A 57671-nucleotide genomic window follows, 5' to 3' on the forward strand; every position below is an offset into this window, starting at 1 on the left:
TAGTCAGTAGTCCCTGGTCATTTGTCGTTAAATAAAGTATGCCACCTATCTGTTTTATTTTCAATCCTATGGCCGGCACCGGTCGTCAGGCCGACTTTCCAGCGCTGCTCCAACGCTACTTCGGAGGGGTGGCGGGTACCGATTACCTGCTGCGCCCCACCGAGCGGCCCGGCCACGCCACGGAGCTGGCCCGCGCTGCTGCCCAGGCAGGCTGCCGGATTGTGGTGGCGGTGGGGGCGATGGCACCGTGAACGAAGTAGGCCAGGGCCTGCTGGGCCAGACCGGCGCGGCGCTGGGCATCGTGCCGCGCGGTTCGGGCAATGGGCTGGCCCGGCACCTGCGGGTGCCGCTGGGCCTGCCGGCGGCGTTGCGCCGGCTGCGGCAGCCCACTTTCAGCCGCATGGATGTGGGCACCATCAATGGCCGGCCGTTTTTTTGCACGGCGGGGCTGGGGTTCGACGCGCACGTGAGCCAGCACTTTGCGCGGGCCGGTTCACGCGGGCTGAGCACGTATTTGCGGGTCACGATTCGGGAATATGGCCACTTCCGGCTCGTGCCGGTGGAAGTCGCGACCAATGGCCAGACCTTGGTCACCGACTGCTACGTGCTGGCTTTTGCCAATGCCTCGCAGTATGGTAATAATGCCTACATCGCGCCGCAGGCCAACATTGAAGATGGCCTGCTCGATATGTGCCTCATCGATGCCCTACCCCCCTGGCGGGCGCTGCAAGTGATGCTGGGCATGGCGCTGGGCACCATGCCGCGCACCGGCGGCGCGACCTACCGCCACACGCGGCACGCCACAGTGCGCGCCGCCGCGCCACTGGGCTACCACGCCGACGGTGACTACCTGGGCCACGCCACCGAGTTTGAGGTGAGCCTGCTGCCGCTGGCGCTGGAGGTGGCCGTGTAGGGGTGGGGGATAGGCCGATAATTATCCAGCCGCAAGCGCAGCAACAACCAGTAAATTAGCCTGATACTAAAGATGAAAAACGACCCGTCGCGCCGCCAGGGGGTAGTGTATTCTACCAATCCCGAGTTCTCTTTTCAGACCGATGAGCCGGCCGGGGCCACCACCCTACCCCCCCGCCAGCAGCAGCTGCGCGTGCAGCTCGACAAAAAGCAGCGCGGCGGCAAGCAGGTGACGCTCGTGACGGGCTTCGTGGGCCGCGACGAAGACCTGCAAACCCTGGGCAAGCTCCTGAAAACTAAGTGCGGAGTAGGCGGCAGCGCCAAGGACAACGAGATAGTAGTGCAGGGCGACCTGCGCACCAAGGTGCTCGAAATTCTACTCAAAGAAGGCTACAAAGCCAAGCAGATTGGCGGCTGAGGGTGGCTTGGGCTTCGACTAAAAAGGAGGGGGTAGGGAAGGTTAGCCGCGGCCAACTTTCCCTATCCCCTCCTTTTTGGCCGAAGCTGCTTAGTCCCGCGCTTCTTCCAGCGAGCTGTTGCCGCTGAGGTCTTTCTCAATGTGCTCGGGCTTGCCGGCGTAGCGCCCCCGGCTGCTGCCGCTGAGGTCGGCGGTGAGGCCATTGCTGGCGCGCACGGCGGCTTGCGAAGCGCCCGATAGTTTGAGGGTGGTGTTTTCGGTGCGCAGGTCCAGGCCCTCAAACTGGCTGGCGCTGGAGCCGTCCACGGTGAGGTTGTGGGCGGTGCCGCTCAGGGTGGCGTGGCTGGCGCCGCTCAGGCTCACGTCAAGGTTCGGCACGTCCACGTTGAGGCGGGCAAACGACGCGCCCGACACGTCGAGGCCCAGGTTTTCGTCGCGGAAGCCGCTCACGTCGGCCTGGCAGGCCCCGTTCAACTCCAGCTTCTGGAGGCGGGGTAGGGTGATGGTGACCAGAATGGGATGACTGGAGAAGCTAAAGCCCGAAAAGAAGCCGCGGTCGCGGTGGCGCACCACCAGGCGGTCGCCGTCCACGCGCAGGCTCACCTGCTGGAGGTCCTGGGAGCTGCCGGCGGCCTCCACGTGGTAGCTGTCGCCCTGGCGCACCAGCACCCGGAAAGCGCCGTGGGTTTCAATCTCGGTGAAGTTGTCGGGGTTGTTCAGGTTTTTGCGGCCGTTGCCGTAGCTGCTCAGGTTGGTGTTGAATTTCGGGGCCTCGGTGCTGATGCGAATGTCGGGCTGGTCGCCGTCGGTGTTCACGCGCACCCGCATTTTGGTGCCGTTCAGGCCCAGGTCCACCACCTCGTCGTCGTTGTTATCGTCATTATCGCGGTCGGCGCGGTCGTTGTCCGAGTTGCCTTCATCGCCAGCGTTAGCAGGGCAATCCAGGCAGGTAAATTTACCCTCGCGGGTGAAGCGCGCCCGGTAGGGCCGGTCGCCGCCGGGACGGTGGCCACTGGTAAAATCATTGTCGTCAAGGTGTTCAATAAAGAGCGGCGTCAACCGATAGGTCTTGTCCAGCGGCAAGTGCAGCGTCAGGCTCAGCTTCTGGTCGCGGAACGCGGCGTTGCTTTTCAGCGTCGTGCCCTGGTCAAAAATGATGGTCGAATCGCGCTGATTGATGTGGTAGTCGATGGTCTGCTGCGCCGTGAGGCGCGCCGATTCCGGCGTACGGCCGCGGGCCTTAAATTCTTGTTCCACGAAAGGCGCGGCCCCGCTGTCGGCCGGTGCCAGGTTGATAGCTACCCACTGAAAATGGTCTTCCACGTTGCGCGAATCCAGCACGATGCCAGGGCCAGCAATGGGTTGCAGGCCCAGGGTAGTGTTATAGGTGCCTCTGGTCTGAAAATCGCGGGCCACCTGCAGGCCCGCCGCCGCGCTGCCCACCAAGGCCAGCAGCCACAGCCCCAACAGTACGCCTCTCGATGAGCGGCTCAGCACCGAGCGGCGCAACAGCAGGCGCACGCCTAACAACAACAGCCCCAGGCCCGGAATACCCAGCAGCAGCGCCCCGCTAATGGCCCCCCAGGGTGGCAGGTTGCGCACCACCGCCCCGAAGCTGTCATCAAACATAAAGCCATTGCTGGTGCGCTCCACCGCCGTGAAGGGAATAATGCTCAGGGCCGCGCCCAGCAGCATCAGCACGCTAAACAGCCACGAGCCGCCCCAAAAAATTAGCAGCGCGCCCACTATCCAGCGCAGCAGCGTGCCAATCAAACCCACCGCTGGCCGCGCCCCGCGCGCCGCGCTTTCCAGGTAAGTGCCAAGCGGCCGGTTGGGGGGGGTAGGGGCGCCATCGCCATCGAGCGCGCTGCTGCGCAAGTTGTTGTCAATGCCCGAAAGCGTGACGGCATCGCCGCGCATCTGCATCTTCTCCGACATCGTGCGGGCCTCCGGCACCACCGCCCACAGTATGAGGTAGATAATCAAGGTTGAGCCGCCCAGAAACAAGCCTAGCAGCAACAGCACCCGTATCAGCACCACATCGGTCTGGAAGTACGCCGCCAGGCCGGCGGCCACGCCGCCCACCTTGCCCGTGTCGGTGTCGCGGAAGAGCTTGCGCCCGGTGAGCTTGCCGCCAAAGTCCAGCGTGTCAATGGGAGCCGGCGCGTCGTCGCGCTTGGGCAGCACTATCCATAAAATGCCGTAGAGAACGACCACCAAGCCAGGCAGGTCGAAGTCGCGGTCAAAAAGCCCAACACCGGGAAAGGGAAAGCGGTGCCGAAATAAATTGGGCAGCAGCACCAGCACCAGGAAAATCAGGCGCACCACCAGCGGGTTCACGCGGAAATACTGCGCCAGGCCGGCGCACACGCCCGCCACTTTGCGATGCGCCAGGTCGCGATACAGGCGGCGGGGCTGGCCATCGGCGGCTTGGCCGTCGAAGGGGGGGGTAGGGCCGGTGGCGCGGCCGGAGCCGGAAGCAGTCGCGGCCGGCTCGGCATAGGCGGCATCTTCCTCGTCGGGCTCGGTGGCGAAGTCGCTGACGCGGCCCATCTTGGCCGTCAGCTCCTCCACGTCGGCCAGGGTAATAACCTGCTTGCTCACCGAGAGGCGCGCCGCGAACAGCTCGGCAATGCGGCCCTCAATATCGGCCACGATTTCTTCGTGGCCCTGGTAGCTGGCGAAGTGCGCCTTCACCTCCTGGAGGTAGCGGCTAAGTACTTCGTAGCCATCATCTTCAATGTGAAAGATGAGCCCCTGTAAATTGATGCTGATGTTCTTTTTCATGAGAAAGGCCGCAGGCGCGAAGCGCGGCAGGTTAGGCTGAGAAAGGAGATTTGGCGAAAAAGAGAGGCATTAAACAGGGCGGGGCGGCTGGCGAATAATGCCCACCGACAGCGCCATGTCCTCCCAGGTCTGGCGCAGCTCTTCCAAAAACTGGCGGCCGGCCGCCGTGAGCGTGTAGTATTTGCGGGGCGGCCCCGAGGTCGATTCCTTCCACACGTAGTCGAGCAAAGCGGCATTTTTGAGGCGCGTGAGCAGGGGGTAGAGGGTGCCTTCCACCACAATCATGCGGGCGGCGGTCAACTCCTCCAGCATGTCGCTGGCGTAGGCCTCCCCGCGGCCAATAATCTCCAGGATGCAGAATTCGAGGATGCCTTTGCGCATCTGCACCTGGGTGTTCTCTAGTTTCATGGGCGGTATGGGCTAGTAGTAGGTGAGGAACGGTACAAATGTACAACGGGTACTTTGTATTGCATAATACTCGGTGTAAAAATTTTCGTTGCCCGCCGCCATTTATTTTTTCGTCTTTCCTACCCCACCTGATTCTTTCGTCCAATGCCAGCCGCCACCAATCCTAAAAACACGGACTAACTGCGCGCTAGCCAGTCACCTGCGCGTTTCTGGCTTCGCGGCGCGCGCGCGCGCGCACTATCCGGCAGTAACTTGCGTTGCTGCTCCATCTTATTTTTCAATTATTAGTTTGCTATGCTAAAACTTTCCGCTTCGAGCCGCCCCTGGGCGGCAGGGTTGGGGTTGAGTGTGCTGCTAGGGCTGGCCGCCGCGCCCGCCGCCCGCGCCCAGACCAACACGCCCAAGTACAGCAACGAGTTTATGAACCTCGGGGCTGGTGCCCGCTCGCTGGGCATGGGCAAAACCCAGGTGAGCCTGGCCGACGATGCCACCGCCGGCTATTGGAACCCCGCCGCCCTCACCAACATCAAGGCCAAGTACGATGGCGTGCTGATGCACTCCGAGCTGTTTTCGGGGGTAGTGAAGAACGACTACGCCGCCTTTGCCATGCCGCTGGATGAGAAGAGTGCCATCGGCGTGACGCTGCTGCGCTCGGGCGTCGATAACATTGCCGATACTCGTTCGCTCATTAACGAGTACGGATATATTCAGTATGATAAAATCACGTATTTCTCGGTGGCCGACTACGCGCTGCTGCTCTCCTACGCCCGCAAGCTGGGCCCCGAGGGCCTGAGCGTGGGCGGCAGTGCCAAGGTCATTTACCGCAACGTGGGCAGCTATGCCAACGCCTACGGCTTCGGGGTGGATGTGGGCTTGCAATACAACCACAAAGGCTGGCGGCTGGGCCTGATGGCCCGCGACATTACAACCACTTTCAACGCCTGGAGCATCGACGCCGACAAGTTCAGGGCCAACGCGATACCGGGCGAGGCTATTCCGACCAACACGACCGAGCTAACCCTGCCGCGCCTGGTGCTGGGCGCGGGCCGGCAGTTTAAGCTGCCCGCGCAGTTTACGGCCCTGGTGGCCGTGGACCTGGAAGCCACCACCGATGGCCAGCGCAACACGCTCATCTCGGCCAAGCCCGTGAGCGTGGACCCGCGCGCGGGGGTAGAGTTTGGCTATCGCAACCTGGCCTTCCTGCGGGGGGGGGTAGGAAACTACCAGCAAATCGAGAATTTCGATAGGCAAAAGCAGTGGAAGGGCCAGTATAGCCTGGGGGTGGGCGTGGCCATCAGCGGCCTGCGCGTGGACCTGGCCCTCTCGCGCCTCGACGTGGGCGTGCAGGACGGTGCCTCGTCCCAAACCAACTCGCTCATTGTGAGCCTGGGCTACGGCCTGGGCAGCCGGGCCAGCACCGGGCTGCCCAGCATCAGATAAGGTGCGCGTTGCTGACTACTACTACTATAGCTGCTTAATTGGCTGAACTATGAACAATCACTACCCCGCTGCGTGGCAGCATTTAGTCTATAAAGTAAAAACCTGGCGCGGCGCGTGCCTGCTCGTGCTGGCCTGCCTGCTGCTGAGCCCGGTGGCGCGGGCGCAGTCGGGCCCCTACGGCAACGAATGGATAGTGCCGGGCCAGCCGTATTATAAGATGAAGGTGTGGCGCGATGGCCTCTATCGCCTCGACTACGCTTACCTGAGCAAACTCAGCGGCATCACGGGCGTGGCCCCGACGCAGCTGCAGCTGTGGCGGCGCGGCCGGGAAGTGGCCGTGTACCAGGGCGGCAGCGCCGCCGCGCTCGACAATACTACCTACCTCGAATTCTACGGCCAGCGCAACGACGGCGTGCTCGACCGCGACCTGTATAAGGTGCCCGCCGACCAGTCGCATCCATTTTATAGCTTCTACACCGACACGGCGGCCTACTTCATTACCTGGAGCGCCGGCCGGCCCGGCAAGCGCATGGCTCAGCCCGTGGCCGCCGGGGGTGCCCCGCACGCCTGGCGCATTCAGTCGGCACTCAAAGTATTTAATGATTGGTACATGGATGCGCCGAACACAGATTACTATACCTGCCTGCCGTGGCTGGAAAGGGGCGAAGGGTTTTATTCGCATTATAATTTCACCGCCTCCGCTGTCAACGACAGCTTGTTGCGGGCGGTGGAGACGGCCCCGGCGGCCCCGCTGCCAACGGCGGAGGTGCTGATACTGGGGGCCAGCATTCCGGACCAGCCAGCGGGCAAGCACCTAACCAGCGTGGGCGTTATCCCACCGGGCGGGGCCTACCGCGAGCTGGGCGTGCTGACCTACCAGAACTTCGATTTCCGGCGGCAGCGCTCCACGTTGCAGCGCGGCGACATCAGCGCCACGGGGCAGGTGGAGATAAATGCTCGAGTAGTGCCCGTCTCTGGGAGTAGTGGGATACCCGACGCGTGGCGCTACGGTTTTGTGCGACTGACCGCGCCGCAGCAAAATGTTTGGTTTGCCGACCGCCGCAACCTGTGGTTTCAGAACGACTCCTTGCTGAGCGGGCCCGCTACGTATGAGATTGACAATATTCCGGCTACGGTAATTGGCTATGATATTCAGGACCCCTGGAACGTGCAGCGCATCGCGCCGGCGGCCGCCCAAACCCTGGGCAGCGCGGCCCGGCGATTTGTATTTCCAGGGGCCACGAGCGCGCAAACGCGCCGCTTGCTGCTCGCCGACGCCGCCCAAACTTTGGTGCCCGGCGCGCCGATTGCGGTGCATTTTCGGGTTATTGACCCCGTAAAGCCCAACTTCGTTATCATCACTCACCCCAAGCTGATGAGGGCGGCGGGCTCGGAGCCCAACGCGGCCCGCGCCTATGCCAGCTACCGCGCCTCGGCGGCAGGCGGCGGCTACGATACCCTGATGGTGACGGCACCACTGCTCTACGACCAGTTTCACTACGGCGAGCGGTCGCTGCTGGCGTTGCGGCACTTCGCGCTGTGGCTGAACGCGGCCGCGCCTGTTCAGACCAAATACCTGCTGTTGTTGGGCAAGGGCATACAGCCTGATGCCTATTATAACGATGACTCGCCCCCCACCACTACCCTAGGCCTGACGGCCGCCGCCACAACCCGAGTTCTGGGAGACCAGGGCGTGGACCTGGTGCCGGTTTCATCGCGGGCGGCGTCGGATGACATTCTTTCCAGCGACTGGCAGCACGACAACTTCGTGGCTAAGCTGCCCACGGGCCGCGTAGTGGCCGCTACCCCGCAGGAGGTGTTGGACTACCTTGCCAAACTGATAACGCACGAAGCGCTGGGCGTGGAAAGCTGGCGCAAAAATGTGGTGCATCTGGCAGGGGGTAAAAGTGCCTTGGATTTTCAAGAGTTTGGGGGCTACCTGGATGCGTATAAGCAAATCATTGAGCGGCCCTTATTTGGGGGGCAGGTGACAACCTTCCGGCGCACGACACTCGGCCTGCCGATAAGCATTAACATCTCGACTGAGCTGAATAATGGCCTCTCGCTCATTTCTTATTTCGGGCACGGCTCTACCAATACTTTCGATGTGAATCTCGGCGACATCAACGACCCGGTCAATAACTATCGCAACGCGGGCCGCTACCCGGTGCTCATGTATGATGGCTGTGATGCGGGAGCCTGCTTCTACAACGCTCGCTCATTTGGTACCGACTGGTTGCTGGCTCCTAATAAAGGTGCCATCGGGATGTTGGCCGAGACGGACTTTGCTTACGCCTACCTGCTCAACCCGGCCCAGAGCCTGCTCCACCAGCTCTTGTTCAACAATCCTGTCTGGTTTGGGCGGCCCGTGCCGGAGGTGCGCAACGAAGTGGTGCGCCGCTTGCAGAGTACGTCGCCCTACTTGAACAACCCTGCCGGGGCTGTGGACCTGCTAGCCACGCTGTGGCAGGGCGACCCGGCGCTGCGCCTCTACGCTCCCGCCAAGCCCGACTTCGTGGCCAACGGCGTGTCGATGACGCCCGCCACGGTGGCCGCCACGGCCACCAGCTTTCAGCTGAATATTTCCGTGAGCAACCCCGCGCGCATCACCTTCGACTCGATTGAGGTGCGTATTACGCGCAGCTACGCGTCGCAGAACGGGGCGGCGGCCCGCAAGTCGGACGTTTTCCTCAAGACGTTCCGCCAGGCCTGGCAGCGCGACACGACGTACACGGTTACGATTCCCAACTCGGGCAACGTGTTTGGGACCAATAAATTTCTGGTGGAGCTGGACTACCGTAATAAGGTAGCCGAGCTGAACGAAAACAACAACTCGGCCGAGCTCTCCTACACGTTTCTGCAAGGCGGGGTGACGCAGCTGACGCCAACGGAGTTTGCCATCGTGGCGAGCCCTACCCCCCGCCTGGTGGCCCAAAGCAACGACCTGGCCTCGCCCACGCGGGGCTACGATTTCCAGGTGGACTCGGTGGCGACCTTCGATAGCAAAGCCTTGCAGTCGAAGCCCAACCTGCAAGCGGCCGCCGTTGCCAGCTGGACCCCGGCGGCCCTGCTGCCGGCGGCCGGCCGCGACTCGGTGGTGTGGTACTGGCGCGTGCGTTTCACTACCCCCTCGGTGCAGGAGGATGGCAGCTGGCAAGTAAGCTCTTTCCGCATTATCACGAAGGCACTAACGGGCGGGTGGTCGCAGAGCCACAACGGGCAGTTCGACCGCGACCAGCTGCAAAGCGTGGCGGTATCGACGCCCGGCAACCGCTGGAAATTTGCGGACCAGCAGCAGGCCTTGCAGCTACGCACCGTGGGCGGCGGGGGCGTGGGTAGCGGCCCTACCTTCAACATCAACAGTGGCTACGGCATCTTCACCGATGCCACCCAGCTGCCTTTCGTGGCCGATTGCGGCATCAATTCGCCCAACCTGCTCGTGGTAGTGCTCGACGAGCATTCGCTCAAGCGCCTGACCATTACGCAGGGCGGCCCCTACCTCACGTGCGGGCAGGGCAGCCAGACCTTCTACCACTTTGGCAACGCTGCCGACTCTACCGACAACCTCAATAACAGCGCCACCCGGCAGGCCCAGCTTAAGACGTTCCTGAGCAACGTGCCCGATGGCGCTTACGTGGCCCTCATTAGCGAGAACCGGCTGCGCTACGCCAGCTTGCTACCCGTGTTGGGCAACTCGTTTTCGACTTTGCTCGGCAGCAAGCTCATTACTCAGCTCAAAAACGGTGACCCGTGGGCGCTGGTGGCGCAGAAGCGCGCCAGCGGCGGCCGCCTGGTGCAGGAGGTTGGCCCCGACCGCAGCCTGACGCAGGCCAGCTTCAGCCAAGTCGTTAACCTCAACACCATGCTCACTACCCCCGGCCAGGTTGGCAGCGTCACGAGCACGCTCATTGGCCCGGCCCAGAAGTGGCAGACGCTCTACAACACCATCCGGCGCGAAACGGCTACTTCGAGCTATACGCTGGTGCTGTCGGGCATTGATGCCACGGGCAAGGCCACGGTGCTGAACCCGAACGTGGGCCACCAACCCGTGGACCTGAGCAGCTACTCGACCACCACCTACCCCTACATGCAGCTGCAGCTGGCCCTGCGCGACTCGGTGAACCGGACGCCGCCGCAGCTCAAGCAGTGGCTCATTACCTACAAGGGCTTGCCGGAGGGCGTGGTGCGCCGCGACCTGGTAGCCTCGGCCGTGTATGATACGACGCGTATTAAAAACCAGGCGCTTACTGTTGGGGTCATCAGCTTTCCGGTGAAGTTTGATAACGTGTCGCAGGAAGCTTTTGCCAGCCGCTTGCAGGTGCAGGTGCAGCTTATCAACGTGGCCACGGGCCTGCCGGTGGCCAGCACTACCAAGCTGCTGCCGGCCCCGCGCGACCTGGGTGCCAACGACAGCGTGCTGACCGTGAACGTGAGCCTAAACGTGAAAGGGCTGTTTGGCCGGTTCATTCCGCGCGTGTTCGTCAATCCGCAGTTGCAGCCCGAGCTGTATTATTACAATAATATCCTGACGCTGAATGCCTTCACGATTGGCGATACCAGCGTGCCGCCTACCCTCGACGTGGCCGTTGATGGCCGCCACATCCTGGATGGTGAGCTGGTGTCGCCCACGCCGGTTATCAGTATTCAGCTGAAAGACAGCGATAAAGTGCGCCACATTACGAAGGCTTCTAACTTCACGGTGTTTCTGCAAGGCCCCGGCCAGGCCACGGCCACGGCCATCGACGTAAACGGCCCGCTGGTCCATTTCAGCGTGGATAGCACGGCTGGCAGCGTGGCCCGCCTGGAATTCAACCCCAGCAAGCTGGCCGATGGCGTTTACACCTTGCGCGTGCAGGGCCGCAACCCGGCCAACGCCGCCGCCGCCGCCCAGGATTTTCAGGTGAAGTTTGAGGTAGTGAATGCCTCCACAATTACCAACGTCTTTCCCTACCCCAACCCCGTGACCAGCAAGGCGCGCTTTGTATTTACGGTGACGGGCCAGGAGTTGCCGCGCAACATGAAAATCCAGATTATGACCCTCACCGGCCGGGTCGTGCGCGAGATTTTTATGAGTGAGCTGGGCCCGCTGCACATCGGCAACAACATCACCGACTACGCCTGGGATGGCACCGACCAGTACGGCGACCGCCTGGCCAACGGCACCTACCTCTACCGCGTCTCACTCGACCAGTCGGGCGGCACCTTCGAGCGCCGCGCCACCGCCGGCGACCAAGCTTTCAAAAACGACTGGGGCAAGCTGGTCCTGCTGCGGTAAGGGGGTAGGGTGCGGGGCTTGCCCCCGCCCGGCGTTGAACAATTGAGGTCAGATTCGTTCAACGCCGGGCGGGGGCAAGCCCCGCACCCTACTTCGTTTTCTTACCTTCTTCTCAGCGTTACGAAGCTGTAAGCCAGCGCGTTCTTCTCGTCGGGCTCGTGGCGCTCGCGGGTTTCCTCGCGCCAGTCGGTGGGCGAAAGGGTAGGGAAGAAGGTGTCGCCGTCGGGCACGGTGGTGTGCACTTCGGTGAGGTACACCACGTCGGCGGCGGGCAGGGCCTGCCGGTAAATTTCGCCGCCGCCAATGATGCAGACTTCCTCGCCGCCGGGCTGCGCGGCGGCCAGCGCCAGCGCCTCGGGCAGCGAGTTGGCCAACAGCACGCCGGCCGGCGCCGGCCAGCCGGGCGTGCTGGTAATTACGATATTGGCCCGGCTGGGCAGGGGCCGCCCGATGCTCTCAAACGTGCGCCGGCCCATCACCACGGGGTGGCCCAGGGTGTGCGTTTTGAAGTGCTTGAGGTCGGCGGGCAGGTGCCAGGGCAGCTGGCCTTGCCGGCCGATTACGCCGTTGTCGGCGGCAGCTACGACGATGGAAACCATGATTTCAGGTATTAAGTAGCAGTGAGTAACTGCTGTTACACAACGGGGAGTAGCGCGAACTTTGTAGTTCGCGCTACTCCCCCTTGCCATCTCGAATAAGATAGGGCGGAACAGCAGTGAGCAATTAGTAGGGGCGAAAAGCTATTTTTTAGCTTAATTCCAGCTTGGTGCCGCGCAAAAACTCTTCGGTCGTGAGGCGCTTTTTGCCTTCGAGCTGCACTTCGAGCAGGTTGAGCCAGCCGGTGGGGGTAGCTACGCGCAGGTAGTGGCGGCCGTCGGTGGCCCAGGTGCCGGCGGGTGAGGTAGGGCCGAGCAGCGCGGCGGCGCGGAATACTTTCAGGCCCCGGCCATCGGGCAGGGTGGCGTAGGCGGCGGGCGCGGGCGCGAGGCCGCGCACCTGGTTCACCAGCTCGGCGGCGGGGCGCTGGAAGTCGAGCCGGCCGGTTTCCTTGGTCAGCTTGGGAGCGGGGCGCAGGTGGGGGGTAGGGGGCTGCGGCGTGCTGGGCGCGGTGCCCGCCGCAATGGCCGCCACCGTGCGCCGGCCCAGCGCCGCGCCCGCCACCTTCAGTTTATCATATAAAGACCCAAAGTCATCGGCAGGCTCAATGGCAATTTTATCCTGCAAGATGAGGTCGCCGGTATCAATCTCGTGGCGCAGAAAAAAGCTACTCACGCCCGTTCCCTGGTCGCCGTGCATCAGCGCCCAGTTGATGGGAGCCGCGCCGCGATACTGCGGCAGCAGCGAGGCGTGGATGTTGACCGAGCCCAGGCGCGGCATGTTCCACACGGTTTCGGGCAGCATCCGAAAGGCTACTACCACTTGTAAATCAGCGGTATAGGTTTTCAATTCGGCCTGAAAAGCCGGGTCTTTAAGGTTAGTCGGTTGCAGCACGGGTAGGCCGTGGGCCAGCGCCGCCGTTTTCACGGCCGAGGCCTGCAATTGCCGCCCGCGCCCGGCGGGCCGGTCGGGTCCGGTGATGACGGCCACCACCCGCGCCTCGGGCATTGCGAGCAGGGTTTCGAGGGTGGGCACGGCGAAGTCGGGCGTGCCCATAAAGACGATTCGGAGGGGAGCGGGCATTTTAGTGAAGAGATTAAAGCCGTTTAGGAAGTAGCCATAAGTTGCCTGAATGTCATTCCGAGCTTGCCGAGAAATCTCGCTCGCGCCGTTCGGGTGTCGGTCAACGATGCGAGCGAGATTCCTCGGCAAGCTCGGAATGACGGGCTGACGACTTCCTACAACAACTTCGTAAAATGGTCACGCTACGCAAGCGTCGGCCTATTATTTTTCAGGATACAACAAATACTTCTTGCGCAGCGCCTTGAACTGCCCCAGCCGCGGCTGCCAGCTGGCCCGGATGCTGGCTTCGGAGCGGCCCGCCACCACCTGCGCCCGCAGCGAGTCGGTGCCGGCCAGCTGCTCAAAATACTTCGTGAAGAAGTGCGCCTTGTCGGTGCTTTGCTGATAAAAATTGAGCAAATAGCGCACGCTGAAAAACTCGGCTGGCTCGCCGGGCGCTGGCTGGCGCAGGTCGAGGCCGTAGCAGAGCTGGCCATTCAGCGGGGGGGTAGGGGAGCCGGCGTTGGGGCGGGGCGTGAACTGGTAGGGCCGCGTGGCGGGCTGCGTGGGTGCCCCAATCACCTCAAATGGCCGGTCAGTGCCGCGCCCCACGCTCACGTTGGTGCCCTCAAATAAACAGATGCTGGGGTAGAGCGCCACCGCCCGCGCGGTGGGCAGGTTGGGCGATGGGCGCACCGGCAGGGGGTAGGGCGTGGCGTGGGTGTAGCCGCCCGCCACCGGCACCACCGTGAGCGGGCAGGCGCGGCCGCCGGCCAGCCATTTTTCGCCATTCATCATCTTCGCCAGCTCGCCCACCGTGAGGCCGTGGCAGATGGGCAGCGGGTCGAGGCCCACAAACGAGCGGTGCTTAGCCTCCAGCACGGGGCCATCGACTACCGCGCCGTTGGGGTTGGGGCGGTCGAGCACCACCACCGTTTTGCCCTGCTCGGCGGCGGCTTCCAGTATATAATGCAGCGTGCTGATGAAGGTGTAGAAGCGCGTGCCTACGTCCTGGATATCAAACACCAGCACGTCCACGTCGGCCAGCATCTCGGGGGTAGGCTTCTTGGTTTTACCGTACACCGAGCGCACGGGCACGCCGGTGCGGGCATCGTGGCCGTCGGCAATGGTGGCCCCGTCGGCCGCCTCGCCCCGAAAGCCGTGCTCGGGCGCGAAAATGGCCGTCAGGTTGACGCCCAACGTTTTAAGTGTATCCACCAAATACGCGTTGCCGACACGCGAAGTCTGGTTCACGACCAGGCCCACGCGCTTGCCGCGCAGGGCAGGCAGGTAGCGGCCCAGCTGCGCCGCGCCCACCACTAGCGGCCGGGCGGGGGGGGTAGGGCGGGCCGCCGGGGCCGGGCGGCGGGCGGGCACATCGGCGCTGGCCTCGCCGTGGGGCGAGCAGGCGCCGAGGCCCGCCGCCACGAAAATCCATTTCATCATGGCCCAAAAGTACCGTTGTTACTAAGAAGCGCCCAGCGCGGCCGTAGCTTTACGGCCACTCGTGAATACCGCCCGCTACATATCGCGCCGCATGGATGGCGCCGACACCGGCTCCTTTACCCATTCCGTTACGCGAATTGCCACGGTCAGCATTGCCCTGGGCATTGCCGTGATGATAGTGTCGTTCTCCATTCTGCACGGGTTTCGCGAGCAGATTCAGAACAAGATTTTCTCGTTTGGTGCCCACGTGCAGCTCTCGCGCTACGACACCAACAACTCGCTCGAAGTAGCACCCATCTCCGAGCCCCAGCTGCGGCGCGCGCTGGCCCGCTACCCCCAGGTGGCCTCCGTGCAGTCCTTCGCCCGCAAAACGGCCATCATTAAAACGCCTGACGAAGTGCTGGGCGTGGTGCTCAAGGGCGTGAGCGAGCGCCACGGCCCCAGCTCGATGCGCCAGAATATGGTGGCCGGCAAGTTCATCACCTTCGCCGATTCGGCAGCCAGCAACGACATCGTTATTTCGCAGAAAATAGCCGATAAGCTGCGCCTCAAAGTGGGTAGCAAGGCGCTGTTCTACTTCATTCAGCAGCCGCCGCGGGTGCGTCCGTTCCGGGTGTCGGGCATTTACCAAACCGGTCTAGACGAGTTCGATGAGGTGTACGTGCTCGGCGATTTGCGCCAGATTCAGGAGCTCAATGCCTGGCCCGACTCGTTGGTGGGCGGCCTTGAAGTGCGCCTGCGCGACTTTGCGCGGCTCGATGCCACCTTCGACCAATTCTACGAGCAACTGCCCTACGAGGTGCGCATCGAGAAAATAACCGACCAATACGCCCAGCTCTTCGACTGGCTCAACCTGCTGAACCGAAACGTAATTATCTTTTTGATACTCATTATTTTCGTCGCCACCTTTAATATGGTCGCCACCATTTTCATCATGATTCTGGAGCGCACCAAGATGATTGGCATCCTGAAGGCCGTGGGCGCCACCGACAACCAAATTCGGGAAATGTTCTTCTTTCGCGGGCTATCCATTACCCTCAAAGGGCTCGTCATTGGTAATGTTATCGCGCTGGGATTCTGCGCGTTGCAGTATTATTTCCGTGTCATCCCGCTCGACCCCGAGAACTACTACATGGACCGCGTGCCCATTGCCTGGGACCCCACCGTGATGGTGCTGCTCAACGTGGCTACGCTCACCGCGTCCATCCTTTCGGTACTCATTCCTACCTACCTGATTGCGCGCATCAAGCCGATGGTCGCCATTCGGTTCGACTAAAGCGCTTGCGTGGGGTAGGGCCTGGAACCCAGCTTGTTTATGGCCTGTTAAGCCCGGCAACCCGACCAAAAAAGCCCGCTGGGAAACTGGAAATCAACTTTTTATCTCCTCATACTGTCATCCCCTTTTTTAGCGTTTACCCAATGCAAAGCGGCCGTTGGCCGATGGAAGAGGGGGTAGGGGGTGAAAAAAACCGTATCTTGCGGGTCCAAATAAAGCATTTTTCTACTTCGGGCGCATGCAACCAACCTGTCGCCCTGCTGCCTCTCAAGGGTATCACAATCTTCTTTTTTTCATGAAAAACCTCGTTCTACGAGCAAGCCAGCTGATGCTGGCACTAGTGCTGCTAGGCAGCCTCGGCCTCACTAGCTGCAAGTCTTCTGATTCTACCACCGTACTGGGTAACTGGACTCCAGCCAGTACGTTTAGCGGCGCGGCCCGCAGCAATGCCGTCAGCTTTGTTATCAATAACGTGGCCTACGTAGGCACCGGTGTCGATATTAATGCCAAGAAATACAGTGATTTCTATTCACTAGACCCAGCTACCGGCGGCTGGAATAAAGTAACGCCATTGCCCGCTACCGCTGCCGCGCGCTACAACGCCGTAGCCTTCTCTGCCGCTGGCAAAGGTTACGTGGGCACCGGCTACGATGGGGTCAACCTGTTGAGTGACTTCTGGCAGTTTGACCCGACGGTTAATACCGTTACCACCACCACCACGGGCACCATGACCACGACGACGACTACCATCGGCAGCTGGAAGCGGGTGGCCGACTTTCCAACCCCGAACGGCTCGGGCCGCTACGGCGCGGTAGCCGCTAGCATCAGCGATATTGGCTACGTAGGCTGTGGCTACGACGGCAATAACGAGAATGACTTCTATAAATATGACCCCACTAAAAATACCTGGACGGCCTTGACGGCCGGCTTCCCCGGTAAAAAGCGTATTGGAGCAACCGCTTTCGTCATCAACGGTCAAATGTACATGGGTACGGGTATTGACAATAACTTGTACGTAACGGATTTCTGGGCCTATAACCCGGTTGGCAACGGCACCTGGACTCAGAAGAACTACCTGGCCAACATCAGCAACTCGACAGGCTCGTATGATTACAGCGCCGTGGCGCGGGCCTACGCTTCTTCCTTCGTAGTTGGCAACCTGGGCTACGTAACGGTGGGCAGCAACAGCGCCGTGCGCGCCGACGTCCAGGCTTACGACCCTACTATGGACACCTGGACGGCTACCAACCCCTTCACGTTTACCGGCGGCGGGGCCGGGCGCAACTCAGCCGTGTCGTTTGGCATTGGTAACTACGGCTATGTGGGCACGGGCTACAACGGTAGCCAACGCTTCGATGATTTCTATAAATTTGACCCTAGTGCAGCGCAGCAGTAACGCAGCGACGCGAACAATGGCCAGCTGGCTCCGGGTTTCCTCCCGGAGCCGGCTGCCCTACGCCCTTCTGCTGGCGCTGGCGCTGCTGGCGGCCAGCTGCACCAAGGATGTCAGCGACATTGGGGTAGGGCTGCCCGACGCGCAGGCCAATACCGGGGCGTATCTCATCGATACCGTTACTATCCGGACCTCCACGGTGTTGCGTGACTCGGTAATAACCTCCAACTCGGACAACCTGCTGGTGGGCCGCTACACCGACCCGCAGTTGGGCACGCTCACGGCTAAAAGCTTCTTTCAGGTGGGCCTGACCGATGCATTCCACCCCGACCCCACCTTCGTGTACGACTCCACGACGCTGGTGCTGCACGCGGCAACCCCCAAGACGCCCGATAGCTACCTCTACGGCGACACCACCAAGACCCAGGCCTTGTTTGAGGTGCATCCGCTCATCGACCCCATCTCGCTAACCAAGCCGTCTTTCGCCTCGCCCAAGCTCACCAGCCTCAACTACGACTCGACTACGCTGCTTAACAGGGGCGGTGTAGCGCCCAGGGTGCGGACCCGACCCACGCAGACCATCTTCCGCTTGCCTTTGCAGGATGTTTTTGGCATGAAGCTGCTGTCGATGGGCCAGTTGGGCCTTCTTAATACCCAAGACCTGTTTGATAACTTTCTGCCGGGCCTGGTTCTTACGCCGGCCTCCGGCGACGACGCGGCTATCGTGCGGCTGAGTGTCTCGGCCACCGGCGCGGCGCTGATGCTCTACTACCACGACCCGACCAATCCGACGGTAGCGCTTTCCAGCACGTTCTCGCTGGCAAATGGCAACCGGCACTTCTACCAGGTAAAGGCTGGCCGCAGCACGGCGGCCATCCGGAATCTGCCCACTACCTCGCTCCAGGCGGTCAATTCCTCCCTCACCGGGATGACTACCGTGGTCGAAGGAGCCCTGGGCCTGCAAACCCGGTTGGAGTTTCCCTACCTCACCGACTTGCAGCAGTTTGGGGCCAACCTCACCGTCACCAATGCCCAGATTACGGCCTTGGTGCCAGCTTCCACGCTTTCGCCATTCGTGCCGTTGCCACCTAATCTCACGATTAGACTCACCGATGCCAACAACCATCCTACTGCCACTTACGTGGGTAGCGTGGCGTATGCTTCGGGGGTGTCGTCAACCACCGGCATCGAACAAGGTTCGTACAATTGGGTGGTAACTGGTTATATACAAGGAGTTATCAACCGAACGATTCAGAATAATGGCTTCCTGATTTCTTCCGCCGCGCCGGCTCTTCCCAACCGGGCAATCCTGGGTGACTCACGCAACACGACCAATAAGCTCGCGCTGCGGATATATTTCATCACGGTAAAGTAAGCAGTTGCTTCACCGCGTTGGCCGCCGCAAAGGGGGTAGCAATTGCCGCGATGCGCGGAAATTGCTACCCCCTTTCATTATTATCGATAAAAGGGACAACTAAGCCTACCCCTCTTTCTGTTTAAGGAGGGTGTCTGACCTGCCTCTTGCCTCCGCCGCCCGCCCCGACCTGCTGCGCGTTTCCTACGACGATTACCGCGCCCTACCCGCTATTGCCAACTCCGACCTGTCGCGCCTGCGCGATGCCCTCGACGGCCGCCCGCCCCGCCCCGACTCCGGCTCGGGTGCCCTGAGCTTCGGCACTGCCTTCCACACGGCCCTGCTGGAGCCGGCCGACTACCAAGCCGGTCAGCCCGGCCTCAACGACACCCTCATTTGGTGGCTGGTCGAGGGCGTGAAGCTGAATACGGAGCTGAATCGCCTGCTCGAACACGGCGTGACCGAGCGTAGCGCCGTGTTCAGCGAGCCTACCACCGGCACGCTCTGCAAGCTGCGCGCCGACTTGGTGCTGGACCAGCCTGGCCAGCCCTACACCGTCGTTGATTTCAAAACTACCCTGGCCCGCGACGCCGACCACTTCCGGCTGCAATGCAGCCACTACGACTACGACCGCCAAGCCGCCTTCTACCTCGATGCCCTCCAGGCCGACCGCTTTCTGCTGGTAGGCGTGCAAAAAGTAGAGCCTTTCGGCGTTTTCCCCCTCGAAGTGCCTGCCGCTATGCTGGCCGAAGGCCGCCGCAAGTATATGCACCTGTTGCAATTGCTGCGCGCTCCCGCCACCGCCCCCGCCTACCGGGCCGAAGCCGTGCAGGCTGCCGCCGCCGCCCTGGGCCACGGTCAGCCGTCTGCCGGCTAGCCCAAGCGTTGGTTGTCGGGGAATTTGCTAAACAATTAGTTAGCCAAGCAAGTACTGCTGGTAGTTGCCTGACGGCGACCCCCGTTGCTGGTCCGGTAACAAGGCCAGGCTGTTAGTATCCCTACCCTCTCCACCATGAATACGGTTAAAAAAGCGCTACTGGTGCGCCTCGAAGTGAAGCCCGGCCACGAGCAAACCGTTGCGAATTTTCTGCGTGGTGCCCTGCCCATTGTGCAGGCCGAGCCCGCCACCTTCACCTGGTACGCCTTGCAGCTGGGGCCATCCACCTTCGGCATTTTTGATACCTTCCCCGATGAAGAGGGCCGAAAAGCCCACTTGGCGGGCCAGGTAGCCGCGGCCCTGGGCACCCACGCCGACCTATGGGCCAGCCCCCCCGCCATCGAGATGGTAGATGTATTGGCCAATAAATAGTCGCTTACGCTAGACAAACTTGTTAGCCGCACCAGTGCCGTAGCGCGCCGGGGCGGCTTTTTTGTTAATTAACTGCTGTCACGCGGTGAGCAGTAGCGCGATTTTTGTGAATCGCGTCCCCGCGCCGTTGGAATGGCTTTCACGGCGCGGGGACGCGATTTACAAAAATCGCGCTACTGCCCCAGCGGCGCTTTAGCGAAGAAAGCGCGTAACAGTAGTAATTAAAAGCCAGCCAGCCCGTTAGCGGCCAACTCACGCAGCAGCTGCCCCAGGCCGGCTGGCTCTTGCAGCTGCCGCGCCAGATACTCCAGGTAGTCCGTTTCGGCCCGCAGGTCGCGCTTAATCTGGCGCAGGCGGGTGCGCTGCTGCTTTTCGGTGCCGCTCCAGGGCGCGTCTTCCACGGGGCGCTGGGCGGCGGCCAGCTCCTGCGCCAGCTGCGTCTGCTGCTGCGCCAGCGCGGCAGTGTAGCGCCGCAGCAACGCATTAGCTTCGGGGCTGGCGGCGGGGGTAGGGACCTCACTGGCAGCCAGCAACGCCAGCAAAGCGGCCAGGTCGCCGGCCGCGTAGGCCGCCGTAATGCGCTGCATCAGCGCCGTTTGGGCCTGCTGGGTGGCCGCATCGGCCTGGGCCGCCCGGTCGGGGTGGTGCAGGCGGGCCAGCTGCCGGTAAGCAGCCTTGGTGTTTTGCAGCAACGACTGGCCCTCGGCTTCGGCGGCCTGGGCCTGGGTAGCGTGGTGCAGCTTCTTGCGCTGCTGCCGACGGGCGCGGGCCGCCGCCGCCGCTTGCTCGTGCGGCAACTCGTGCGCAGTAGGCGGTTCGGCCGGCGAGAGGGGGGTAGGGGCCACCTCCTCGTCTGGCACGGGCGCAATAGGCGCGTAGCGCGCCAGTAGCTCGCCCTCATCCTCCCCAAAGCGCCTTTCCAGGCTGTGGGCATTATGCACTAGCAGCTCCGTCACCTGCATCGCCTCGGCGCGGTTGAGGTAGCCGTCGGTCAGGGCAAGTTCGAGCGGCGCGTACAGTGCCCGGCGGGCCGCTACGGCGGCGGCGGCTACCGGCCCCACCTGCCGCCAATACGTTTGGCGCGTAGCCGCCTGCGCCGCCCGCAAGGCGCTCAGCTGCGCGCGCAGCGCCTCAATAGCCGCCATCGCCGCGCGAAAGGCCTGCTGGGCCGGCGAGCCCACGGCCGCTGTCGCCACCCGGTCGGGCAGCCATTGGCGCTGGAGAAAAGTAGAATCAGTCACGTTTCACAAAAATACGGCTCGGCGCCAGCCGGCGCTCAGGATATTTCTCACGAAACAAGCTGCCAAAAAGAATGTCATTTCGAGCTTGCCGAGAAATCTCGCCCGCCCCGTTGAACGACACCCGAATAGCTACGAGCGAAATTCCTCGGCAAGCTCGAAATGACGTTCTTTTTGCTTCTTACTTCACGTGGCTGTCGAATTAATTAATGCGGTTTAATCGCATCACTTATCGTCTCTTGAAAAATAATTCAAAAATTATTCAACGAATAGTTGCGCAGGTAAAATAATTGCCCCACCTTTGTCACGCTAAACCCCAAACACCATGTACCACCACCTGATAAGCTTGCGCAATTCGGATAAAAAGCAGCCAGAAAAGCTGCTCCGGCTCGGTACGTTTGCCTGATTTTAGCTTCCGCTAAGACTGTCGCCGCCCGAGCCCTTGCAGCTCGGGTTTTTTGTTGTTAGCCGGTTATCAGCCGCTTAGCTCATTCTCCCGATGCCCATATTCCGCCCCAGCTTCCTGCCTGCCTATTCCCAGCCGCAGTTCGGCCTAGCCGGGCGGGATGGGTATCCCCGTGGTTTTTCTTCGTGGTTTCGACACCGGTAATTAATCGGTAAGACCCTTGCGATAGTAAAAGCCCAGCCTCGAATTCCGGGTTTTTTTGTGTCTGTTTCGCAAATAAAAATTAATTTTTATTTGCTCGGAAAAGGTATGTCCACTGCAAATTGATAAGCGATAAAACCGCAATTAATTCAGCTTATTTCCCATCCGCTACTTATTTGGGTTATGCGTTTCAACTTTAATTCTCGCAGCAACGCCGCGCCGGTTCGCAACCACGAAAACGCGCCGGCCTACCCCCTCACTCCGGCCCAGAAGCTGTACGCCGCCGTGGCTACGGCCGCCCTCAGCGACCAGTTCTACGAGTCGGCCGATACCCGCTTGGTCCGCCTGCGCGAATTGGTGGCCCGCAGCGACCCGCGGTTTGTGGCCCGGCTGGCGGTGTATGCCCGCGAGCAGCTCTACCTGCGCTCGGTGCCGCTGGTGCTGGCCGTGGAGCTGGCCCGCCTGCACCGGGGCGACAACCTGGTGAGCCGCTTGGTGGCGCGGGTGGTGCAGCGCGCCGACGAAATCCCCGAGCTGCTGGCTTTTTATGCCCAGGCCAATGGCCGCACCGGCGCGAAAGTCCTGGGTCGGCTCTCCAAGCAGATGCAGCACGGCCTGGCCCTGGCTTTCAACAAGTTCGACGCCTACCAGCTGGCCAAGTACGACCGTGACGGTGCGGCCGTGCGCCTCCGCGATGCCTTGTTCCTGGTGCATCCCAAGCCCCGCGACGAGGCGCAGCGGGCGGCATTCGACCAGCTCGTGGCCGGTACGCTGCCGGTGCCCTACACTTGGGAAACCGAGCTGTCGGCCGCCGGGCAAGTCGCCTACCCCTCGCCCGCCGAGCGGCAGGCGGCCGTCACTAGCACCTGGGAAACGCTGGTGGCCAGCCGCCGCCTGGGCTACATGGCCCTGCTGCGCAATCTGCGCAACTTGCTGGAAGCCAACGTAAACGCCGAAACGCTGGCCCTGGCCTGCGCTACCCTCGCCGACGCCGGCCAAGTGGCCCGCGCCAGGCAATTGCCCTTCCGCTTCCTGGCTGCCTACCGCGAGGTGCTGGCCCTGGAAGTGGGCGCGGCACCCCAGGTGCTGGCCGCGCTGGAGGCCGCTATTGGGGCCAGCGCCCGCAACCTGCGCGGTTTCGGGGCCAACACCCGCGTGGTGGTGGCCTGCGACGTGTCGGGCTCGATGCAGCAACCCATTTCGCCGCGCAGCAAAGTGCTGCTCTACGACGTGGGCCTGGTGCTGGGCATGTTGCTGCAAAGCCGTTGCCAGCACGTAGTTACCGGCATCTTTGGCAACACCTGGAAGCGGGTGGCGCTGCCCCAGGGCCAGGTGCTGCGCAACGTGCAGGAGCTGTACCGCCGCGAGGGCGAGGTCGGCTACGCTACTAACGGCCACCTCGTGGTGCAGGACCTGCGCCAACGCCGCGAGGTAGTGGATAAAATCATGATTTTCACCGACTGCCAGCTCTGGGACAGCGCCGGGCAAGGCAGCACGCTGGCCCAGGAATGGGCCGCTTACCGCGCCAACGTGGCTCCCCAGGCCCGCCTCTACCTCTTCGACCTGGCCGGCCACGGCACCGCCCCGCTCGACGTGCGCGCCGAGCACGGCGTGGCCCTCATCGCCGGCTGGTCGGATAAAATCTTCGACGTGCTCGCTGCCCTCGAAAAGAAGGGTAGCGCGCTCACCGAAATCGAGAAAATTGAGCTATGAAAACGGAGCGGCCCGGCCGGGCAATCAAGCGGAAACCCCGGCCGGTCGCGTGAGTCAGTAACTAGACTGGGAATAAATTAATTTATTCGGGTGTACTGAAACTGGCAGACTAATTGTTATACCCTTCATACGAATCTGTGCAATGATTCCCGACTTAGGCAAACGGCTGACCCCTTAATGGCAGCCGCTGGCCGGAACGGCTACCCGCCGGGGCCCTGTTTGCTCCGGCGGCCCGTTCCAAACCGGCCGCCAACTCCCTCTCTTTCAGGTGCCGTAGGTTCGGCGTTACTTCGTGGTTGTCGGTGCAAGCCGTAGGGTTCGAATCCCACCGTCGCTACCCCCTCGGGCGCGGCGGATACGCCGGCCGCTTGTCGCCCTGAATCTGGAGAAATTTCAATTTGTCGCCTATCTAAATTAGGTGCCGTAGTCCGGCCATACTTCGATTGCGATTCGCCAGGTCGCGGGTTCGAATCCCGTTGGCTGCTGCTTCGGTAGCGGCTGTAGCTCAGCTTGGTAGAGCAGGATACAGAAGGCCGGCCGCTTGTTGCCCCAAGCAGATACTCCTACCTAAACCGGTGCCGTAGTCGCGCCTTACTTCGTTCCAGACGATGAGATGCGGGTGCAAATCCCGCCCGCCGGCCCCGCCGGCGGTAGCGTAAGCCAGCAACGCGCATACGTAGGCGCGGCGCCCGTTGCCCGGTTTAGTTTTTATTACCTGTAATAAGCAGGTTATTACCTAGTTGCCGGATGCCATAGGCCCGCGTTCCTTCGACCTGTCACGTCGCCTTCTGGCCCGACGCGGGCCGCTTGTCGCTCCGGTAGTTTGTGGGTGAAGCTGATTGGAAAGCTGCCTACCCGTCATGCAGAGCTTGCCGAGGAATCCCGCTCGGGCCGTTCGGACATCGTTCTATGAAGCGAGCGAGATTCCTCGGCAAGCTCGGAATGACGTTCCGCCGAATTCCTAATCAGCCGCATCACTAATTCCAACTTCTAAATCTCAAAACAATGGCTTCTATTTTACGGGGCAATGACTTGCGGCAGCTCGGGTTTCCCGAGGGCCGCGCTATTGGGCTGGCGCTGGCGCAGCTGCAACGCAAAGAATTCAAGCGCCTGACCCAGGCCGACCAGCTCGAATTGTTAGGAGCAATTCTGGCGACGCCCACCGATTTCCTCACCGACCTGGCCTGGAGCCACACCGCTGCCGCGCTGCTACCCCCCGTGTCGCGGCACATCGAGCTGGTGGCGCGCAAGCCCTACGTCACCTTCGGCGCCGAGCACATCGAGGCCGGGGCGGTGCACCAGATGGAAACCGCCATGAAGCTGCCCGTGACCGTGGCCGGCGCGCTCATGCCCGACGCCCACCACGGCTACGGCCTGCCTATCGGCGGCGTGCTGGCCACCGACAACGCCGTAATTCCCTACGCCGTGGGCGTGGACATTGGCTGCCGCATGGCGCTTTCGGTGTATGACCTGCCGGCTAAATTCCTTACCCAGCGCGTGCAGGAAGTGCGCCACCTGCTGCTCGAAAACACCCGTTTCGGCAGCGGTCGGAGCTGGGAGCGGGGCCAGCGCCTCGACCACGCGGTGCTGCACAGCGACACGTTTCAGGCCATTCCGTTCCTGAAAAACAAGCTCGACCGCGCCGCCGAGCAGGTGGGCACGTCGGGCTCGGGCAACCACTTCGTGGAATTCGGGATTGTCGAAATCACTGACCCGGCCAACGAAATGGGCCTACCCCTGGGCCAGTATGTGGGCGTGCTCTCGCACTCGGGCTCGCGGGGGCTGGGCGCGGGCATTGCCGAGCACTACACCAAGCTCGCCAAAAACGTGTGCCAGCTGCCCGGCGAGGCCCAGCACCTCGCCTGGCTGGGCCTCGACACCGAGGCCGGCCAGGAGTACTGGGCCGCCATGAACCTGGCCGGCGACTTTGCCTCGGCCTGTCACGACCAGATTCACCGCCGCCTGGCGCGGGCACTGGGCGAAAAGCCGCTGGCGAAAGTGGAAAACCACCACAACTTTGCCTGGAAGGAGCGCCTGGTCGATGGCCGCGAGGTCATCACGCACCGCAAGGGCGCGACCCCGGCCGGCGCGGGCGTGCTTGGCATCATCCCCGGCTCCATGACGGCCCCCGGCTTTATTGTGCGGGGTAGGGGCGCGGCGGCCTCACTGTCTTCGGCCTCGCACGGGGCCGGTCGGCTGCTGTCGCGCACCCGCGCCAAAGCCGAAATCGGCGAAGCCGACCTGCGCCGGCAGCTCGCCGACCACGGCGTGGAGCTGCTCGGCGGCGGCCTCGACGAAGCCCCGCAGGCCTACAAAAACATCCACACCGTGATGGCCAGCCAGCGCGAATTGGTGGAGGTGCTGGGCTCCTTCACGCCCAAAGTCGTGCGGATGGATGGCACTTGAAAAAAAGTTCCATCGGGATAAATCCGCTAAGCTTAAGCATTGCGTAAAGTATCATAAGCTCGTCAGAGCTGTATTTTCATAGCTCAGAAAAGCCCGCTGCCCTTGGCTGCGGGTTTTTTATTGCCCTTGCCCGTTGGCGTTAGGGGTGGGGGTAGGGGGCAGCACCCGCACGGCATCGCCCACCCGCAGGCGGCCGCCCTGGGCAATGTGCGCCGTGAGGCCGCCGTGCCCGCGCATGGCGTTGTAGCCGCCGGAGCCGAGTTCTTCCTCCATGCGCGAGCACGGGTGGCATTCGCCCGTGATATCCAGAATTACCTCATCGCCGATTTGAATCTGCCGTCCTTTGAGGGCCAGCAGGTTGAGGCCACTCACCACCAGGTTGCGGCGCAGGCGGCCGGGCGCCACCGGCTCGGCCAGGCCCAGAAAGCCCGCCACCGCCGCCAGATGCTCGTGCTGAATAATGGTAATCTGGCGCTTGCCGCCGGCCTTGGAGCTGGCGTGGTCGCCGGCCAGGTGCCGGTCAGTAATTATGTCGGCTTCCGCCACGGACTCCGGCTCGGTGCGGCGCGCCGGGCGCCGGCCTATCCACTCCAGCCGGCCCACCTGGGGTAGGGTGGCCAGCAGCCGCGCCACCGTCGATTTATCATCCCCAAAAAAAGGAAAAGCCATATAGGGTAAGGTAAGCTTTAGCTTGCCGGAAAAAAAGCGTGGTAAGCTTCAGCTTGCCGTGAGTAAACAGAAAAGAATGAGCCAGTCTTAAAACGGCAAGCTAAAGCTTACCCTACAGCTCATCAGGCGTGCCGAAGCCTGCCCGAATTTCGGGGTGGCTGATTTGCCCGCCCAGGTTGCCGGCGCGCGCCAGCATGCCAAAGCTGAGCACCGCGCCCAGCAGCGTGAGGCCCACCAGCAGCCGCGCCCGCGCCGCCCGCTGCCGCAGCTGCATGATAGTGAGCAGCGCCAGCGTGCCCGTGGCCACCAGCACCCAGTAGCCCGCCCGCGCCGCCTGCGCATGGTTTTGAATAAGCGCCTGGCTCACGCGCGGCATATCCCGCACCACTTTGGCCGCGCCAGGGCCCGTGAGCTGCGCCGGCAGGCCCACGGCCACGGCCAGCACCAGCGCCCACAGACCGGCCCGCAGCAGCGCGTCCTGCCGCTGCAGCAGGCCCGCCGCCAGTAGCAGGCTGCCCGCCAGCGCCCCAAAAATGGGCGCGTGATTAAAAAGAAGGTGCCAGTGCGCTTGGTTCATAGTTGTCAGCTGTTGATTGCTGGTAGTTGATTGTTGAGCAACAGGGAAGCCCTACCCCCACGACTAGCAAGCAACACTCAAGGACCAAAAAATGTCAATCGGCGCGGTGGGCGGCCAGCTTGTCGTGGTGGTTGTCCTCGGCTTCTTCCACCGAATGGGTTTCGCCCAGGTCATTGTCGGCCCTGGCTTTGTCGGCTAATAAACAATAAAACTGGTGAATGAGCCTAATTTCTGCCTCCGAAAAATCCTGGGCGTTGATGAGGCGATTGCTCGCGCCTTTGGTGGCCGCCAGCAGTTCATTCAGTTTAAGATGTAATACCAGGGAATCTTTATTCTGCGCCCGCTGAATGAGGAAAACCATCAAAAAGGTAATAATAGTAGTGCCCGTATTAATAACAAGCTGCCAGGTTTCAGAATACTTAAACAGCGGCCCGGTCAGGGCCCACACCAGCACAATACCCACCGCTGCTACAAATACGGCGGTCGAGCCCGCCACTCTGGTAGTTTGCTCGGCAAAACGCCCAAAAAATGAATTTTTACCGAAAGCTTTGGGTGCGTCAGGCATAAAAAAGGAGGTAGAGAAAATAAACACGCATTGGCTACTTTCTTGCCAATTAGCGCGTAAGGTTTGGGCCGACTGATTATTTACGGGGTAGGGACAGCAAAAATCGGCAGTAGGTTTGAAAAAAACGATGAAGCGTAGTACATTTGCACCCGCTTCGCCGCCTCAGCGAAGCCGGCCCCACCGGCCGAGTCCAAGTTGCCGATTGCCTTTTGCGCACGTGGTGAAACTGGTAGACACGCCACCTTGAGGGGGTGGTGCCTTCGGGTGTGGGAGTTCGAATCTCCCCGCGCGCACGCAAATCGAAAAGCCCACCGCAAGGTGGGCTTTTTTTGTAGCTGGCTATTTCTCAAACGGATTGCCGGGCACCACCAGCACCACCCGTTCGCGCTCCACCAGCACCTGGCCGGGCAGCGAGCCCTTGGGCTTGCGCACAAACTTCTTGGGCGTCACCGTGACCGGGCACAGCGAGTCGTGCTGGCGCTTGGAGTACCAGCCCGCCAGCTGTGCCGCACGCGCTACCACCGGCTCGGGCACCGGCTGCCCCGCCCGGTGCCGAATGACCACGTGCGAGCCGCTCACGTCCTTGGCGTGCAGCCACAGGTCGTCCTTGTGGGCATATTTCTGGGTTAGTAGGTCGTTGTTCTGCGCGTTGCGCCCCACCAAGATGGTAAAGCCGTGGTCTTCGAACACCTTGAACGGTAGCTCGTTAGCGGCCTTGGCGAGGGGGGTAGGGTCGAGGGCGTGCAGCTTGCGCCAGGCGCGCAGGCCGCGCAGCTCGGCCAGGGCGGGCTGGTCGTCCAGCTCTTCCAGCAACACCAGTGCTTGCAGCGCTTCCGCCTCGCGGTCGGCCACGCGGGTTTGGAGCTGGCGCTCTTCAATTTGCTGATTCTTGGCCTTGCGATACAGGTTTTCGGCGGTGCGCTGGGGCTTTTCCAGCGGCTTTAGCTTGATGATTACCGACTCATTGGTGTAAAAATCGACTACCTCCACTTGGGCCGTGCCCGGCGCGATAGCGTGCAGATTAGCCATAATGAGGTCGGCGCGGCGGCGGTAGCCTGCCTCGTGGGCCAGCGCGTGCAGCCGCTGGCCCGCCAGGTGCGCGCTGGTGCTGGCCTCCTCGGCGCGGCGCGTTAGCAGCTGGCGCAGCTGGCGGCGCTCGGTTTCGAGGGCGCGGCGGGCCAGCGCCAGCGGCACAAAGCGCCGCAGCGCGCCAATGGGGTCGGCACCGGGCAGCGTGTCCAGCACTTCGCCCAGCGGCATCAGGCTGAGGCGCGTGCGGCCGTCGAGGAAGATGATATAGTAGTGCGCCGGGTTCTCCAGCTCCGCGAGCAGTTCGGTGGCGAGCTGCTGCTTTAGCGCGGCCGGGGTGGGGTCATAGCCGCGCTGCTCGCGCAGGAAGCGCGCCGGCAGGTCGGCCAGCGCGGGCGGCAGCTTGCCGGCTTCGCCGATAATGAGGGGGGTAGGGGCCGCGGCGGGCACCAGGTCGGCATCAGTAGCATAGCGCTGATGAAACAACTGGGCCGGCGCGCCCGGCGTGGGCCGAAAAATAGCATTCGGCCGGGGGCCATACAGCTTGAAAACCAGCGTCGCGGCGTCTTCCACGAACCTGAATTGCAGCACCCTATCCTGCGGCCACACCTCCACGCTGGCCACCGTGCGGCCCAGCAGCTCTGGCAATAAGTCCACCGAATTTTGGCGGGCGCGGTGGAAGGTTTCGGGCAGCGCCAAGGCCGGAAAAGCCGCGCCTAATTGCGCTTTCAGCCAAAACTCAGTACCCGTTTCGCTCAGCAGGCCGATTACCAACTCGTCCTTCTCCTGCGAAAAGCAGCTGGCCACGCGGTAGCCGCGCAGTTGCTCGGTAAGAGCCGGGGCCAGCTGGCGCAGAAAATAGTAGTTGGTATGCATGGCAACTTAATCAGGTGGCTGTAGCTGCAGTTTCAACAGTGGCACTAGTAGCAAGCGCGATTTCCTGACCTCGCGCCAGAAAGGCAACAGGATGACCGCAAAACCGAGCACAAAAAATATAAACGAAAGCATATTATCACTACTGAAATATCCTTCTTCCCATGCTTGGAGAAGAAGAAGTCCAGCTAACATTCCCGTGATGCTTTCCCATATAAGCAAAAATAACAGCGCGTACCATGCTAATCGATACCGTAGTTGTAGTTTACTACCTCCGTCGGTAGTAGCGCTCACGCGGCCCACTAAAACTAAGGGTGGCGACCTCATAAGGCTGACAAGAAGCTGAATAGTGAATGTATTAGCCTCCACGTTTCCTTTGAAATTGTGGTTGATTTTCGGAGAACCAAACCCAATGTACTGGGTTAGTATCAGGTCGCTTCGTATCTGCCGCAGCAATGCGGCTGGGGATAGGGGTGAGCGATATTCTTCAGTAAACCACGGTAATAAGCGCATTACACTACTCCTACCCCTCCACTGTTAGCCCGTCGTAAGCCAGCCGCACCCAGGGGGGTAGGGTAGCTTCCACCTCGCGGTGGCGGCCCAACTGGTGGCTGATGTGGGTGAGGTAGGCCCGCCGCGGCTTCAACTCTTCCAGCACAGCCACGGCCTCACTCAGGCTGAAATGCGAAATGTGCGGCTCGTGGCGCAGCGCGTTGAGGACAATCGTGTCGGCCCCGCGCAACTGGTCCATCGTACTGTCCGGTAGCTGGTTAGCATCCGTCAAATAAGCTATATCGCCGATGCGGAAGCCCAGCACCGGCAGCTTATAGTGCAGGGCGCGCAACGGCTGCACGCGTAGGCCCAGCACCTCAAAAGGCTGTTGGTCGTCGGCAATGGGGTGCAGGCTCACCTGCGGCACGCCAGGATATTTGTGCTCCGCGAAGACGTAGGCAAACTCCCGCTTGAGCTGCTCCAGCACCCGTGGCTCGGCAAAGATGGGCATCTCCTGCTGCTGCCGGAAGTTGAAGGCCCGCACGTCGTCGAGGCCCGCCGTATGGTCCTTATGCTCGTGCGTGAACAGGATGCCATCGAGCTTGCCGATGTGCGCCCGCAACATCTGCTGCCGGAAGTCAGGACCCGTGTCGATAACCAAGCTGCGGCCTTCTACTTCCAGATGCACCGATACGCGCAGCCGCTGGTCGCGGTGGTCGAGCGAGCGGCACACGGGGCAGGAACACCCAATCATGGGCACCCCTGACGAAGTGCCCGTACCCAAAAAAGTAAGTCTCATATTTTTTTAAGCTGTTGGCTAGTAGTCATTAGCTTCTGTCGCTTGAACGAAAGCTAACAGCTAGCGGCTACTAGCCAACAGCTTAAAAAAGCACCTAGCCTACGTACTGCCGCACTACCCGCACCAGCGCATCGAAATCGAGCGGCTTGGGCAAATAATCGGTGATGCCGGCCTCGCGAAACTGCTCCAGCGAGTAGTTATTGGCGTTGCCCGTGATGGCAATAACGGGCAGTTGATTGATGCGCGGGTCGGCGTGGTTGCGGATATCCTTGGTGCATTCGAGGCCGTTTTTTATCGGGATATTGATGTCCATCAACACACCGTCAACGGGCTCACTGTCCAGCTTACTCTCCAGCTGGCGCAGCACTTCGCCCCCATTTTTGGCTAATACAATCTTGTACTTCTGCTGCTCCAGTATTTTACGGGTCAGGCTCAAGATAACTGAGCTATCCTCGGCAATAAGAATGGTTTTGGGTTGAGATTCGGAATCCATGAAAGAAGTGAAATGGTAGTGGGCAAAGAAAGTTTATAACAGGACTAGGTAATAACCAATGAATTCTACTAAATGTCAATAATATTCTTGTAAAATTTATTCTATCGCCGCGAGTATAGCCGGATAATGACTGATAAACTGGTCAAATAGTTGCCCCAATTCAGCAAGTCCCTGGGATAAAGAATCCGTTTCGTGGTTCTTGATTGCCTGCTCCAGCGCCAACGCCTTGCCGGCCAGGTGCGTAATGCCGAGCGTGCCCGCCGTGCCCTTGAGCTGGTGCAGCAACGGATGCAGGCCTTCGAGGTCGGCCACGCCCCAGCAGGCATTGGCTTGGTCGAGCAGGCCGGTAGTTTCCTCCACAAACTCGCTGTAGAGCTCGGCCGCGAAGCCATCGCCACCCAGCTGGTGCAGCTGGGCCAGCACTTCAGGGTCGATGATGGCGGGGGGGGTAGGGGTCGCTACTTCGGCCAGGGGCTTGGGGCCATTGACCCAGCGGGCCAGGGTTTCGGCCAGCTGCTGATGCTTCACGGGCTTGGCCAGGTAGTCATCGAGGCCAGCTTTCACAAAGCGCACCGCATCATCGGGCATCGAATAGGCCGTCATGGCCACGATGGGCGGGCTGGCGCTGCCCAGCTGCGCCTTGATGGCGCGGGTAGCCGCGATGCCATCAAGCCCCGGCATCTGAATATCCATCAGAATGAGCTGGTAGGCAGCATGGGGGGCCGTGGCGCGGGCAATGGCTTCGTAGCCATCGCTGGCTATTTCCACGTGGCAATTGAGCTTAGCCAGCAGGCGCGCGGCCACTTTTTGGTTAATGGCGTTGTCATCGACCAGCAAAATCCGGGAGGGCTCGCCGGTGAAAGTAGTCTCGGCAGGGGGCGTCACTACCGGGGCCGGCAGTTCCAGCATGGGTGCCGGGTCGGCCGTAAGCACCTGGCAGCGAATAGTAAACCAGAAAACGCTACCCTCCCCGGTATTCGAAAGCACCCCAATGGTGCCGCCCAGCAATTCGGCCAGCTCCTTACTGATGGCCAAGCCCAGGCCCGTGCCACCATAGGCTTTGCTGGGGGTAGTGTCGAGCTGCGTGAAACTAGTGAACAGGCGGGCCGCGTCGTTGGGCGAAATGCCAATCCCCGAGTCCTGCACCGCGAAGCGCAGCGTGCAGTATTCGCCCTCGGTGCGCACCAGCGAGGCCACCACGTTTACCGTGCCCTGCACCGTAAACTTGATGGCATTGGCTACCAGGTTGGCCAAAATCTGCAAGAGCCGCGTCTCGTCGGTAACGATGAACGTGGGCGTTTCGGGCGTTACGAGGTAGTTGAAGCGGATATTTTTCTGATTAGCGCGGTAGGAGAACAGCGCGCTCAGGCGGTCGAGCAGCGGCACCAGCGCCAGCGGCGACTCGTGCAGCCGCATCTTGCCTGCCTGAATCTTCGACAGGTCCAGAATATCGTTCAGGATGGTGAGCAGCGCCTCCGAACTCGTGCGCAGCGTATCCACGTAGTCGGCCTGCTCGGCGTTGAGGATAGTCTGGCCCAGCAAGTCAATCATCCCGATAATGCCGTTCATGGGCGTGCGCAGCTCGTGGCTCATGTTGGCCAAAAACTGCGTTTTAGCCTCCGAGGCGGCTTCGGCTTCCTCCTTGGCCAGGCGCAGGTCGTCCTGAATGCGCCGGATTTCCGTGATGTCGCGCACGATGCCCTCGGTGCCGAAGGCAGTGTGGCGCGCATTCACGAGCACGCTTACGGCGTGGCCGTCGTGGTGGCGCAGCTGGGTTTCGAAGTTGCGCAGCTCGCCGTTTTTTCGCAGCTCCTGCAGCAGGTTCTGGTGCTGCTCGGGCTGCCAATACACATAATCGATGGAGTGGCTCAGCGCCTCGGTAGGGTTATAGCCCAGCACTTCGCGCACCGACGGACTTAGGATAGTAAAGCGTCCTTCGCGGTCAGTACGGTAGTAGATGTCTTGAAAAGACTCAAAAATGGAGCGAAACTTCTCTTCCTGCGCTGCCAACACCAGCTGGGAGTTTTTTGTAGCGGTGATATCCTGCGCTTGGGCGGTAACCTCTTCAAACGAGCCGTCGGGCAAGTAAATAGGAGCCAGCGTGACGTTCAGCCACACATCAGGACCTTTTACTTTACGCATGACTATTTCAAACTGTTGCGCCTCGCCCCGTCCCGCCGCCAAGTAGCTGTGGCGAAACTGCTCGCGGGTTTCCTCGTCAGCAAGGGCAATATCCGACTCTATTAGATTGAGCCCCTGAATAGGAAGCGTGCCGTTGCGGTACAGGTAGAAGTCAGCGTAGTTGCGATTGAACGACACAAGAAAGCCGCGCCGGTCCACGTTCCATATCAGCTGCGTGCCGCTCTCAAAAATGGCGTTGAGGCGGGCATTTTGCAGGGCCAGGTGTTCTTCCTGCCGCTTGCGGTCGATGGCCAGGGCCACCTGACCCGAAATAAAATGCAGAATATCGAGGTCAGCCGGCGTGTACAGGTCGGCCCGGTCATACTCCTGCACCGTGAGCACCCCGATGGTGCGGTCGCCCACGCTTAGCGGCGAGGCTAGCAGCACGGCCGGCAAGCGGCCAAACGCGGTGAGTTCGCCCGTGCGCATGAGACGCAGCAAATCGGCCTTGGTGAAGTACAGCGGCTGGCCTTGCTCGATAACGTATTCGGTGACGCCCATCGAAAACGGCCGCCCGTCGCCCTGCTCAAAATAGGCGTGCTGGTCCACGTAATACACGAATTCCAACTCGGTGCGGTCATCATCGCAGAGCGCGATAAATATATTATTTGTTTCAATGACCTTGCCCAGCTCGCGGTGAATGGCTCCGTAGAGGGCGGGTAGGTCGTGGGCCGAAATAGCCAGGTTGGCAATGCTGTAATAAACTTTTTGCAGGCGCTCAGCCTTGATTCGGTCCGTGATGTCGTGCAGCACGGCGCGGGCGCTGGGCAAGCGGCCGGGCTGCTGCTCGCTGCTCACCGAGCCGATAAGATGCACCGGCCGGCCGGCCTTGGTCAGCAGCACGGTTTCGAGCTTGTTAAGGGCCTGGCCTTCGTAGAGGCGCCGCAGCTGGTAGAGCAGCTTGGCGCGGTAGTAGGGGTGCACCACATCGGTGAAGGGCCGGCCCAGCAGCTCGGCCTCCGTGTAGCCCAGCTTTTCCTGACCCGCCCGGTTCACGAACAGCAGCACATTGGTGGCGCTCAGATGCAGAATCAGGTCGTGCGAACTGTCGAAAAATTCGCGCAGGTAAGCCGGCTCGGGCAGGGCCAGCTGCGCCCCGGCACCGGGCTGCGCGCCCTTGGGCAGCACATGGCCCGCCATCCACATGCCCGTGATGTCGCCCTGCTCATCCAGCACTAGGTTAGACTGCCATTGCAGGGTAAGCTGGCTGCCATCTTTGGCGGCCAGCTCCGACTCATAGTAGGGTAGGCAGGCCTCGTTGCCGGCCAGAATGCGCCGGGTTTTGCCCTGGTGCTCAGCCTGCTGGCCGCGAGGGAGTAGCTTAGAATAGGGCTGACCCAGTAGCTCGGCCTGGTCGTAGCCGCTGAGGTTAAGCAGCGTGTCGTTGGCCTCCACAAGCAGGCCGTCGCGGTCAATCACCGCGTAGGCCAGCTGTAGCTGGTCGAGCATGAGGGCAGTAGCCGGCAACATAGATACCGGAGAAGGAGCTTGCATAGAGGGCGAATAACCGCTCACTGGGGGCTGTTTTTTTCAGCAGTGCACCAGCGGGGTTAGTTTTGGGCTGAATTTACGACGGACGCGTCATTTTGTATTCCTGTGTGGCCAAATTAGTTGCCCGAGCGGCTTCGCGCATCGTGCTGGCCGCCACTACCGACCTCAACTACGACCAGCGCATGCAGCGCATCTGCGGCAGTCTGGCGCGGGCCGGCTACGCGGTGCAGCTGGTGGGCTGGCAGCGCCCGGCCTCGGTGCCGCTGGCCCCGCAGCCCTACGCCCAGCACCGGCTGCGGGGCTGGTTTCAGCACGGTAAGCTGTTTTATATCGAGTATAACCTGCGGCTGCTGACTTACTTGCTAGGCCAGCGCGCCGCAGCCTGGAGCTGCGCCGACCTCGACGCGGCCCTACCCACCTGGCTGCGGGCCCGACTCAGCGGCCAGCCGTTCGTGTACGACGCGCACGAGTTTTTTACTGAGGTGCCCGAGGTGGTGAACCGGCCCCGCGTGCAGCGCGCGTGGCAGTGGGTAGAGAATTTTATCGTGCCCCGCGCCCGGCTGCGCTACACCGTAGGCCCGGCGCTGGCCCGGCTTTTTGAGCAGCGCCATCCCGGCTGCGCGTTTTTTGTGGTCAGAAATGTTCCTTCGTCTCAGGTTCCTGGTTCCTCGTCCCTGGTTCCTAGTTCGCTCAATGACCAAAAACCGATAGCTGACAACCAGAAACCAGGAACCAGGGAGTCAAAAGGACTACCAACCTTACTATACCAGGGCACCCTCAACGTGGGCCGCGGCCTAGCCGAGCTGCTGGCCGCCATGCCGCAGGTGCCGGCGCGGCTAGTTATTTGCGGGGAGGGCGACTGCTCGGCGGCGTTGCGGACGCAAGCCGCGCGGCTAGGGCTGCTGGCCGCGTCGGGGCAATATCCGGCGGGGCAGGTCGAGTTTCGGGGCTACGTGCTGCCCGAGGCGCTGCGGGCGCTCACGGCCCAGGCCACGGTAGGCGTCATGCTGCTCGAAAACATCGGCCTGAGTTATTATTACTCGCTGGCCAACAAATTCTTCGACTACGTACAGGCTGGAATTCCGCAGCTCTGCATCGACTTTCCCGAGTATCGCGCCCTCAATGCACAGTACGAAGTAGCCGTGCTGGTGCCCGACCTGGCACCCGCTACCTTGGTGGTCGCCCTGGCCCGGCTGCTGCCCGGCGGCCAGCCCGGCCCCTACTACGAGCAGCTGGCCGCCAACTGCCGCCGCGCCCGCACCGAATGGAGCTGGCAGCAGGAAGAAAAAAAGCTGGTGCATCTCTATGATGAGCTACTGCGGGTAGGGTAAGCTTCAGCTGGTCGTGGAAAGGAATGTGCGGTGAGCTTTAGCTTGCCGTTTGTCAGCACCTGTGCCTCATGCCCGGCAGGCTAAAGCCTACTCTACCCCCCTCGGCGAGCTAAAGCTTACCACACATTCCTTTCCACGACCAGCTGAAGCTTACCCTACCCGCATGTTTTCAACCGAATTCCTTACGCAGCTCGACCCTACCCCTGCCGACCCGCGCCCCGTGCTGCTGGCCGTGGCCGGCCCCACTGCCGTGGGCAAAACGGCCCTTACCGTGGCGCTGGCCCAGCAGCTGGGCACCGAAATCGTATCGGCCGACTCGCGCCAGTTTTTTCGCGAAATGAGCATTGGCACGGCTAAGCCCACGCCGGCCGAAATGCAGGGGGTAGGGCACCACTTCCTTGATTCGCACAGTATTACCCAGGACTACAGTGCCGGCCGCTTTGCTGCTGAGGCGCAAGAACGGCTGCGGGGGCTGTTCGAAAAACACCCGGTAGTGATTGCCACGGGCGGCTCGGGGCTGTACTTACAGGCCCTTACCGATGGCCTCGACGAGTTGCCGCCCGTGCCGCCCGCCGTGCGCCAACAGCTGCAACACGAGCTGCAAACCCACGGCCTACCCCCCCTCGTGGCCGAGCTGGCGCGCCTCGACCCCGTGGCCCACGCCCGCCTCGACCTGCAAAATCACCAGCGCGTGCTGCGCGCTCTGGAAGTGACGCGCGGCACCGGGCAACCCTTTTCCAGCTTCCACCGGGGGCCGGCCGCCGTGGCGGCGCTGGCGGCCGCGCGGCCCTGGCGCGTGGTAAAAGTGGCGCTTACCCGGCCGCGCGAAGCGCTGTACCAGCGTATCGACCAGCGCGTGGAGCACATGCTCGACGCGGGTCTGCTGGCCGAAGTCGAAGGCTTGCTGCCCTTCCGCCATCATCAGGCCCTGCAAACGGTGGGCTACCAGGAACTGTTTGGCTACCTCGACGGCGCTTACGACTATGCCGAAGCCGTGCGCCTGCTCCAGCGCAACACCCGCCACTACGCCAAGCACCAGCTCACCTGGCTCCGCCGCGACCCGGAGTATTTTAAGTATGAATTATGAATGGTAAATTATGAATTGAAATAAAGATTTATAAAATTCATGATTCATCATTTATTATTTATACTTAAACAGAGAGTATCTCCACCATTCGCATAAAGCTCTGGTTGATAACTTTACGCTTGTTGATGGTGTCTTCGAAGGGCGTGTACATGAGTTTGCGGTCCACGATGCCGGCCATCACATTCTTCATGCCGTTGAGCAGGCCCTCCACGGCCGCGATGCCGAGCTGCGAGGCCAGCAGGCGGTCGGAGGCCGTGGGCGAGCCGCCGCGCTGGATGTGGCCCACGATGGTGACGCGCGTATCGAGCTGCGGAAGCGCCTCTTTCACGCGCTTGGCCACTTTGTGCACGTTGCCTTCTTCCTCCCCCTCAGCCACGATAACGATAAACGAGGTTTTGTGGCGGGCATAGCTGCTTTGCAGCGACTCGATAACGGCCTCCACGCTCATGGCCGTTTCGGGCACCATCACGATTTCGGCCCCGCCGCCGATGGCGCACGGAATAGCGATGTAGCCCGAGTCGCGGCCCATTACCTCCACAAAAAAGCAGCGGTCGTGCGAATCAGCCGTGTCGCGAATCTTGTCGATAGCCTCCAGCGCCGTGTTCACGGCCGTGTCGTAGCCAATGGTGTAGTCGGTGCCGTAGAGGTCGTTGTCGATGGTGCCCGGCGCGCCCACCGTTGGAATGCCGAATTCCTGCTCAAAAATGTTGGCCCCCGCAAACGTGCCGTTGCCGCCAATTGCCACCAGGCCCTCAATACCGTGGTTCACGAGTTGGTCGAAGGCCTGCTGCCGCCCCTCCTTGGTCATGAACGTCTGCGAGCGGGCCGATTTCAGAATCGTGCCGCCGCGCTGCACCGTATTCGAAACCGAGGCCGAATCCATGCGCACGAACTCCCCCTTAATCATGCCGCTGTAGCCGCGCATAATGCCGTAAACTTCGATGCCGTGGTAAACGCCCGCCCGCACCACCGCCCGCAGGCAGGCATTCATGCCAGGAGCGTCGCCCCCGCTGGTAAAAACCCCAATTCTTTTCATAAAACAAAGTCAGCTAAAGCGCCCCGTGCCAACCTAACGGTGACTTACGCGCCGCAAAGGTCGTAAGGCCGCCGCACTTGCCGGACGGACTTTGTGGATTTAACCCCGACATTTTTGCGTTTCCTACGTAAAAGGCCCGATGATTACGTAACAGACACTTGGTTATTAGGGTTTTTTAGCTTACTTTTCGGTATCCCACCGCCCACCTTCACTCTCCCTTCCATGTTTGGTTTTTTCGAAAACGAGCAGGCCAAAAAAATAAAAGGCCACCTCTGCAATCTCGCCGCTCTCGCCAAAGCTGACGGCCATGTTGACGACCGTGAAATGAATTTTATCATTACCGTCGGGAAAAAGAACGGGGTGTCAGCCGGTGAAGTGCGCAAGCTCGTCAACGGTAATTCCGACTGCCTTTCCGACCTGCCCAGCAACGATTCGGAACGCTTCGACCAGATTTTCGACCTCGTTGATATGATGCTGGCCGATGGCATCGTGGATGAAACGGAAATGGATTTTTGCATTATGATGGCCGAGAAGCTGGGCTTCCGCCAAGCCATCGTGAGCGTGCTGGTGCGCAAGATTTCGCAGGGCGTAAAAGACGCCGTACCGCGCGAGCGCGTAAAGGATGAAAGCCTGTCTTTCCTGAATCATAACCCGCTACCCCAGCGGTAAATCTCAACCACGGATTCGTCGGATTTTGTGGGTGATTCCCTTGTTGCTTCAGAGAAAGCCTCACCCCATATAAAAAGGCTGCCCCACAGGCAGCCTTTTTGGTGCGTTTGGATAATCGCCCACAAAATTCGATTAATCCGAAAAATCCGACGAATCCGTGGTTCAGACAGTTTGAATGGCGCGCAGCAGTCCCGCCAGCGCCGCGTCAATCTCGGCCTCAGTGATGGTAAGCGGCGGCGCGATGCGCAACGAGTTATCGCAGAACAAAAACCAGTCGGTCAGGACGCCCTCCTCGGCCAGCGCGCGGTCAATAATCGGCTTGAGCACCTCAAACGAGTCAAATTCCACGGCCATTAGCAGGCCGCAGTTGCGCACCGCCCGGATGGCCGGGTGCACCAGCCCGGCGCGCAGCCGCGCCGCCTTGGCCGCCACGCCCGCCAGCAGTTTTTCTTCCTGAATAACTTGGAGCGTCGCCAGCGACGCCGCGCAACTCACCGGATGCCCGCCAAACGTGGTGCAGTGCCCCAGAATCGGGTTGGTCTGGAAGCCCACCATAATCTCGGGCGACGAGATGAAGGCCCCAATCGGCATGCCGCCGCCCATGCCCTTGGCGCACACCAGAATATCGGGCACCACCCCAAACTGCTCGAACGCCCACTGCGTGCCCGTGCGCCCAAAGCCGCACTGAATCTCGTCCAGAATTAGCAGCGCGCCCACCGCCGTGCAGCGCGCCCGCACGGCGGGCAGGTAGCCGGGCAGGGGTAGGCGCACGCCGGCCTCGCCCTGAACGGTTTCGAGCACCACGGCGGCCGTGTTTTTGGTGATTAACTCTAAGTCGGCCAGCTCGTTGTAACGCAGGTGTGTCACGTCGGGCAGCAGCGGCCGGTAGCTGTTCTTGAAGCCCTCGGAGCCCGTGATGGACAGCGCGCCGTGCGTAGAGCCGTGGTAGGCATTGAGGGCCGAAACCAGGCCCGTGCGGCCGGTGTGGCGCTTGGCCAGCTTGAGCGCGCCCTCAATGGCCTCGGTGCCCGAATTGGTGAAGTACACCGTGTCGAGCGGGGGGGGTAGGGTGGCGGCCAGCGCGTGGGCCAGCCGCGCCGGCGGCGCCTGCACAAGCTCCCCGTACACCATCAGGTGCAGGTATTTATCGAGCTGGTCCTGAATGGCTTGCAGCACCCGCGGGTGCCGATGCCCCACGTTGCTGACGCCGATGCCCGAAATTAAATCCAGGATGGGGCGGCCTTCCGGCGTGTACATATACACGCCCTCGGCCCGCTCGATTTCCAGCAGCAGCGGAAACTCGGACGTCTGGGCCTGGTGGCGCAAAAAAAGTTGGCGGGGCGTAAGCATAATGCCCGCAAAGGTACCGCCGCCGGGCAGGGGTAGGGCCGGCTACGGCTCGGTAACCGGTGCCGGGGTGCCCGGCCGGGCCGCCACGCGTTGCAGCACCTCCTTGGTAAAGTCGCGCTCGGCCTGATACAGCTCCGCTACCTGGCGCATGGTCAGCAGCTTCTGCAAGCGGTCGAAATAGTTTTTCTCCAAATCCAGCTGCTGCCGGCGCAGAGCAAAATCCTGGGTGAAGTTGTCGCGGAGCTGGGCATCGCTCAGGGTGGGGTTTTTGGCCTCGTTGCGCAGCAGCCGCGCCGCGCGATTTAACTCGCGGCGGCGGCCCACGAATTCATTATACACCGGCCAGAAGCGCTGAGCCTCGTCCTGGGTTAAGGTCAGGCGCGAGGTAATGAAGGCGATTTTGGCGTTGTCGAGCTGATTAAGGCGTCCACCCTGGCCGGGCCGGGCGCGCCCCTGCGCCCGCGCCGGCTGGCCAGCCAGCAGCGCCGTGAGGCACCAGCTACTCAGTAATAAGAAACGTAAGCTATTCATAGCAAATAAGTTAAAAGCCTAGAGCATTGCCGGGCCCTCCGTAGGCTGGGCATCGAGCGCTTCGGTCAGCTCAGTGGGTGAAGAGTGTAAGTACTGCCGCGTAATGCCCAGGTGGCGCGTCGGTAACTCCGCCAAGTCGAGCATATCAAGGTGGGTTTCGCCGCTGGTGAGGTAGTCCACCAGCTGCTGCTGCGGCACGGCATCGAGCGCCACCGAAGGGGTAGCCACGCTCAGCGGCGCGCTCCCCAGCCACATGGAGGCCGCAAACGTGCCCAGCAGCACCGTAGAGGCTAGGCCCGTGCGCACGTACATGGGCGCCTGCCACAGCCGCATCAGCAGCGGCCGGCGCGCCGGCACCGCCACCTGCGCCATGATGCGCGTGGGCAACTGCTCGAAGTAGCCCGCTGGCGGGCTGCTCAGCGGCTGCATGCCGCGCCGGGGGTGCTGGTCAAGTCGAAAAGGAGGTTTCATGAACAGTAGATGGAAAAAGCGGCCCAAGGTTTAATCCGCGTCGTCGGTAGAAAAGCCCGGACTGTCGGCAGCCGTAACGTATTCCTCGATTTTGCGGGCGGCGTGGTGGTAGCTGGCCTTCAGCGCGCCCACGCTGGTGCCAGTCACCTCAGCCATCTGCTCATACGGCATCTCGTCGTAGTAGCGCAGGTTAAATACTAGGCGCTGCTTGTCGGGCAGCCGCAAAATGGCCCGTTGCAGCTTCAACTCAATTTCGTCGCCCGCAATGGCGGGGTCGGCCTCCAGCTTGGCGGCCAGCTCGGCCCCCACGTCGTTAAGGGGTAGGAAAAACCTGCGCCGCTTACTCTGCAAAAAACTCAGGCACTCATTGGTGGCAATGCGGTAAATCCAAGTGAACAGCTGGGCATCCTGCCGAAAATTCTCCAGGTTCTTCCACACTTTTACGAACACATCCTGCGTGAGGTCGTCGGCATCGTCGTGGTCCACCACCATCTTGCGCACGTGCCAATACACCTTCTGCTGATACTTGCGTACCAGCTGGTTAAAGGCTAGATTACGGCTAGCCGGCTCGTGAAACTTAGCGAGGATTTCGTGGTCTTCCAAACGCGGAGTGGGGGCGGGGGTAGCGGTTGGACGGTGGCCGGGGGGTAGGGTTTAACGGACGGCTACTCTACCAAGGCCGCTACCAATTCCCGCACCTGTTGGTCGCTGATACTAGCCTGCTCCGACTTGTCATAAATAGCCAGCAGGAAAACGGTTTCGCCCACCACCCGCACGTAGATAATAACGCGGGCCCCGCCACTTTTACCCGTGCCCTTGCTGGCAATTGCCAGGCGAATCTTATAACAGCCCCGGCCGATAGATTTGCCCAAAGTTGGGGTAATCAGTAACTGCCCGTTGAGCTCGCGCAACTCCCCGGCAAGCGAGGCATACTTCTTTAGCAACGGCTTAAGCTGGTGCCGAAAGGGCGGGATGGGGGTAATTGTCACGCTTGGTTAGCACTGATTTCAGCCGCTTCCTCTGCCAGAATTTCAGCTTTCAGTTCGTCCAGCATTCCGTCCAAGTCTTGCGTAGGTATGGGCGCTTCGCCACGGGTGATTTTATTGACCCACCCCACGGACTCGGCCAGCTCGGCCAGCAATTGCTCGTTGGCGGCTGGCCTACTGGGCTTGGGCGACTTTACTTTCACCCGCTTGATGCCTTTTACCAGCTCCAACACGCGGGCCACGTCCTTGTCGGGCACTTCGAGCACAATTTCCATAAGTAGTTTTTCTGAGTAGTAACTAGCAAGATACGAAACAACGGAACCGGGACAAAGTGCTCGCTCAGCGCCCAAAAATGCTCAGCGAAGTCGTTTGCGCCGAGCGAATGGTGAAGTTGCGCACGTCCGTAAACTTGCTGGCGTTGCTGTTCGCCGTGCGAAAAACCAGCCGGTACGCGCCCGGCTGCATGGCCAGGTTGAGCTTGCTGCTGCTCTCGGGCAGGTTATAAATCCAGGTCTGCGACTCGTCGTCGTTGAGCTTGTAGATGCTGCCAAACCCTTTCAAATCCGAAGTAATATTGAGCGTGCCCGGCGCGGCGTAGCTCACGGTTGCGGTCTGGCCCTGGCGCACGGTCACGCGCTGGGTGCTGCGCGGCAGCGTCAGGATTTCCACCTCGTAAGTGCCAGCCAGCAGCTTCTGGCGGCTGCCGAAGGGTAGGGATAGCGCGGTGGCCGGGCTACCCGCCGCCCGCACCACCGCCTGCACTACCCCCCCGTAGGGATTGGGCGAGATACTGGCCGGCTGCAAGTGCAGGGTGCCCTGCGGCGTCTTGAAATTCAGGACGTTAGTGCGGCCCGCCTTGATAGGAATATTAGCCTGCCGGATGGCCGGCACCGTGTTGATAATGAGGTCGTAGCTCTGCAAGGCATCAATATCTACCACGTCGGCCTTGCCCTGGGCGTCGCGGTAGTGCACGTAATTGTACTCCGGCTGCCCGGTCACGTTGTTCACAAACGTCATGTTCACGTTCGACTCCACCGGCCGGCCGGCCTCGTCGGTTAGGTTCACGGCTACCGTGGTTTTGGCCAGCGTCTGGGCAATCACGTCGTTGAGCACCGTTTGGAAGGTCTTGACCTCCGCCGCATTGTAGTATTTACCCAGGCATTCGAGCGCCCGCCCGAAGTCCTTCTCCGCCCCAATCCCAATCACAAAGGGCTTCAAAAAAACGTGCTTGCGCTGCAACGCCAGCGAGGCCGCGCAGGGGTCGCCCTTGCACGACTCTACCCCATCCGTAATGAGCAGCAGCACGTTGCGCGACGCTTTATCCTGCGGAAAATCCTTAGCCGACTGCTCCAGCGAGTAGGTAATAGGCGTATTGCCCTGCGCCTTTAGCGTCTTGAGCCGCGCCTTAATGGCGGCCGCGTTCTTGGGCGCGAAGGGCACTTCGAGGCGCGAGTCTTCGCAGTTTTGCTCGGCGTTGGGATGCTGGTGGCCATACACGCGCAAGCCCAACTCCAGGTTGGGGTAGGTGTTGAGCGAGTCGGCCATCTTGGCCAGCAGGCGCTTGGCCACTTCCCAGCGGGGCTTACCCTCCCAGGGCGCCATCATCGAGCCCGATGCATCGAGCAAAAATAAAATGCGCGTGACCTTGGGCTTGTCCGGCGGCGCGTTCTGCGCCCGGCTTTGCAGCGCGAAAATGAACAGCACGTAACCCAGCAGTAAGCGGACTGCACAACGAGCAAAAGGTCTGAGCGGGAATAACATCGGCGAAATTTACGCCGCTGGCGCGGGTTTAGCCCAACGCTATTGCGGCGTAATTTCAGCTATTTACGGGTTGTTCTCTGTCGCTAGAATCCGCAGGTAGAAAATGAATTGACTGCCTGCACCTTTCTTATTCAACTTATAGAAATTCACTGCGCCCAATTAACCAGGCGCAAACCCTCAATCCGCTCGAAATGCCGGGTATTGTTGGTAGCAAGCTGCAAATTATTAGCCAGCGCGATACCCGTAATAAGGGTGTCAGTCGGGCCAATGCTTTGGCCACGGCTGCGCAAAGTAGCTTCAATCTGCGCCGAAATAGCCACGCTTTCTATTGTGAGTGGCACTACTTGATGCAACGCCGCCAACTGCTGAAACTGCCGCATCTGCTGCCGCGCATCGCGGTAGAGCAAGCCACTAAGCGATTCATAATAGATGATAATGCTGAATTGCAACACGCCGTTGGCTACCATATACTGCCGGGCCTGCTCCACTACCAGCGGCTGCCGCCGCGGCAAAAGCGACACGCTATCGGTATCAAGCAGCGCGAGACTCATCGTCCAGGAAGGGGGTAGGGCGGGTAAATAATTCAGCCCGCAGCCGTTGCTGATGCGCCATAATATCGTCCCATACCTCGGCTGGCAGCTCGTCGGTATTTTCCAGAATGCACATGGTTTCGTCGGCTAGTTTCTGGTTGGTCGCCTGCTTTTCTTTCAGCGTTTGCAACAGCCGATGCACTTCTTCCCGGTGTTGCGGCGATACCTACTGGAGTTCTTGGATAATCGTTTCGAGGGTTACCATAGTGTCAGGTTTTTAGGTAGCCTAAGTTACGAGGATTTCCATCAGCGGCTCAAGTAGCGGCGGGCTTCGGTTTTTGCCGGTTATTAAGTCGCACTGGACTTGAACAGCTGCGGATAAATGGTCCGTTGCTCGTAGTAATAAATTAACGCTGTCAGCACCTCAAATTCATCGCGCACATCCTGGCTAGGTGAATTATAGGCTTGGGCTACCAATAATTCATCTAATCGCAGATGCGCTTGCGCTAATTCCTCATTGGAGCGAATGGGCGAAACGGTCGTAATCGTTTGAAGCGCGAGCATAACAGGGGAATTAAATAGTAGCTACGTCTAGTAAATCATAGGCACTGTGCGGGCCAATGAAGCGAATAAACAGCGTGCGTACCCGGTAGATAATCAAGACAACTAGCCGATACTTGTTGCCACCGATGTTAAAGACTACGCGGTCGTTGGCAACCAGCGAGGCATTAGGGTAAACTGCTTTCAACTCATTGGGCGTTCCCCAATCGGCTTGTTCCACAGTCGTTATCCACTGGCTTAGGCTGGCGCGGGCATCGGGGTAAGCTTCGATAAACTCCCGCAACGGCTGTAGTTTGATGATAACCATAAACGAAAAGTAGTAAATCAATTTCTCCCCGCCACCGATAAATCATCGTCCACTTCCTCTCAGTGCAGCCCGGCCGGGCCGCCGCCGATGGTCACTTGTTGCCGTTGCTCGGGCCGGGCCGCCAGCAGCCTCGGAAACCAGAGCAGCGGCACGCTCACCGTGCGGCCATCGGTGAGTTGCACGTGCATAGTGCTATCATCGAAGCTAACGGCTTGGGCGAGAGCGGTGGTGGGGTAGTAACTCATTGCGTCCAATTAACCAGTTGCAAGCCCGCTATCCGCTCATAATGCCGGGTATTGTTGGTGGCTAAAACAAGCCCGTTGGCCAGTGCTACCCCCGCGATTAAGGTATCAGTATGCTCAATGCTTAAACCACGCCGGCGTAAATCGGCCTCAATCTGCGCCGCAATGGCTGCCGATTCTGCCGTTACAGGCAGCAGGTTGCTTAGAAGCTGTTTGAGTTAAATTTGAGGTAAAACCCTCTTATTTTCTTTATGCGTCAAAAATCTTATACTTCGGATTTATCTGAGCGGGATTGGCAGCGAATTTTACCGTTGATTGTGGTGCGGCGCACCAGTAAATGGCCCCTGCTGGACGTGTTCAATGGTATCTTATACGTGCTGAAAAACGGGTGCGGCTGGCGCGATATACCCGGCGATTTTCCACCTTGGCAAACTGTTTATTTCTACTTTGGCAAGTGGGAGAAAGAAGGCTTGTTTGAAAGTATAAACGCTTGTTTAAACGTTGATTACCGCGAGAGTGTAAAAAAAATGCTTGTCCAAGCGCCGTGATTATCGACTCCCAAAGCGTGAAAAATTCGGCCACCAGCACCACGCATATCGGCTTTGATGGGGGCAAACTTATCAAAGGCCGTAAGCGCTTCGTCGTCGCCGATACGCTCGGCAATGTGCTGGCCAGCAAAGTGACGGCCGCCAATGCCCATGATGGGCAGACGGCCATCCAGTTCTGGGACGACTTACTCGCCCATAACGTCCTGCTGCAGGAAGTCAAAATCATTTATATTGATGGCGGCTTTCGCGGCGAATTTGTGGACCACATGGCTAATAAGTACGGAATTCGGGTGGAGGTGCCCACGCAGATAGTGCGCCAGCGGAAGGGCTTTTGCATCCATGCCAAGCGCTGGATTGTTGAGCGCACACTAGAGCGTGAGGACAATTATCGAAGCCAATCTATGGCTGCTGCCATATGCCAAAAAGCCAGAAACGAAACAACGGTTTTTTCATAGCGCGTTGCCAGTCGTCGGTATTGCTTGAGGCGACCGAAAAACCGCTCTATTTTGTTGCGGTCGCGGTAGGTTTCTTCGTCTATCGAGGCTGGCTCCAGTCGGTTGGGACGGTTCGGAATGACCGCCTCGATGCCCTGTTGGGCGCAATAAGCGCGGGTTTCATCGCTATCATAAGCCGTGTCAGCCAGTACTTTACCCGGTGCCAAGTCCGCCAGTAGTGGCAGGGCCTGCGGGCTATCACCGGCCTGGCCTTCAGTGGCTATCAGGCGCACGGCGTTGCCTAAGGCGTCGACGCAGCCGTGGATTTTGGTGCCGATGCCGCCCCGGCTGCGGCCCAGGCACTCGGTAACGGGGTCGCTTTTTTTTGGCCAGCCGAATGCTGGTGGGCCCGCACGACTGTCGAATCGAGCATGACCCAGTCCAAATCCGGCGTTTTGACGGCCTCAAATAAGCGGAGCCAGACCCCTTTTTGGGCTAATCGGCGAAAGCGTTTGCAAACGGAATTGGTCTTGCCAAAGCGTTCAGGCAAGTCGGCCCACGGACAGCCGGTACGCGCAATCCAGAGTACAGCGTTGAAAAACAAGCGATTATCTGTAGCCGTCACGCCACAATCGGTGGCTTTGCCGGAAAGGTGAGGGGCGACCAAGGCCCAAGTGGCATCGGAAACTTCGTGACGGCGCATAAATCAGAAATTAACAACAAAGATATATTAACCGGCGTTATTGTCCTCACGCCCTAGCCTGGGTTACGAATAACCGCAGATTAGCAAGATGTTACGAAAGAAAAATAGCCAGTGAAAATGCTTTTATCTTACTAAGTAATAGTAGAAGAATAGTCAAGAAAATTTAACCCAAACAGCTTCTTAACGAAAGGATGGCTCGCAGGCGGCCCAACTGCGTGCGGGCATCGCGATACAGCAGGCCGTTCAGGGCCTCGTAGTAAGTGATTACGCTTACCTGAAGCAGTCCGTGCGCCAATCCATAGGTTTCTGCCCGCTTGCTGACAAGGAGATTACGACGCACCAACTCGGACACAATGGCGGTGTCAAGCAGGGTGGGCTTCATCATCCATAAACGGATTGGGGCGCGTAAATAACTCAGCCCGTGTGCGCTGCATGTGGGCCTCCACGTCTGCCCAAGCCTCCGGGCTAAGGTCATCGGGGCCAGTCAGTAGCTCGTGCAGCCTGGCCGCTATTGCTTCGTTGGAAACAGGGGTAGGTAATAGGGTTTGCACCAGTTCATGCACTTTGTCCAGATGCTCGGGCGGCACCTGGTGGAGTTCTTGGATAATCGTTTCGAGGGTTACCATAGCGCCGGGTTTTTAGGTAGCCTAAGTTACGAAGGTTTCAGGTAGCGGCTTAGGTAGAGACAGGCTTAGTCCGCTTTATAGATTGTGGCTAATTTCCCCCGCTAATAGCCCCGCCAATGACAAATCCTTATCCAGTTCCTCCTAGTGCAGCCCGCGCCCACCGCCGCCGATAGTTACTTGTGCCCGCTGCTCGGGCCGGGCCGCCAGCAGCCTCGGAAACTAGAGGAGAGGCGCTCTAAATACTTAGAGTTTCAACTTGATTTCATGTAAAATCACTTACTCTTGATGTAAGTCTTGTTACCATTGCCATTAATATAATATCTGCCTCCGCGTGGCCCAGTTTGAATAATTTGGCTATTTTCTGAAGTTTTTGTCGGATTTGTTATGTCGAAAGCTTTACGTAAATAAGCACTTCGACTTCTGTAATTGATTGATGAAATGAGTACAAATACTGGTCTACTGTCAGTATAATTTACTTTATACCAAGGCCCATTGCTGCTGAGTGTTCGAACTTTAATATCTGGCGGTATAACTCCTAATGGTGTTGACATAGAATCAGGCGAAGCGTAATAGTAGACTTCCCTTGATGAGGGTGTTTTGATTGATTCGCTAACTGGTTTTTCACAGGCAGAAAAATTATCTACCGTTAACGTATAATCTTTTGAATTCACCCCACGATGCATAGAATTAGAACAAGAAAAAGCTAAACCACAGTAAAGAAATATAATTAAGCTATTTTTCATGCAAGGTAATAATAAGAGGTTGCGAAAAAACCCCCGCGCCAGCCTCATAAGCCAATGCGGGGGTTCTTTATCAATTGGCAACCGCCAAATTACTACATATTCTTCACAATCTCCTCCCCAAACTCGCTCGTTTTGAGGAGGGTAGCGCCTTCCATCTGGCGCTCGAAGTCGTAGGTGACGCGCTTGCTTTCGATGGCGGCTTCGAGGCCCTTGTTAATGAGGGCGGCGGCTTCTTTCCAGCCCAGGTGCTCCAGCATCATCACGCCCGAGAGGATGACCGAGCCGGGGTTCACCTTGTCCTGGTTGGCGTATTTGGGCGCGGTGCCGTGGGTCGCCTCGAAGATGGCGTGGCCGGTCAGGTAGTTGATGTTCGCGCCCGGCGCGATGCCGATGCCGCCCACGATGGCCGCCAGCGCGTCGGAAATGTAGTCGCCGTTCAGGTTCAGGGTCGCTACCACCGAGTACTCGGCGGGGCGCAGCAGAATCTGCTGTAGGAAAGCATCGGCGATGCTGTCCTTGATGATGAGCTTGCCTTGGTCCTGGGCCTGCTTTTGCAGGGCGTCGGCCACGGCCACACCCTGCTTGGCCACGATTTTATCGTACTGCGCCCAGGTAAACACCTTAGAGCCAAACTCCTTCTCGGCCAACTCGTAGCCCCAGGTTTTGAAAGCCCCTTCGGTAAACTTCATGATGTTGCCCTTATGCACCAACGTCACTGACGGCAGCTTGTGCTCCAGGGCATACTTGATGGCGGCGCGCACGAGGCGCTCGGTGCCTTCCTTGCTCACCGGCTTGATGCCGAACGACGACGACTCGGGGAAGCGAATCTTCTTCACGCCCATCTCGTCTTGCAGGAATTCGAGCATTTTCTGGGCCTGCGGCGTGCCGTTCATGTACTCGATGCCGGCGTAGATATCCTCCGTGTTTTCGCGGAAAATGACCATGTTGGTCAGCTCCGGGTGCTTCACCGGCGAGGGTACGCCGTCGTAGTAGCGCACGGGGCGCACGCAGGCGTAGAGGTCCAGCTCTTGGCGCAGGGCCACGTTCAGCGAGCGAATGCCGCCGCCGACGGGGGTAGTGAGCGGGCCTTTGATGCCCACCAGGTATTCGCGGAAAGCGTCGAGGGTTTCGGTCGGCAACCAGTTGTTGAGCTGCTTGAAGGCTTTTTCGCCGGCCAGCACTTCCTTCCACATTAGCTTCCTTTTGCCGCCGTAGGCTTTTTCTACCGCCGCGTCGAATACGAGCTGCGCGGCGCGCCAAATGTCCGGACCCGTACCGTCGCCCTCGATGTAGGGAATAATCGGTTGGTCGGGTACGTTCAGCTTGCCATTTTTAATGGTGATTTTCTGCTCTGCCATGAGGAAAAAGGTTGTCTATTTAATCGTTATTCAGGTTCGGGTGGGAAGTCAGTGTTAAATCGTTGTCCTTGCGAGCGAAGCGCGGCAATCGCACCGGAACGATTCTAGAACGAGCTAGCGAAACGACCGGTGCGAGTATCGTTCGGATGCGATTGCCGCGCTTCGCTCGCAAGGACAAAAATTATTTAATACCCAAAAATCTCTTTTAGGGTAAGTTGTTGAACGGCACCGTACTTGGCCAATTCCTTGAAATTCAGTCTATCCTTGGAGCCGATAACCAGAATAACCTGGTTCTGCCCCCGGATTTTAGCCTGCTGAAATTTCTGTAGTTCGGCAAACGTCATGTTTTGGGTTTGGTCGTACACGTCGCGGCGCACGTCATAATCGAGGCCCAGGCGGCGCGCGCGCTCGTAGCTGAGCAGCACGCCTTCGTGGGTGATGCGTTCGGTGGCGATGCTGTTGCGGATACTTTGCTTAGCAATGGCCAGGTTGGCGTCGGCCAGCGGCATGTCGGTTAGCAGGCTTTCCATGCCGCTCATGGCCTCGGGCAGCTTGTCGCTCTGCGTGCCGATGTAGCTCACGATGTAGTTGGAGCGCCCGGTTTTATCAGCATTCGCGTAGCGCGACATGGCCGAGTAGGCCAGCGCCTTGCTCTCGCGCAAATCCTGAAACACGATGCTGCCCATGCCGCCGCCGAAGTACTCGTTGTACAGCGCCACCGTCGGGACCATTGCTTTATTATAAATGTCGCCCTTGGTTAGGAACAGGATTTCAGCCTGCACCATGTTGTAATCGACCCAGTAAACCTTTTTATTTTTCAAAGGTTGCTCGGCAAAATCCTTAGCAGCTGGGTCTGGCTTTAGGACGGCAGGGGTCTGGTGTTTGGTACGGATAACGTTCGTAATACCAGTGACTTCGCGCGGCCCATAATACAACACGCGGTGCTGGTAGGTGGGTAGGGATTTTAGCAGCGCCGTTAGTTTCTCCGGCTTCAGCATCTTCAACTGCGCCTCGGATACCACATCCGTAAACGGATTGCGCGGGCCGTACTTGGCGTAGTTCAGCATGGCCTGATTCAGAATCACGCCCTTGTTGAGCTTGGCATCCTGGCGTTGCTTCAAAATGCCGGCCACCTGGTTTTTGAGGGCCGCCGCGTCGAGGCGCGGACTATTGAGCAGCTGCTCAAACAGCTTGAGCGCCGGCTCCAGGTTGCTATCCAGCCCGCTGAGGCTGATGAGCACGCGGTCCTGGCTGCTGCTGACGGCGAACGAACAGCCCAGCTTGTAAAACTCCTGCTGCAGCTGCGCCGCCGAATATTGGCTGGTGCCGAGGTACTGCAAATAATCCGTGGCTACGTCAAGCAGCGGGTTATTATTAGTACCCAGGTCGATGGCGAAGAACAGACTGAACAGACCGTTCTCGGTATTCTTCGTGTAGTAGAGGGGTAGGCCGGGCTTTATTTCGGCCGTCTGAATATCCTTTTTATAATCGATAAAAACCGGCTTCAACTCGGTGCTGGGCAGCTTCGACACTTCGGTGTAGAAAACCGAAGCCGCGTCGCGGTTGGCCGGCACCGGCGTAATGGCGGGCTTAATCACCTTCACCGTATTGGGGTCCTTGCCGGTGCGCTTAAACACCGCCACGTAATCCTGCCCGTAGTTATCGTTAGCAAATTTGATGATTTCCGCCTTCGTAATGGTCGCAAAATCAACATCCTGCCGCACGTAGTCGGCCCAGCTCACGCGCTCGATAAACGACTCGTACATGGCCGAGGCGCGGGCCTCGTTGCTTTCGTAGCTCTTGGTGCGGCTCAGCTGCTCGTTGTTGACGATGGCCGGGATGAGCCAGTCGGGGAAGTCGCCGCGCTTCACCTTCTCCACCTCGGCCAGCATGAGCCCTTTCACGTCTTCCAGCTGCTGGCCCTGGCGCGGCGTGCCGTAGAGCACGTGCGTCGAGTAGTCGTCGTTGAGGTCGGCGAAAGTCTGGGCTTGCAGCACTTTCTGCTGCTGATTCAGGTCGAGGTCGAAGAGGCCGGCCTGGCCGTTGGTCAGGATTTTGTCCATCATGCGCAGGCGCAGGCCGTCGCGGGTGGCCTTGCCGGGCAGGCGGTAGCCCAGCATCACGTTTTCCGACGCCGGCCCCACTACCTCCTTCACGAGGGGGGTAGTAATCGGCTTCTCCACCGGCGCGGTGAAGGTGGGCACCGGCTTGCTTGGTAATTCCCCAAAGTACTTGTCAATCAGCCGGATGGTCTGGTCATAATCCAGGTCACCGCTCAGGCAGAGCGCCATGTTGCCGGGAACATAATATTGGCCGAAGTACTTTTTAATCTCAGTAATCGACGGGTTTTGCAGGTGCTCAATCGTGCCGATGGTAGTTTGGGTGCCGTAGGGGTGGGTAGGGTAGAGGCTGGCGTTCAGCGTCTCAAACTCCTTGTTGAAATCCGAGTCCAGGCCCCGATTCTTCTCCTCATACACTGCCTCCAACTCGGTATGAAACAGGCGCGGCACCATTTCCTTGAGGCGCTCGCTCTGCACGGCGGCCCACTTTTCGAGCTGGTTGCTCGGAATATCTTCCTGGTAAACAGTCTCTTCGTTCGAGGTGTGCGCGTTCGAGCCCTTGGCCCCGATGCTGCCCATCAGCTTGTCATACTCGTTGGGGATGGCATAGCGCGCCGCTACCCCCGAGATGGAGTCAATCTGGTGATATGTCCGCTTGCGGGCCAACGGGTCGTTGCGCTCGCCGCGATACGTTTCGTACAGCGCCTCAATCTTATCCAACTCCGGCTTTTCCTTGCTCCAGTCCTTGGTCCCGAGCCGCGAAGTGCCCTTGAACACCATGTGCTCCAGGTAATGCGCGAGGCCGGTGGCCGTGGCCGGGTCGTTCTTAGAGCCGGCGCGCACGGCCAGATATGTCTGAATGCGCGGCGCGTTCTTGTAGTCTGACAGGTAGACTTTTAAGCCATTAGCCAGCGTATACACGCGCACACCGAGCGGGTCGTTGGGCGCGGTCTCGTAGCGGTATTCCGGGGGGGTAGGGACCGTGGCGGGGGCAACGGCGGCGGCCGTAACGGCGGGCTTACTCGATTGACACTGCGTAGTGAGGCCGAGGGCGGCCAGCGCGGGCAGCAGGAGTAACAACGGTCGATTCACAAACAGGGTAGTCAGAGCGCGAGGGATTTGCAATAAGGGCACAAAGGTAGAAGTTCGTACGGGGAATAAAAAACAAAAAATTCAATTCCGCTGGGTTACCTTTCGCGGTTGGGCCAGAACGAGTAGTAGCTTAAAAGACACGCATTTGCGCCAAATCGTTGCGGCTGTTCGCAATAAAGGCCGGGTTGCCGCGTCCACCGGGGCACATTTAATTTCCCTTATCTCTCCAATGGCTCAGACTGTTTTTATCACTGGCACCTCAACCGGAATCGGGGCGGCCACCGTGCGGCTTTTTGCCGCGCGCGGCTGGCAGGTAGCCGCCACCATGCGCAACCCCGCCGACGCCACATTCAGCGACTTGCCCGGCGTGCGCGTGTACGCGCTCGACGTGACGGACGCCGCTTCCGTGCAGCAGGCAGTGGGCCAGGCGCAACACGATTTTGGCCGGCTCGATGTGCTCGTCAACAACGCCGGCTACGGCCTGGTGGGGCCGTTTGAAACGGCCACGCCGGCCCAGATTCAGCAGCAGTTTGCCACCAATGTGTTTGGCGTTTTTGCCGTGATACAGGCCGTGCTGCCGGCCATGCGCGCCCAAAAATCCGGCGTTATTCTCAACATTACCTCGGTGGGCGGGCGCACGGGCTTTCCGATGAACTCGCTCTACCACGCCACCAAGTTTGGGCTCGATGGCTTTTCGGAGTCGCTCTGGTACGAGCTGGCCCCCTTTGGTATTCAGGTAAAAGTGGTTGCCCCCGGCGGCGTGGCCACCGATTTTGCCGGCCGCTCCCTGCACATGACGGCCAATCCCAACGACGACACCAACCCCTACGCTGGCCAGATGCGGGCTGTGCTCGACGCCTTCAGCAGCCGGGGCGGGGCCGCCTCGCAGCCCGAGCAGATTGCCGAAGTCATCTACCAGGCCGCTACCGATGGCACCACGCAGCTCCGCTACATCGCCGGGGCCGATGCCCAGGGCCTGCTGGCCACCAAGGCTAAAATGCCAGAGAGCGACTTTATGCAGATGATTCAGCAGAATTTCTCGGGTAATCAGTAAGGGGTAGGGCACGCTACAGAACGGTCATGCTGAACGCCAACATAACCGTTCTGTAGCGTGCCCTACCCCCCTATGTTACTGTAATAATGGACGCACGCGGCTACCCAGCAGCTCGATGGCGTGCAGCAGTTTTTCGTGCGAGAGGTTGGCGTTATCCATCTGGAACGTGACCCGTGAAATGCCGCCCAGCGCCTGGCTGTGGCGGTTTATTTTCGCGGCTACCTCCTCGGGGCCGCCCACCAGCAGCGCGCCGTGCGGCCCGGCCACGGCATCAAACTGCGCCCGCGTGACCGGCGGCCAGCCGCGCTCCTTGCCAATGGCGGTGAAGGTTTGGGCGTAGCCGGGGTAAAATTCGGCCACGGCTTGTTCGGTGCTATCGGCCACGTAGCCCAGCGAGTGCAGGCCCACTGGCAGCTGCTCGGGGGCGAAGCCCGCGCGGCGGCCAGCCTCGCGGTATAAGTCCACGAGGGGCCGAAAGCGGTGCGTTTCGCCGCCGATAACGGCCACCATCAGCGGCAGGCCCAGGGTGCCGGCCCGCACAAATGACTCGGGCGTGCCGCCTACCCCCAGCCAGATGGGCAGCCGCGCCTGCATCGGCCGCGGGTACACGCCCTGCCCGGTGAGGGCCGGCCGGTGCTTGCCGGTCCAATGCACGTGCTCTTCGTCGCGCAGGCGCAGCAGCAGGTCAAGCTTTTCTTCAAATAGCGCGTCGTAGTCGCGCAGGTTCAGCCCAAACAGCGGAAAAGCCTCCGTAAACGAGCCGCGCCCGACCACCATCTCCACGCGCCCCTGGGCAATGAGGTCGAGGGTAGCAAACTGCTGAAACACCCGCACCGGGTCGGCCGCGCTAAGTACGGTCACGGCGCTGGTCAGCCGGATTTGCGTGGTGCGGGCGGCGGCGGCCCCCAGAATCACGGTCGGGGCCGAGTCCAGGAACTCGCGGCGATGGTGCTCGCCCAGCCCAAACACGTCGAGCCCCACCGCGTCGGCGTGCGCGATGCGGTCGAGCAGCTGGCCCATTGCCTCGGCCCCACTTTGGGCCGGGGTAGTGCCGAAGCCCATATTGGCGGCGGCAAAGCTGTCTATTCCAAGTTGCATAAGTCAGGATTGGGTTGATGCGGTAAGGCCGCGTTTAAGAGATTTTCGCCTCCTACCCCCGTCATCAAAGAGCAAGAGCTGAAGACTGTTAAGTAGTTGGGATTGTGAGCGGAAGCCACGTTCCACGGAAGAAATAGCGAACCCAGGAAATCCGGTCGGAAATAAGCATTGGCGCGACGTTTTGGTTGTCAAGAGCCCTTAAAAAAGCAAGCCCGGCCAACGTGCGGTTGGTTGGGCTCACAGTTTATCAGCTAAAAACAGCCACTTTACTACTCGGCGCTGGGGGCGTCCGCTGCTGCCGAAGGGGTAGCGTCTTCGGCTGGGCGCGGGCCCTTGCCGCCCCGGTTGCGCCCGCCGCGCTTGCGGCGGCGCTGGCCCTCGGGCTGGTCGCCATCGGCACGGGGTTCGTGAGGGGGGGTAGCGGCTTCCCCTTCGGCTCTTTCGGGGCGGGGCTCGCGGGGCAGGCGCGGGGCGCGGGGTGCTTCGCCTTCCGGGCGTGGCTCGCGGGGCGGACGGGCCTCGCGGGGCGGGGCCACGTAGGCCGGCACGGGGGCCTGGCCCGCGTCGATGGCCGCGAGGCGGGCCGTGGCCTGGGCTAGTCGCTCGGCGCGCTTGGGGTCGTTCTTGTCTTCGTCGCGGCGGGGGCCGCGGTTGCGGCCTCCGCCACCATCGCTGCGGCGGTCGCCTTCGGCGCGGGGCGGGCGGGGGCCGCGGTCGCCTTCGCGGCGGGGGCCGTGGTCGCGGCTGCCGCCCCGGCCACCTTCGCGGGGGCCGGTTTTGCCGTGCAGGCCACTAAAGCGCTTGGGGTCAAACTCGGGCGCGGGGCCGTAGCCCAGGCCTTCGGTAATGGCCTGCTTCTCAATCTCGCGCTCAATGAGCTTCTCGATTTTGATGATGCGGTCCTGGTCCTGGTCGGCAATGAAGGTGATGGCCGTGCCGGTGGTGGCGGCGCGCGCCGTGCGGCCAATGCGGTGCACGTAGTCCTCGGCGGCGCGGGGCACGTCGAAGTTCACCACGTGGCTAAGGGAGTCAATATCAATGCCCCGGCTCACCACGTCGGTGGCCACCAGAATGGGAAACTGTTTGTTTTTGAAGGCGCGCATCGTTTCCTCGCGCTCCTCCTGGGTGCGGTCCGAGCTGATGCCCTGGGCCGGGTAGCCCAGCTTGTTGAGCGAGCGCACGATGCCAGCTACGGCCGCCTTCTTGCTGGTAAAGAGCACCATGCTCTGCACGTCCTGGGCCTTGATAAGGTGTTCCAGCACGGGCAGCTTCTGGTGGTCAAAAGTCATGTAAAACTGCTGGTTGATGCCCGCCGCGGGCTTGCTCACGGCCAGCCGCACTTCGTCGGGGTCGTTGAGAATCTGCTGCGAAAAGTCGCGGATTTTGCTCGGCATGGTGGCCGAAAACAGCAGCGTCTGGCGCTGCTTGGGCAGCTGGCGCACAATGTTCAGAATGTCATCGGCAAAGCCCATGTCCATCATCTTATCGGCCTCGTCGAGCACCAGGTATTTCAGGTCCTCAAACTTGACGTAGCCGAGCTGCATGTGCGCGATGAGGCGGCCGGGCGTGGCCACGATAATATCGGCACCCGAGGTCAGCGCCCGCTTCTGCTGCTCCCAGTTCTCGCTTTTGCCGCCCCCATAAATAGCAATGGATGAGGCTTCTACGAAATAGCCGAAGCCCGTTACCTGCTCGTCAATCTGGGTGGCCAGCTCGCGGGTGGGCACCAGCACCAGCGTGCTGGTAGTGCCGTGCCCAGCGTGCGAAATCTTATCGAGCAGCGGCACCAGGTAAGCAGCCGTTTTGCCGGTGCCGGTCTGGGCGCAGGCAATGAGGTCTTTGCCGGCGAGAATCTTCGGAATCGCCTGCTCCTGAATGGGCGTGGCGTTGAGGTAGTTCATGGCATCCACGCCGGCCAGGAGGTCGTCGTGAAGATTGAAATCGTGAAAAGTCAAAGGTTCAGCTTTATGAAAAATGAATGAAAAAGAGCTGACCTTGCGTTTCCCGGCCAGCAAACCGCTTGATTTAGAACAAAGGTAAGCTCAATAAGTGCCTCGCTTACGCCTACCTTCGCCCCATGTCCCTTGACCGTTTTTCGGAGCAAGCCGCCCAGTACGCCCGTTATCGCCTCTCCTACCCACCCGAACTCTACGCCTGGCTGCTGCCACAGGTGCCCAACCGCCTGCGGGCCTGGGACTGCGCCACCGGCAACGGCCAGGTGGCCACGGTGCTGGCCGACTATTTTCGCGATGTAGAGGCTACCGACCTCAGCGCCAGCCAGCT

At 60.4% G+C, this 57671-nt stretch carries 52 protein-coding genes, 1 tRNA gene and 1 pseudogene (1 of these 54 running past the window's edge); 21 read left to right on the forward strand and 33 right to left on the reverse strand.

Features of this window, described 5'->3' with window-relative positions:
- Positions 1-68: 68 nt before the first annotated feature.
- The 3 genes from A0257_00005 (at position 69) to A0257_00015 (ending at position 1330) form a co-directional block, all read left to right on the forward strand.
- Complete coding sequence (locus tag A0257_00005; GenBank protein ID AMR25627.1) at positions 69-251, forward strand: hypothetical protein; 183 nt, start codon at positions 69-71, stop codon at positions 249-251.
- Complete coding sequence (locus A0257_00010) at positions 248-913, forward strand: hypothetical protein (protein ID AMR25628.1); 666 nt, start codon at positions 248-250, stop codon at positions 911-913. The genes A0257_00005 and A0257_00010 overlap by 4 nt, the downstream gene beginning before the upstream one ends.
- Before the next feature lie 72 nt (positions 914-985).
- Positions 986-1330 (forward strand): SUI1 family translation initiation factor, encoded by a 345-nt coding sequence (locus A0257_00015; protein AMR25629.1) that lies wholly within the window; start codon positions 986-988, stop codon positions 1328-1330.
- 90 nt (positions 1331-1420) lie between these two features.
- Here A0257_00015 and A0257_00020 read toward each other — a convergent pair whose 3' ends face one another.
- Together A0257_00020 and A0257_00025 are read right to left on the reverse strand one after the other, a co-directional pair.
- Entirely contained in the window at positions 1421-4117 is a 2697-nt protein-coding gene (locus A0257_00020; GenBank protein ID AMR25630.1) for a hypothetical protein, read from the reverse strand.
- A 69-nt stretch (positions 4118-4186) separates the two neighbouring features.
- Positions 4187-4525, reverse strand: coding sequence for a PadR family transcriptional regulator (locus tag A0257_00025; protein ID AMR25631.1), 339 nt, complete (start codon positions 4523-4525; stop codon positions 4187-4189).
- A 360-nt stretch (positions 4526-4885) separates the two neighbouring features.
- Here A0257_00025 and A0257_00030 point away from each other — a divergent pair, with 360 nt between their 5' ends.
- Complete coding sequence (locus tag A0257_00030; protein AMR29559.1) at positions 4886-5965, forward strand: hypothetical protein; 1080 nt, start codon at positions 4886-4888, stop codon at positions 5963-5965.
- 49 nt (positions 5966-6014) lie between these two features.
- The gene (locus A0257_00035; GenBank protein AMR25632.1) at positions 6015-11240 is read left to right on the forward strand and encodes a hypothetical protein; all 5226 of its coding nucleotides are present in this window, start codon (positions 6015-6017) and stop codon (positions 11238-11240) included.
- A 101-nt stretch (positions 11241-11341) separates the two neighbouring features.
- Here the strand turns inward: A0257_00035 and A0257_00040 are convergent, their stop codons facing one another.
- From A0257_00040 to A0257_00050, 3 genes are all read right to left on the reverse strand, one after another.
- Positions 11342-11839, reverse strand: a complete 498-nt coding sequence (locus A0257_00040) for a dihydrofolate reductase (protein ID AMR25633.1) — start codon at positions 11837-11839, stop codon at positions 11342-11344.
- 148 nt (positions 11840-11987) lie between these two features.
- Positions 11988-12920 carry a methionyl-tRNA formyltransferase gene (locus A0257_00045; protein AMR25634.1) on the reverse strand — a complete coding sequence of 311 codons (933 nt, stop codon included), beginning with the start codon at positions 12918-12920 and terminating at the stop codon, positions 11988-11990.
- Positions 12921-13121: 201 nt separating this feature from the next.
- Entirely contained in the window at positions 13122-14219 is a 1098-nt protein-coding gene (locus tag A0257_00050) for a hypothetical protein (protein ID AMR29560.1), read from the reverse strand.
- Positions 14220-14502: 283 nt separating this feature from the next.
- Between A0257_00050 and A0257_00055 the strand changes: the two genes are divergently transcribed.
- The 5 genes from A0257_00055 (at position 14503) to A0257_00075 (ending at position 19677) form a co-directional block, all read left to right on the forward strand.
- Positions 14503-15621: an ABC transporter permease gene (locus tag A0257_00055; GenBank protein ID AMR29561.1), complete on the forward strand. Its 1119-nt coding sequence runs from the start codon at positions 14503-14505 to the stop codon at positions 15619-15621.
- A gap of 328 nt (positions 15622-15949) precedes the next feature.
- Entirely contained in the window at positions 15950-17017 is a 1068-nt protein-coding gene (locus A0257_00060; protein ID AMR25635.1) for a hypothetical protein, read from the forward strand.
- Between the two features lie 16 nt (positions 17018-17033).
- Positions 17034-18389: a hypothetical protein gene (locus A0257_00065; protein ID AMR25636.1), complete on the forward strand. Its 1356-nt coding sequence runs from the start codon at positions 17034-17036 to the stop codon at positions 18387-18389.
- Between the two features lie 130 nt (positions 18390-18519).
- Entirely contained in the window at positions 18520-19245 is a 726-nt protein-coding gene (locus A0257_00070) for a hypothetical protein (GenBank protein ID AMR25637.1), read from the forward strand.
- A gap of 135 nt (positions 19246-19380) precedes the next feature.
- Positions 19381-19677, forward strand: a complete 297-nt coding sequence (locus A0257_00075) for an antibiotic biosynthesis monooxygenase (GenBank protein AMR25638.1) — start codon at positions 19381-19383, stop codon at positions 19675-19677.
- Positions 19678-19898: 221 nt separating this feature from the next.
- Here A0257_00075 and A0257_00080 read toward each other — a convergent pair whose 3' ends face one another.
- Positions 19899-20918, reverse strand: coding sequence for a hypothetical protein (locus A0257_00080; GenBank protein AMR25639.1), 1020 nt, complete (start codon positions 20916-20918; stop codon positions 19899-19901).
- A 787-nt stretch (positions 20919-21705) separates the two neighbouring features.
- Here A0257_00080 and A0257_00085 point away from each other — a divergent pair.
- Together A0257_00085 and A0257_00090 are read left to right on the forward strand one after the other, a co-directional pair.
- Complete coding sequence (locus tag A0257_00085; GenBank protein ID AMR25640.1) at positions 21706-23235, forward strand: ribonucleoprotein; 1530 nt, start codon at positions 21706-21708, stop codon at positions 23233-23235.
- A 1005-nt stretch (positions 23236-24240) separates the two neighbouring features.
- Positions 24241-25641, forward strand: a complete 1401-nt coding sequence (locus tag A0257_00090; GenBank protein AMR25641.1) for an RNA-splicing ligase RtcB — start codon at positions 24241-24243, stop codon at positions 25639-25641.
- Positions 25642-25758: 117 nt separating this feature from the next.
- Here A0257_00090 and A0257_00095 read toward each other — a convergent pair whose 3' ends face one another.
- The 3 genes from A0257_00095 to A0257_00105 all read right to left on the reverse strand — a co-directional run bounded on the left by A0257_00095 (position 25759) and on the right by A0257_00105 (position 27452).
- Positions 25759-26310, reverse strand: a complete 552-nt coding sequence (locus tag A0257_00095; GenBank protein ID AMR25642.1) for a molybdenum cofactor sulfurase — start codon at positions 26308-26310, stop codon at positions 25759-25761.
- A 112-nt stretch (positions 26311-26422) separates the two neighbouring features.
- Complete coding sequence (locus tag A0257_00100) at positions 26423-26887, reverse strand: hypothetical protein (protein AMR25643.1); 465 nt, start codon at positions 26885-26887, stop codon at positions 26423-26425.
- A gap of 94 nt (positions 26888-26981) precedes the next feature.
- Positions 26982-27452 (reverse strand): hypothetical protein, encoded by a 471-nt coding sequence (locus A0257_00105; protein AMR29562.1) that lies wholly within the window; start codon positions 27450-27452, stop codon positions 26982-26984.
- A 211-nt stretch (positions 27453-27663) separates the two neighbouring features.
- Here A0257_00105 and A0257_00110 point away from each other — a divergent pair.
- Positions 27664-27745 (forward strand) — tRNA-Leu (locus A0257_00110).
- A 46-nt stretch (positions 27746-27791) separates the two neighbouring features.
- Here A0257_00110 and A0257_00115 read toward each other — a convergent pair.
- From A0257_00115 to A0257_00135, 5 genes are all read right to left on the reverse strand, one after another.
- Entirely contained in the window at positions 27792-29357 is a 1566-nt protein-coding gene (locus A0257_00115; protein AMR25644.1) for a hypothetical protein, read from the reverse strand.
- A 6-nt stretch (positions 29358-29363) separates the two neighbouring features.
- Positions 29364-29549 (reverse strand): hypothetical protein, encoded by a 186-nt coding sequence (locus A0257_00120; GenBank protein AMR25645.1) that lies wholly within the window; start codon positions 29547-29549, stop codon positions 29364-29366.
- A 328-nt stretch (positions 29550-29877) separates the two neighbouring features.
- Positions 29878-30645 carry a hydrolase gene (locus A0257_00125; GenBank protein AMR25646.1) on the reverse strand — a complete coding sequence of 256 codons (768 nt, stop codon included), beginning with the start codon at positions 30643-30645 and terminating at the stop codon, positions 29878-29880.
- A 94-nt stretch (positions 30646-30739) separates the two neighbouring features.
- Positions 30740-31138 (reverse strand): histidine kinase, encoded by a 399-nt coding sequence (locus A0257_00130; protein AMR25647.1) that lies wholly within the window; start codon positions 31136-31138, stop codon positions 30740-30742.
- A gap of 96 nt (positions 31139-31234) precedes the next feature.
- Entirely contained in the window at positions 31235-34789 is a 3555-nt protein-coding gene (locus A0257_00135) for a hypothetical protein (GenBank protein AMR25648.1), read from the reverse strand.
- A gap of 128 nt (positions 34790-34917) precedes the next feature.
- On the opposite strand from A0257_00135, the gene A0257_00140 reads away from it, so the two are divergent.
- Entirely contained in the window at positions 34918-36141 is a 1224-nt protein-coding gene (locus A0257_00140) for a hypothetical protein (protein ID AMR25649.1), read from the forward strand.
- A 163-nt stretch (positions 36142-36304) separates the two neighbouring features.
- Positions 36305-37228: a tRNA dimethylallyltransferase gene (locus tag A0257_00145; GenBank protein ID AMR25650.1), complete on the forward strand. Its 924-nt coding sequence runs from the start codon at positions 36305-36307 to the stop codon at positions 37226-37228.
- A gap of 64 nt (positions 37229-37292) precedes the next feature.
- On the opposite strand, the gene A0257_00150 is transcribed toward A0257_00145, so the two are convergent.
- On the reverse strand, positions 37293-38264 hold the full coding sequence (locus A0257_00150; GenBank protein AMR25651.1) for a 6-phosphofructokinase: 972 nt from the start codon (positions 38262-38264) through the stop codon (positions 37293-37295).
- Positions 38265-38486: 222 nt separating this feature from the next.
- Here A0257_00150 and A0257_00155 point away from each other — a divergent pair, with 222 nt between their 5' ends.
- Positions 38487-38933, forward strand: coding sequence for a hypothetical protein (locus A0257_00155; protein ID AMR25652.1), 447 nt, complete (start codon positions 38487-38489; stop codon positions 38931-38933).
- Between the two features lie 162 nt (positions 38934-39095).
- Here A0257_00155 and A0257_00160 read toward each other — a convergent pair whose 3' ends face one another.
- The 12 genes and pseudogenes from A0257_00160 to A0257_00215 form a co-directional block, all read right to left on the reverse strand.
- Entirely contained in the window at positions 39096-40283 is a 1188-nt protein-coding gene (locus A0257_00160) for an aminotransferase class III (protein ID AMR25653.1), read from the reverse strand.
- A 42-nt stretch (positions 40284-40325) separates the two neighbouring features.
- On the reverse strand, positions 40326-40814 hold the full coding sequence (locus A0257_00165) for a hypothetical protein (GenBank protein ID AMR25654.1): 489 nt from the start codon (positions 40812-40814) through the stop codon (positions 40326-40328).
- A gap of 18 nt (positions 40815-40832) precedes the next feature.
- On the reverse strand, positions 40833-41243 hold the full coding sequence (locus A0257_00170) for a hypothetical protein (GenBank protein ID AMR25655.1): 411 nt from the start codon (positions 41241-41243) through the stop codon (positions 40833-40835).
- Positions 41244-41315: 72 nt separating this feature from the next.
- Positions 41316-41888 (reverse strand): RNA polymerase subunit sigma, encoded by a 573-nt coding sequence (locus A0257_00175; protein ID AMR25656.1) that lies wholly within the window; start codon positions 41886-41888, stop codon positions 41316-41318.
- Positions 41889-41950: 62 nt separating this feature from the next.
- Entirely contained in the window at positions 41951-42274 is a 324-nt protein-coding gene (locus tag A0257_00180; GenBank protein AMR25657.1) for a hypothetical protein, read from the reverse strand.
- Positions 42271-42546: a hypothetical protein gene (locus A0257_00185; protein ID AMR25658.1), complete on the reverse strand. Its 276-nt coding sequence runs from the start codon at positions 42544-42546 to the stop codon at positions 42271-42273. The genes A0257_00180 and A0257_00185 overlap by 4 nt, the downstream gene beginning before the upstream one ends.
- Before the next feature lie 64 nt (positions 42547-42610).
- Positions 42611-43987 carry a von willebrand factor type a gene (locus tag A0257_00190; GenBank protein ID AMR29563.1) on the reverse strand — a complete coding sequence of 459 codons (1377 nt, stop codon included), beginning with the start codon at positions 43985-43987 and terminating at the stop codon, positions 42611-42613.
- Positions 43988-44178: 191 nt separating this feature from the next.
- A complete protein-coding gene (locus tag A0257_00195) occupies positions 44179-44583 on the reverse strand; it encodes a hypothetical protein (protein AMR25659.1) in 405 nt (134 codons plus the stop codon).
- Positions 44564-44752, reverse strand: coding sequence for a hypothetical protein (locus A0257_00200; GenBank protein ID AMR25660.1), 189 nt, complete (start codon positions 44750-44752; stop codon positions 44564-44566). Before A0257_00200 ends, A0257_00195 begins: the two co-directional genes overlap by 20 nt.
- A gap of 158 nt (positions 44753-44910) precedes the next feature.
- Positions 44911-45126, reverse strand: a complete 216-nt coding sequence (locus A0257_00205; protein ID AMR25661.1) for a hypothetical protein — start codon at positions 45124-45126, stop codon at positions 44911-44913.
- Positions 45127-45136: 10 nt separating this feature from the next.
- Positions 45137-45430, reverse strand: coding sequence for an addiction module toxin RelE (locus A0257_00210; GenBank protein ID AMR29564.1), 294 nt, complete (start codon positions 45428-45430; stop codon positions 45137-45139).
- A gap of 62 nt (positions 45431-45492) precedes the next feature.
- A pseudogene (locus tag A0257_00215) lies at positions 45493-45675 on the reverse strand (hypothetical protein).
- Between the two features lie 308 nt (positions 45676-45983).
- Here A0257_00215 and A0257_00220 point away from each other — a divergent pair.
- From A0257_00220 to A0257_00230, 3 genes are read left to right on the forward strand one after another with little or no spacing between them, the layout of a single operon-like run.
- Entirely contained in the window at positions 45984-46220 is a 237-nt protein-coding gene (locus A0257_00220; GenBank protein AMR25662.1) for a hypothetical protein, read from the forward strand.
- A complete protein-coding gene (locus A0257_00225; GenBank protein AMR25663.1) occupies positions 46217-46675 on the forward strand; it encodes a hypothetical protein in 459 nt (152 codons plus the stop codon). Before A0257_00220 ends, A0257_00225 begins: the two co-directional genes overlap by 4 nt.
- Before the next feature lie 20 nt (positions 46676-46695).
- Positions 46696-46893, forward strand: a complete 198-nt coding sequence (locus A0257_00230) for a hypothetical protein (protein AMR25664.1) — start codon at positions 46696-46698, stop codon at positions 46891-46893.
- A 627-nt stretch (positions 46894-47520) separates the two neighbouring features.
- Here the strand turns inward: A0257_00230 and A0257_00235 are convergent.
- The 4 genes from A0257_00235 to A0257_00250 all read right to left on the reverse strand — a co-directional run bounded on the left by A0257_00235 (position 47521) and on the right by A0257_00250 (position 53224).
- Positions 47521-47739 carry a hypothetical protein gene (locus tag A0257_00235; protein AMR25665.1) on the reverse strand — a complete coding sequence of 73 codons (219 nt, stop codon included), beginning with the start codon at positions 47737-47739 and terminating at the stop codon, positions 47521-47523.
- Positions 47720-47983 carry a hypothetical protein gene (locus tag A0257_00240; GenBank protein ID AMR25666.1) on the reverse strand — a complete coding sequence of 88 codons (264 nt, stop codon included), beginning with the start codon at positions 47981-47983 and terminating at the stop codon, positions 47720-47722. The genes A0257_00235 and A0257_00240 overlap by 20 nt, the downstream gene beginning before the upstream one ends.
- Positions 47984-48818: 835 nt before the next feature.
- Positions 48819-50084, reverse strand: a complete 1266-nt coding sequence (locus A0257_00245; protein ID AMR25667.1) for an isocitrate dehydrogenase (NADP(+)) — start codon at positions 50082-50084, stop codon at positions 48819-48821.
- A gap of 185 nt (positions 50085-50269) precedes the next feature.
- The gene (locus A0257_00250) at positions 50270-53224 is read right to left on the reverse strand and encodes a peptidase M16 (protein ID AMR25668.1); all 2955 of its coding nucleotides are present in this window, start codon (positions 53222-53224) and stop codon (positions 50270-50272) included.
- Positions 53225-53465: 241 nt separating this feature from the next.
- Between A0257_00250 and A0257_00255 the strand changes: the two genes are divergently transcribed.
- A complete protein-coding gene (locus tag A0257_00255; protein ID AMR25669.1) occupies positions 53466-54290 on the forward strand; it encodes a short-chain dehydrogenase/reductase in 825 nt (274 codons plus the stop codon).
- Positions 54291-54365: 75 nt separating this feature from the next.
- On the opposite strand, the gene A0257_00260 is transcribed toward A0257_00255, so the two are convergent.
- A complete protein-coding gene (locus tag A0257_00260; GenBank protein AMR25670.1) occupies positions 54366-55388 on the reverse strand; it encodes a luciferase in 1023 nt (340 codons plus the stop codon).
- 269 nt (positions 55389-55657) lie between these two features.
- Positions 55658-57289 carry a DEAD/DEAH box helicase gene (locus A0257_00265; protein AMR29565.1) on the reverse strand — a complete coding sequence of 544 codons (1632 nt, stop codon included), beginning with the start codon at positions 57287-57289 and terminating at the stop codon, positions 55658-55660.
- A 176-nt stretch (positions 57290-57465) separates the two neighbouring features.
- On the opposite strand from A0257_00265, the gene A0257_00270 reads away from it, so the two are divergent.
- Positions 57466-57671, forward strand: partial view of an SAM-dependent methyltransferase gene (locus A0257_00270; protein AMR25671.1) — the 5' portion only. 535 nt of this gene lie beyond the right edge of the window; 206 of the gene's 741 nt are visible here — the first part of the coding sequence; the start codon lies at positions 57466-57468; the stop codon falls past the right edge of the window.

This window comes from Hymenobacter psoromatis, assembly GCA_001596155.1.
GTDB lineage: Bacteria > Bacteroidota > Bacteroidia > Cytophagales > Hymenobacteraceae > Hymenobacter.

What these genes read in the sequence shown, in the direction of transcription:
- A0257_00005 (AMR25627.1), top strand. Translation starts at nt 69, where the DNA reads ATGGCCGGCACCGGTCGTCAGGCCGACTTTCCAGCGCTGCTCCAACGC.
- A0257_00015 (AMR25629.1), top strand. Translation starts at nt 986, where the DNA reads ATGAAAAACGACCCGTCGCGCCGCCAGGGGGTAGTGTATTCTACCAAT.
- A0257_00020 (AMR25630.1), bottom strand. Translation starts at nt 4,117, where the DNA reads ATGAAAAAGAACATCAGCATCAATTTACAGGGGCTCATCTTTCACATT.
- A0257_00025 (AMR25631.1), bottom strand. Translation starts at nt 4,525, where the DNA reads ATGAAACTAGAGAACACCCAGGTGCAGATGCGCAAAGGCATCCTCGAA.
- A0257_00035 (AMR25632.1), top strand. Translation starts at nt 6,015, where the DNA reads ATGAACAATCACTACCCCGCTGCGTGGCAGCATTTAGTCTATAAAGTA.
- A0257_00040 (AMR25633.1), bottom strand. Translation starts at nt 11,839, where the DNA reads ATGGTTTCCATCGTCGTAGCTGCCGCCGACAACGGCGTAATCGGCCGG.
- A0257_00045 (AMR25634.1), bottom strand. Translation starts at nt 12,920, where the DNA reads ATGCCCGCTCCCCTCCGAATCGTCTTTATGGGCACGCCCGACTTCGCC.
- A0257_00060 (AMR25635.1), top strand. Translation starts at nt 15,950, where the DNA reads ATGCTGGCACTAGTGCTGCTAGGCAGCCTCGGCCTCACTAGCTGCAAG.
- A0257_00065 (AMR25636.1), top strand. Translation starts at nt 17,034, where the DNA reads ATGGCCAGCTGGCTCCGGGTTTCCTCCCGGAGCCGGCTGCCCTACGCC.
- A0257_00075 (AMR25638.1), top strand. Translation starts at nt 19,381, where the DNA reads ATGAATACGGTTAAAAAAGCGCTACTGGTGCGCCTCGAAGTGAAGCCC.
- A0257_00085 (AMR25640.1), top strand. Translation starts at nt 21,706, where the DNA reads ATGCGTTTCAACTTTAATTCTCGCAGCAACGCCGCGCCGGTTCGCAAC.
- A0257_00090 (AMR25641.1), top strand. Translation starts at nt 24,241, where the DNA reads ATGGCTTCTATTTTACGGGGCAATGACTTGCGGCAGCTCGGGTTTCCC.
- A0257_00095 (AMR25642.1), bottom strand. Translation starts at nt 26,310, where the DNA reads ATGGCTTTTCCTTTTTTTGGGGATGATAAATCGACGGTGGCGCGGCTG.
- A0257_00100 (AMR25643.1), bottom strand. Translation starts at nt 26,887, where the DNA reads ATGAACCAAGCGCACTGGCACCTTCTTTTTAATCACGCGCCCATTTTT.
- A0257_00105 (AMR29562.1), bottom strand. Translation starts at nt 27,452, where the DNA reads ATGCCTGACGCACCCAAAGCTTTCGGTAAAAATTCATTTTTTGGGCGT.
- A0257_00115 (AMR25644.1), bottom strand. Translation starts at nt 29,357, where the DNA reads ATGCATACCAACTACTATTTTCTGCGCCAGCTGGCCCCGGCTCTTACC.
- A0257_00120 (AMR25645.1), bottom strand. Translation starts at nt 29,549, where the DNA reads ATGTTAGCTGGACTTCTTCTTCTCCAAGCATGGGAAGAAGGATATTTC.
- A0257_00125 (AMR25646.1), bottom strand. Translation starts at nt 30,645, where the DNA reads ATGAGACTTACTTTTTTGGGTACGGGCACTTCGTCAGGGGTGCCCATG.
- A0257_00130 (AMR25647.1), bottom strand. Translation starts at nt 31,138, where the DNA reads ATGGATTCCGAATCTCAACCCAAAACCATTCTTATTGCCGAGGATAGC.
- A0257_00135 (AMR25648.1), bottom strand. Translation starts at nt 34,789, where the DNA reads ATGTTGCCGGCTACTGCCCTCATGCTCGACCAGCTACAGCTGGCCTAC.
- A0257_00145 (AMR25650.1), top strand. Translation starts at nt 36,305, where the DNA reads ATGTTTTCAACCGAATTCCTTACGCAGCTCGACCCTACCCCTGCCGAC.
- A0257_00150 (AMR25651.1), bottom strand. Translation starts at nt 38,264, where the DNA reads ATGAAAAGAATTGGGGTTTTTACCAGCGGGGGCGACGCTCCTGGCATG.
- A0257_00155 (AMR25652.1), top strand. Translation starts at nt 38,487, where the DNA reads ATGTTTGGTTTTTTCGAAAACGAGCAGGCCAAAAAAATAAAAGGCCAC.
- A0257_00160 (AMR25653.1), bottom strand. Translation starts at nt 40,283, where the DNA reads ATGCTTACGCCCCGCCAACTTTTTTTGCGCCACCAGGCCCAGACGTCC.
- A0257_00165 (AMR25654.1), bottom strand. Translation starts at nt 40,814, where the DNA reads ATGAATAGCTTACGTTTCTTATTACTGAGTAGCTGGTGCCTCACGGCG.
- A0257_00170 (AMR25655.1), bottom strand. Translation starts at nt 41,243, where the DNA reads ATGCAGCCGCTGAGCAGCCCGCCAGCGGGCTACTTCGAGCAGTTGCCC.
- A0257_00185 (AMR25658.1), bottom strand. Translation starts at nt 42,546, where the DNA reads ATGGAAATTGTGCTCGAAGTGCCCGACAAGGACGTGGCCCGCGTGTTG.
- A0257_00195 (AMR25659.1), bottom strand. Translation starts at nt 44,583, where the DNA reads ATGAGTCTCGCGCTGCTTGATACCGATAGCGTGTCGCTTTTGCCGCGG.
- A0257_00205 (AMR25661.1), bottom strand. Translation starts at nt 45,126, where the DNA reads ATGCTCGCGCTTCAAACGATTACGACCGTTTCGCCCATTCGCTCCAAT.
- A0257_00210 (AMR29564.1), bottom strand. Translation starts at nt 45,430, where the DNA reads ATGGTTATCATCAAACTACAGCCGTTGCGGGAGTTTATCGAAGCTTAC.
- A0257_00235 (AMR25665.1), bottom strand. Translation starts at nt 47,739, where the DNA reads ATGAAGCCCACCCTGCTTGACACCGCCATTGTGTCCGAGTTGGTGCGT.
- A0257_00240 (AMR25666.1), bottom strand. Translation starts at nt 47,983, where the DNA reads ATGGTAACCCTCGAAACGATTATCCAAGAACTCCACCAGGTGCCGCCC.
- A0257_00245 (AMR25667.1), bottom strand. Translation starts at nt 50,084, where the DNA reads ATGGCAGAGCAGAAAATCACCATTAAAAATGGCAAGCTGAACGTACCC.
- A0257_00255 (AMR25669.1), top strand. Translation starts at nt 53,466, where the DNA reads ATGGCTCAGACTGTTTTTATCACTGGCACCTCAACCGGAATCGGGGCG.
- A0257_00260 (AMR25670.1), bottom strand. Translation starts at nt 55,388, where the DNA reads ATGCAACTTGGAATAGACAGCTTTGCCGCCGCCAATATGGGCTTCGGC.
- A0257_00265 (AMR29565.1), bottom strand. Translation starts at nt 57,289, where the DNA reads ATGAACTACCTCAACGCCACGCCCATTCAGGAGCAGGCGATTCCGAAG.